At 69.0% G+C, this 51,982-nt stretch carries 63 protein-coding genes, 1 tRNA gene and 1 pseudogene (1 of these 65 cut by a window edge); 20 read left to right on the top strand and 45 right to left on the bottom strand.

What is annotated here, in order from left to right:
• Window positions 1-103, top strand: the 3' portion of a protein-coding gene (locus H6G16_RS08305; protein WP_190389993.1) for a chlorophyll a/b-binding protein. The gene continues 83 nt to the left of window position 1, outside the view; 103 of the gene's 186 nt are visible here — the last part of the coding sequence; its start codon lies off the left edge, out of view; the stop codon is at window positions 101-103.
• A gap of 101 nt (window positions 104-204) precedes the next feature.
• On the opposite strand, the gene H6G16_RS08300 is transcribed toward H6G16_RS08305, so the two are convergent.
• Window positions 205-852 carry a methyltransferase domain-containing protein gene (locus H6G16_RS08300; protein WP_190389853.1) on the bottom strand — a complete coding sequence of 216 codons (648 nt, stop codon included), beginning with the start codon at window positions 850-852 and terminating at the stop codon, window positions 205-207.
• Between the two features lie 93 nt (window positions 853-945).
• Between H6G16_RS08300 and H6G16_RS08295 the strand changes: the two genes are divergently transcribed.
• From H6G16_RS08295 to H6G16_RS08285, 3 genes are all read left to right on the top strand, one after another.
• A complete protein-coding gene (locus tag H6G16_RS08295; RefSeq protein ID WP_190389852.1) occupies window positions 946-1,899 on the top strand; it encodes an orange carotenoid-binding protein in 954 nt (317 codons plus the stop codon).
• 32 nt (window positions 1,900-1,931) lie between these two features.
• On the top strand, window positions 1,932-2,678 hold the full coding sequence (locus H6G16_RS08290) for a fatty acid desaturase (protein ID WP_190389851.1): 747 nt from the start codon (window positions 1,932-1,934) through the stop codon (window positions 2,676-2,678).
• 67 nt (window positions 2,679-2,745) lie between these two features.
• On the top strand, window positions 2,746-3,072 hold the full coding sequence (locus H6G16_RS08285; protein WP_242036301.1) for a hypothetical protein: 327 nt from the start codon (window positions 2,746-2,748) through the stop codon (window positions 3,070-3,072).
• Between the two features lie 4 nt (window positions 3,073-3,076).
• Here H6G16_RS08285 and H6G16_RS08280 read toward each other — a convergent pair whose 3' ends face one another.
• The 6 genes from H6G16_RS08280 to ftsH all read right to left on the bottom strand — a co-directional run bounded on the left by H6G16_RS08280 (window position 3,077) and on the right by ftsH (window position 7,568).
• Window positions 3,077-3,217 (bottom strand): hypothetical protein, encoded by a 141-nt coding sequence (locus H6G16_RS08280; protein ID WP_190389850.1) that lies wholly within the window; start codon window positions 3,215-3,217, stop codon window positions 3,077-3,079.
• 262 nt (window positions 3,218-3,479) lie between these two features.
• Window positions 3,480-3,776, bottom strand: a complete 297-nt coding sequence (locus H6G16_RS08275; protein WP_190389849.1) for a hypothetical protein — start codon at window positions 3,774-3,776, stop codon at window positions 3,480-3,482.
• Between the two features lie 56 nt (window positions 3,777-3,832).
• Window positions 3,833-3,905 (bottom strand) — tRNA-Ala (locus H6G16_RS08270).
• An 88-nt stretch (window positions 3,906-3,993) separates the two neighbouring features.
• Complete coding sequence (lexA, locus tag H6G16_RS08265; protein ID WP_190389848.1) at window positions 3,994-4,611, bottom strand: transcriptional repressor LexA; 618 nt, start codon at window positions 4,609-4,611, stop codon at window positions 3,994-3,996.
• Between the two features lie 71 nt (window positions 4,612-4,682).
• Window positions 4,683-5,633, bottom strand: a complete 951-nt coding sequence (gene argF, locus H6G16_RS08260) for an ornithine carbamoyltransferase (protein ID WP_190389847.1) — start codon at window positions 5,631-5,633, stop codon at window positions 4,683-4,685.
• A 54-nt stretch (window positions 5,634-5,687) separates the two neighbouring features.
• Window positions 5,688-7,568: an ATP-dependent zinc metalloprotease FtsH gene (gene ftsH, locus H6G16_RS08255; protein WP_190389846.1), complete on the bottom strand. Its 1,881-nt coding sequence runs from the start codon at window positions 7,566-7,568 to the stop codon at window positions 5,688-5,690.
• Between the two features lie 113 nt (window positions 7,569-7,681).
• Between ftsH and H6G16_RS08250 the strand changes: the two genes are divergently transcribed.
• Genes H6G16_RS08250 through H6G16_RS08240 form a run of 3 tightly spaced genes read left to right on the top strand, consistent with a single transcriptional unit; the run spans window position 7,682 to window position 9,061 of the window.
• The gene (locus H6G16_RS08250) at window positions 7,682-8,320 is read left to right on the top strand and encodes an SOS response-associated peptidase (protein WP_190389845.1); all 639 of its coding nucleotides are present in this window, start codon (window positions 7,682-7,684) and stop codon (window positions 8,318-8,320) included.
• Window positions 8,317-8,562, top strand: a complete 246-nt coding sequence (locus H6G16_RS08245; RefSeq protein WP_190389844.1) for a Nif11-like leader peptide family RiPP precursor — start codon at window positions 8,317-8,319, stop codon at window positions 8,560-8,562. The genes H6G16_RS08250 and H6G16_RS08245 overlap by 4 nt, the downstream gene beginning before the upstream one ends.
• A gap of 7 nt (window positions 8,563-8,569) precedes the next feature.
• A complete protein-coding gene (locus H6G16_RS08240) occupies window positions 8,570-9,061 on the top strand; it encodes a DUF427 domain-containing protein (protein ID WP_190389843.1) in 492 nt (163 codons plus the stop codon).
• On the opposite strand, the gene ribD is transcribed toward H6G16_RS08240, so the two are convergent.
• The 6 genes from ribD to H6G16_RS08210 form a co-directional block, all read right to left on the bottom strand.
• Window positions 9,027-10,121: a bifunctional diaminohydroxyphosphoribosylaminopyrimidine deaminase/5-amino-6-(5-phosphoribosylamino)uracil reductase RibD gene (gene ribD, locus H6G16_RS08235; RefSeq protein WP_190389842.1), complete on the bottom strand. Its 1,095-nt coding sequence runs from the start codon at window positions 10,119-10,121 to the stop codon at window positions 9,027-9,029. The two genes, H6G16_RS08240 and ribD, sit on opposite strands and share 35 nt — an antisense overlap.
• A gap of 75 nt (window positions 10,122-10,196) precedes the next feature.
• Window positions 10,197-10,409: a hypothetical protein gene (locus H6G16_RS08230; RefSeq protein WP_190389841.1), complete on the bottom strand. Its 213-nt coding sequence runs from the start codon at window positions 10,407-10,409 to the stop codon at window positions 10,197-10,199.
• 15 nt (window positions 10,410-10,424) lie between these two features.
• Entirely contained in the window at window positions 10,425-10,724 is a 300-nt protein-coding gene (locus H6G16_RS08225; protein ID WP_190389840.1) for a hypothetical protein, read from the bottom strand.
• Between the two features lie 173 nt (window positions 10,725-10,897).
• Entirely contained in the window at window positions 10,898-11,386 is a 489-nt protein-coding gene (locus tag H6G16_RS08220; RefSeq protein WP_190389839.1) for a DUF3122 domain-containing protein, read from the bottom strand.
• Window positions 11,383-13,911 carry a GH116 family glycosyl hydrolase gene (locus tag H6G16_RS08215; protein ID WP_190389838.1) on the bottom strand — a complete coding sequence of 843 codons (2,529 nt, stop codon included), beginning with the start codon at window positions 13,909-13,911 and terminating at the stop codon, window positions 11,383-11,385. Before H6G16_RS08215 ends, H6G16_RS08220 begins: the two co-directional genes overlap by 4 nt.
• Before the next feature lie 27 nt (window positions 13,912-13,938).
• Window positions 13,939-14,211 (bottom strand): hypothetical protein, encoded by a 273-nt coding sequence (locus tag H6G16_RS08210; protein WP_242036300.1) that lies wholly within the window; start codon window positions 14,209-14,211, stop codon window positions 13,939-13,941.
• A gap of 41 nt (window positions 14,212-14,252) precedes the next feature.
• Here H6G16_RS08210 and cbiE point away from each other — a divergent pair, with 41 nt between their 5' ends.
• Window positions 14,253-15,548 carry a precorrin-6y C5,15-methyltransferase (decarboxylating) subunit CbiE gene (cbiE, locus tag H6G16_RS08205; protein ID WP_190389837.1) on the top strand — a complete coding sequence of 432 codons (1,296 nt, stop codon included), beginning with the start codon at window positions 14,253-14,255 and terminating at the stop codon, window positions 15,546-15,548.
• Here the strand turns inward: cbiE and H6G16_RS08200 are convergent.
• From H6G16_RS08200 to pheS, 4 genes are read right to left on the bottom strand one after another with little or no spacing between them, the layout of a single operon-like run.
• Window positions 15,529-15,966 (bottom strand): DUF192 domain-containing protein, encoded by a 438-nt coding sequence (locus H6G16_RS08200; RefSeq protein ID WP_242036313.1) that lies wholly within the window; start codon window positions 15,964-15,966, stop codon window positions 15,529-15,531. The genes cbiE and H6G16_RS08200 overlap by 20 nt on opposite strands.
• Window positions 15,967-16,007: 41 nt before the next feature.
• Window positions 16,008-16,673 (bottom strand): winged helix-turn-helix domain-containing protein, encoded by a 666-nt coding sequence (locus H6G16_RS08195; RefSeq protein WP_190389835.1) that lies wholly within the window; start codon window positions 16,671-16,673, stop codon window positions 16,008-16,010.
• A complete protein-coding gene (locus H6G16_RS08190; RefSeq protein WP_190389834.1) occupies window positions 16,670-17,587 on the bottom strand; it encodes an NAD(+) kinase in 918 nt (305 codons plus the stop codon). The genes H6G16_RS08195 and H6G16_RS08190 overlap by 4 nt, the downstream gene beginning before the upstream one ends.
• Window positions 17,588-17,641: 54 nt before the next feature.
• Entirely contained in the window at window positions 17,642-18,649 is a 1,008-nt protein-coding gene (gene pheS, locus H6G16_RS08185; protein WP_190389833.1) for a phenylalanine--tRNA ligase subunit alpha, read from the bottom strand.
• A 72-nt stretch (window positions 18,650-18,721) separates the two neighbouring features.
• Here pheS and surE point away from each other — a divergent pair, with 72 nt between their 5' ends.
• A complete protein-coding gene (gene surE / locus H6G16_RS08180; RefSeq protein WP_190389832.1) occupies window positions 18,722-19,528 on the top strand; it encodes a 5'/3'-nucleotidase SurE in 807 nt (268 codons plus the stop codon).
• 7 nt (window positions 19,529-19,535) lie between these two features.
• On the opposite strand, the gene H6G16_RS08175 is transcribed toward surE, so the two are convergent.
• Window positions 19,536-20,117 carry a DUF3611 family protein gene (locus tag H6G16_RS08175; RefSeq protein ID WP_190389831.1) on the bottom strand — a complete coding sequence of 194 codons (582 nt, stop codon included), beginning with the start codon at window positions 20,115-20,117 and terminating at the stop codon, window positions 19,536-19,538.
• Window positions 20,118-20,195: 78 nt separating this feature from the next.
• Here H6G16_RS08175 and H6G16_RS08170 point away from each other — a divergent pair, with 78 nt between their 5' ends.
• From H6G16_RS08170 to H6G16_RS08150, 5 genes are all read left to right on the top strand, one after another.
• Entirely contained in the window at window positions 20,196-21,179 is a 984-nt protein-coding gene (locus H6G16_RS08170) for a bifunctional riboflavin kinase/FAD synthetase (protein ID WP_190389990.1), read from the top strand.
• Between the two features lie 97 nt (window positions 21,180-21,276).
• On the top strand, window positions 21,277-22,350 hold the full coding sequence (locus H6G16_RS08165) for a thiamine phosphate synthase (RefSeq protein WP_242036299.1): 1,074 nt from the start codon (window positions 21,277-21,279) through the stop codon (window positions 22,348-22,350).
• Entirely contained in the window at window positions 22,347-22,553 is a 207-nt protein-coding gene (gene thiS, locus H6G16_RS08160; RefSeq protein ID WP_190389829.1) for a sulfur carrier protein ThiS, read from the top strand. The genes H6G16_RS08165 and thiS overlap by 4 nt, the downstream gene beginning before the upstream one ends.
• A gap of 67 nt (window positions 22,554-22,620) precedes the next feature.
• Window positions 22,621-23,553, top strand: coding sequence for a DUF1517 domain-containing protein (locus H6G16_RS08155; protein ID WP_242036311.1), 933 nt, complete (start codon window positions 22,621-22,623; stop codon window positions 23,551-23,553).
• Between the two features lie 116 nt (window positions 23,554-23,669).
• The gene (locus H6G16_RS08150) at window positions 23,670-23,828 is read left to right on the top strand and encodes a hypothetical protein (protein ID WP_190389827.1); all 159 of its coding nucleotides are present in this window, start codon (window positions 23,670-23,672) and stop codon (window positions 23,826-23,828) included.
• On the opposite strand, the gene larB is transcribed toward H6G16_RS08150, so the two are convergent.
• From larB to H6G16_RS08125, 5 genes are read right to left on the bottom strand one after another with little or no spacing between them, the layout of a single operon-like run.
• Window positions 23,800-24,501, bottom strand: a complete 702-nt coding sequence (gene larB, locus H6G16_RS08145; protein ID WP_190389826.1) for a nickel pincer cofactor biosynthesis protein LarB — start codon at window positions 24,499-24,501, stop codon at window positions 23,800-23,802. The two genes, H6G16_RS08150 and larB, sit on opposite strands and share 29 nt — an antisense overlap.
• 16 nt (window positions 24,502-24,517) lie before the next feature.
• The gene (locus H6G16_RS08140; protein WP_190389825.1) at window positions 24,518-25,339 is read right to left on the bottom strand and encodes a methyltransferase domain-containing protein; all 822 of its coding nucleotides are present in this window, start codon (window positions 25,337-25,339) and stop codon (window positions 24,518-24,520) included.
• Window positions 25,336-25,797: a TIGR03792 family protein gene (locus H6G16_RS08135; RefSeq protein WP_190389824.1), complete on the bottom strand. Its 462-nt coding sequence runs from the start codon at window positions 25,795-25,797 to the stop codon at window positions 25,336-25,338. Before H6G16_RS08135 ends, H6G16_RS08140 begins: the two co-directional genes overlap by 4 nt.
• On the bottom strand, window positions 25,794-26,279 hold the full coding sequence (ispF, locus tag H6G16_RS08130; protein WP_190389823.1) for a 2-C-methyl-D-erythritol 2,4-cyclodiphosphate synthase: 486 nt from the start codon (window positions 26,277-26,279) through the stop codon (window positions 25,794-25,796). The genes H6G16_RS08135 and ispF overlap by 4 nt, the downstream gene beginning before the upstream one ends.
• Window positions 26,280-26,298: 19 nt before the next feature.
• Window positions 26,299-26,724 carry an NfeD family protein gene (locus H6G16_RS08125; RefSeq protein WP_190389822.1) on the bottom strand — a complete coding sequence of 142 codons (426 nt, stop codon included), beginning with the start codon at window positions 26,722-26,724 and terminating at the stop codon, window positions 26,299-26,301.
• A gap of 67 nt (window positions 26,725-26,791) precedes the next feature.
• Here H6G16_RS08125 and H6G16_RS08120 point away from each other — a divergent pair, with 67 nt between their 5' ends.
• Window positions 26,792-27,673 (top strand): SPFH domain-containing protein, encoded by an 882-nt coding sequence (locus H6G16_RS08120; RefSeq protein ID WP_190389821.1) that lies wholly within the window; start codon window positions 26,792-26,794, stop codon window positions 27,671-27,673.
• Here the strand turns inward: H6G16_RS08120 and H6G16_RS08115 are convergent.
• The 7 genes from H6G16_RS08115 to budA are packed head-to-tail and all read right to left on the bottom strand — an operon-like array spanning window position 27,664 to window position 31,901.
• A complete protein-coding gene (locus tag H6G16_RS08115) occupies window positions 27,664-28,053 on the bottom strand; it encodes a heavy metal-binding domain-containing protein (RefSeq protein ID WP_190389820.1) in 390 nt (129 codons plus the stop codon). The genes H6G16_RS08120 and H6G16_RS08115 overlap by 10 nt on opposite strands.
• Before the next feature lie 58 nt (window positions 28,054-28,111).
• Window positions 28,112-28,813: a tRNA (guanosine(37)-N1)-methyltransferase TrmD gene (trmD, locus tag H6G16_RS08110; protein ID WP_190389819.1), complete on the bottom strand. Its 702-nt coding sequence runs from the start codon at window positions 28,811-28,813 to the stop codon at window positions 28,112-28,114.
• Between the two features lie 4 nt (window positions 28,814-28,817).
• Entirely contained in the window at window positions 28,818-29,330 is a 513-nt protein-coding gene (locus tag H6G16_RS08105; protein WP_190389818.1) for a phycobiliprotein lyase, read from the bottom strand.
• Between the two features lie 13 nt (window positions 29,331-29,343).
• Window positions 29,344-29,754 (bottom strand): type II toxin-antitoxin system VapC family toxin, encoded by a 411-nt coding sequence (locus H6G16_RS08100; RefSeq protein ID WP_242036298.1) that lies wholly within the window; start codon window positions 29,752-29,754, stop codon window positions 29,344-29,346.
• 29 nt (window positions 29,755-29,783) lie between these two features.
• Window positions 29,784-30,011, bottom strand: coding sequence for a type II toxin-antitoxin system prevent-host-death family antitoxin (locus tag H6G16_RS08095; protein WP_190389816.1), 228 nt, complete (start codon window positions 30,009-30,011; stop codon window positions 29,784-29,786).
• A 40-nt stretch (window positions 30,012-30,051) separates the two neighbouring features.
• Window positions 30,052-30,981, bottom strand: coding sequence for a GTPase Era (gene era / locus H6G16_RS08090; RefSeq protein WP_190389815.1), 930 nt, complete (start codon window positions 30,979-30,981; stop codon window positions 30,052-30,054).
• Between the two features lie 26 nt (window positions 30,982-31,007).
• A complete protein-coding gene (gene budA, locus H6G16_RS08085; protein ID WP_242036297.1) occupies window positions 31,008-31,901 on the bottom strand; it encodes an acetolactate decarboxylase in 894 nt (297 codons plus the stop codon).
• A 19-nt stretch (window positions 31,902-31,920) separates the two neighbouring features.
• Here budA and H6G16_RS08080 point away from each other — a divergent pair, with 19 nt between their 5' ends.
• Window positions 31,921-32,445, top strand: coding sequence for a hypothetical protein (locus H6G16_RS08080; RefSeq protein ID WP_190389814.1), 525 nt, complete (start codon window positions 31,921-31,923; stop codon window positions 32,443-32,445).
• A gap of 35 nt (window positions 32,446-32,480) precedes the next feature.
• Complete coding sequence (locus tag H6G16_RS08075; protein ID WP_190389813.1) at window positions 32,481-34,040, top strand: alpha/beta fold hydrolase; 1,560 nt, start codon at window positions 32,481-32,483, stop codon at window positions 34,038-34,040.
• Window positions 34,041-34,088: 48 nt separating this feature from the next.
• Here the strand turns inward: H6G16_RS08075 and H6G16_RS08070 are convergent, their stop codons facing one another.
• The 6 genes from H6G16_RS08070 to H6G16_RS08045 all read right to left on the bottom strand — a co-directional run bounded on the left by H6G16_RS08070 (window position 34,089) and on the right by H6G16_RS08045 (window position 40,467).
• The gene (locus H6G16_RS08070) at window positions 34,089-34,823 is read right to left on the bottom strand and encodes a Bax inhibitor-1 family protein (RefSeq protein ID WP_190389988.1); all 735 of its coding nucleotides are present in this window, start codon (window positions 34,821-34,823) and stop codon (window positions 34,089-34,091) included.
• 142 nt (window positions 34,824-34,965) lie between these two features.
• Entirely contained in the window at window positions 34,966-35,472 is a 507-nt protein-coding gene (locus H6G16_RS08065; RefSeq protein WP_190389812.1) for an FUSC family protein, read from the bottom strand.
• The gene (locus H6G16_RS08060) at window positions 35,469-36,440 is read right to left on the bottom strand and encodes a PhoH family protein (protein ID WP_190389987.1); all 972 of its coding nucleotides are present in this window, start codon (window positions 36,438-36,440) and stop codon (window positions 35,469-35,471) included. The genes H6G16_RS08065 and H6G16_RS08060 overlap by 4 nt, the downstream gene beginning before the upstream one ends.
• Before the next feature lie 89 nt (window positions 36,441-36,529).
• On the bottom strand, window positions 36,530-36,955 hold the full coding sequence (rpsP, locus tag H6G16_RS08055) for a 30S ribosomal protein S16 (protein ID WP_190389811.1): 426 nt from the start codon (window positions 36,953-36,955) through the stop codon (window positions 36,530-36,532).
• 50 nt (window positions 36,956-37,005) lie between these two features.
• Window positions 37,006-38,472, bottom strand: coding sequence for a signal recognition particle protein (gene ffh / locus H6G16_RS08050; protein WP_190389810.1), 1,467 nt, complete (start codon window positions 38,470-38,472; stop codon window positions 37,006-37,008).
• A gap of 84 nt (window positions 38,473-38,556) precedes the next feature.
• Window positions 38,557-40,467 carry an ARC6/PARC6 family protein gene (locus H6G16_RS08045; RefSeq protein WP_190389809.1) on the bottom strand — a complete coding sequence of 637 codons (1,911 nt, stop codon included), beginning with the start codon at window positions 40,465-40,467 and terminating at the stop codon, window positions 38,557-38,559.
• 111 nt (window positions 40,468-40,578) lie between these two features.
• Here H6G16_RS08045 and pdhA point away from each other — a divergent pair, with 111 nt between their 5' ends.
• On the top strand, window positions 40,579-41,709 hold the full coding sequence (pdhA, locus tag H6G16_RS08040; protein WP_190389986.1) for a pyruvate dehydrogenase (acetyl-transferring) E1 component subunit alpha: 1,131 nt from the start codon (window positions 40,579-40,581) through the stop codon (window positions 41,707-41,709).
• Window positions 41,710-41,730: 21 nt separating this feature from the next.
• Here pdhA and H6G16_RS08035 read toward each other — a convergent pair whose 3' ends face one another.
• From H6G16_RS08035 to H6G16_RS08025, 3 genes are all read right to left on the bottom strand, one after another.
• Window positions 41,731-42,645, bottom strand: a complete 915-nt coding sequence (locus tag H6G16_RS08035; RefSeq protein WP_190389985.1) for a histone deacetylase — start codon at window positions 42,643-42,645, stop codon at window positions 41,731-41,733.
• Between the two features lie 37 nt (window positions 42,646-42,682).
• The gene (locus H6G16_RS08030; protein ID WP_190389808.1) at window positions 42,683-43,609 is read right to left on the bottom strand and encodes a sigma-70 family RNA polymerase sigma factor; all 927 of its coding nucleotides are present in this window, start codon (window positions 43,607-43,609) and stop codon (window positions 42,683-42,685) included.
• A 131-nt stretch (window positions 43,610-43,740) separates the two neighbouring features.
• On the bottom strand, window positions 43,741-45,363 hold the full coding sequence (locus H6G16_RS08025; protein WP_347238841.1) for an NAD(P)H-hydrate epimerase: 1,623 nt from the start codon (window positions 45,361-45,363) through the stop codon (window positions 43,741-43,743).
• A gap of 59 nt (window positions 45,364-45,422) precedes the next feature.
• Between H6G16_RS08025 and mnmA the strand changes: the two genes are divergently transcribed.
• The gene (gene mnmA / locus H6G16_RS08020; RefSeq protein ID WP_190389807.1) at window positions 45,423-46,625 is read left to right on the top strand and encodes a tRNA 2-thiouridine(34) synthase MnmA; all 1,203 of its coding nucleotides are present in this window, start codon (window positions 45,423-45,425) and stop codon (window positions 46,623-46,625) included.
• On the opposite strand, the gene H6G16_RS08015 is transcribed toward mnmA, so the two are convergent.
• Genes H6G16_RS08015 through H6G16_RS08005 form a run of 3 tightly spaced genes read right to left on the bottom strand, consistent with a single transcriptional unit; the run spans window position 46,616 to window position 48,788 of the window.
• The gene (locus tag H6G16_RS08015; protein ID WP_190389806.1) at window positions 46,616-46,861 is read right to left on the bottom strand and encodes a 2Fe-2S iron-sulfur cluster binding domain-containing protein; all 246 of its coding nucleotides are present in this window, start codon (window positions 46,859-46,861) and stop codon (window positions 46,616-46,618) included. The genes mnmA and H6G16_RS08015 overlap by 10 nt on opposite strands.
• A gap of 11 nt (window positions 46,862-46,872) precedes the next feature.
• Window positions 46,873-48,366: a cobyric acid synthase gene (locus H6G16_RS08010; RefSeq protein ID WP_190389983.1), complete on the bottom strand. Its 1,494-nt coding sequence runs from the start codon at window positions 48,364-48,366 to the stop codon at window positions 46,873-46,875.
• Between the two features lie 26 nt (window positions 48,367-48,392).
• Entirely contained in the window at window positions 48,393-48,788 is a 396-nt protein-coding gene (locus H6G16_RS08005; protein ID WP_190389805.1) for an Npun_F0494 family protein, read from the bottom strand.
• A gap of 22 nt (window positions 48,789-48,810) precedes the next feature.
• Here H6G16_RS08005 and H6G16_RS08000 point away from each other — a divergent pair, with 22 nt between their 5' ends.
• Window positions 48,811-49,398, top strand: coding sequence for a nucleoside triphosphate pyrophosphatase (locus H6G16_RS08000; RefSeq protein WP_190389804.1), 588 nt, complete (start codon window positions 48,811-48,813; stop codon window positions 49,396-49,398).
• Here H6G16_RS08000 and H6G16_RS07995 read toward each other — a convergent pair.
• The 3 genes and pseudogenes from H6G16_RS07995 to H6G16_RS07985 form a co-directional block, all read right to left on the bottom strand.
• Complete coding sequence (locus tag H6G16_RS07995; RefSeq protein WP_190389803.1) at window positions 49,358-50,380, bottom strand: YcgJ family protein; 1,023 nt, start codon at window positions 50,378-50,380, stop codon at window positions 49,358-49,360. The genes H6G16_RS08000 and H6G16_RS07995 overlap by 41 nt on opposite strands.
• A 104-nt stretch (window positions 50,381-50,484) precedes the next feature.
• A complete protein-coding gene (gene psbC / locus H6G16_RS07990) occupies window positions 50,485-51,870 on the bottom strand; it encodes a photosystem II reaction center protein CP43 (protein ID WP_190389802.1) in 1,386 nt (461 codons plus the stop codon).
• Window positions 51,854-51,982: pseudogene (locus H6G16_RS07985) on the bottom strand (photosystem II D2 protein (photosystem q(a) protein)); the annotation flags it as partial. The pseudogene H6G16_RS07985 and the gene psbC, both read right to left, overlap by 17 nt.

The raw sequence follows: 51,982 nt of genomic DNA, 5'->3' as shown, positions 1-51,982 counted from the left end.
AGAAACCTGGAATGGTCGCCTGGCCATGCTGGGCTTCGTGATCGGCCTGGGCACTGAGCTGCTCACCGGCCAGGGCATCCTGGGCCAGCTGGGTCTGGGCTGATCTGCCCCCGGGCTAACGCCCTGAACCAAGCTCCTCAAAAGCACGAAAAGCCTGGACGGATGCCCCCGCCCGGGCTTTTTTGTGGGGATGGACCGGAGGCGTCAGGCTTTGGTGGCGATCACCGCAAAAAAGGGATCGCCCTTGCCGCCGATCCAGCCGAGCACGCCTGGGGCTGGGGTTTCTTCGGCCACCAGCTGGGGCGAGGGCCAGCCCTGGGCCGTCAGCACCTTCGCCACGTAGGCCAGATGGTCCCGGTCGCTGCCGTCGGCCCAGATCTGAGGCGCCTTCTGGAAAAACATGCGGTTGCTGAAGGCCACGATCACCTCCCCGCGGGGACGCACCACCCGCCACAGCTCGGCCGCCACCGCCTCCGGTTGTTGCAGGTACTGCCAGCCGGCCACGATCAGCACCGCATCGACGCTGTGATCGGCCAGGGGGAGCTGCTGGGTGGTGTTGAGGTTCTGCAGCCAGTGGCGATCGAGCCGCGGGTTGGCGGCCAGCTCCTCGGCGTTGAGGCCATGGCCGATCACCTCCTGGTAGGTGATGTCTTCGGGCAGGTGGCTGACCCAACTGCTCATCAGGTCCAGCACCACGGCGCAGGCTGGGATGCGTTCGCGGTAGAGCTGGGTCAGTCGGGCCCGGAAGCTGGCGTCCAGGTGGTGCACGAAGCGCGGTTCGGCGTAGAAGAGGCTGTCGTCGGAGCGATCGAGCTTGTCGCGTTCGGCCGGGCTCAGGACGGTCACGGCCATGGCGGAGCAGGGGTAATTGCGGTTCGCATTATCAGATGGAGCGGCTAGGGGCTAGAGTTTGCAAATCTCCTTAACAATTGGGGCCATTCGCGCATGTTCACGCTTGAGAAAGCCACCCAGATCTTTCCCGACACCCTCTCGGCCGATGTGGTGCCGGCGATCACGGCTCGCTTCCAGCTGCTCAATGCCGAGGATCAGCTGGCCCTGATCTGGTACGCCTACCTCGAGATGGGCAACACCATCACGGTGGCCGCCCCTGGCGCGGCGCGCATGCAGTTTGCCGAGCCCGTGCTCAACCAAATCAAGGCGATGAACTTCGCCGAGCAGAGCCAGGTGATGTGCGACCTCGCCAACCGCACCGACACCCAGATCGGTCGCACCTACTCCTGCTGGTCGGTGAACATCAAGCTGGGCTTCTGGTATCAGCTCGGTGAATGGATGGCCGCCGGTCTGGTGGCGCCGATCCCCGAGGGCTACCAGCTGTCGGCCAACGCCTCGGCCGTGCTCAGTTCGGTGAAGGGCGTGGACCAGGGCCAGCAGATCACCCTGCTGCGCAACTTCGTGGTGGACATGGGCTACGACCCCGCCAAGGGCGAAGGCCAGCGGGTGATGGAGCCGATCGCCGCTCCCACGCCGGAGGACCAACGCAAGCGCGTGTTCATCGAGGGGGTGATCAACCCCACGGTGAACAGCTACATGGACCTGCTCAACGCCAACGACTTCGACAACCTGATCGAGCTGTTCCTGCCGGACGGTGCCCTCCAGCCCCCCTTCCAAAAGCCGATCGTGGGCCGGGAGGCTGTTCTGCGCTTCTTCCGCGAAGACTGCCAGAACCTGAAGCTGCTGCCTGAGCGCGGTTTTGCCGAACCCACCGAGGGCGATTTCACCCAGATCAAGGTCACCGGCAAGGTGCAAACCCCCTGGTTCGGCGCCGGCATCGGCATGAACGTGGCCTGGCGTTTCCTGCTCAACCCTGAGGGCAAGATCTACTTCGTGGCCATCGACCTGCTGGCCTCCCCCGCCGAGCTGCTCAAGTTCGGCCGTTGAGCAGAAGTCCCAATCGGACTGGACTCTCCGGTTTGCGCAGCACCACCCGCCGGGGACTGCTGCTCACCGCCCTGATCCTGCTGGGTTGGCTGATCTCCCTGATCGGCCTGCTCCAGCTGGATCTCGGCCAGCTTCCAGGGCCCGTCTTGGGCCCTCTGGTGATCGGGGCCGTTTTGATCCGCACCCTGCTGCAGACCGGCCTGTTCATCGTCGGCCACGACGCCATGCATCGGGTGTTGCTGCCCGAATCCCGGGGCTGGAATGACCGCCTGGGAACCCTTTCCCTGGCTTTGTATGCCGCCCTGCCCTACGGGCGGTGTCGGGCCAACCACCAGCGCCATCACCGCTTCACGGCCAGTGGCAAGGACCCCGATTTCCATGGCGATGTGGGTGCGGGGGTGTGGGGCTGGTACCGCCGGTTCATGGCCGGTTATCTGACCGTTGGCCAGATGGCCCTCCTGCTGGCCGCCTGGGGGCTGCTGGCCCTGATCGCCCGCGGGTTCACTCCCCTGGGCGCTTGGAACGTGCTGCTGTTCTGCACCCTGCCATTGCTGCTCAGTTCGCTCCAGCTGTTCCTGGTGGGCACCTATTTGCCCCACCGAAGCCAGCGTTCTCCCCAGTCCCAGGCCAGGCCCCAAAGCCTTGATCTGCCCCCCTGGCTGTCGCTGCTGGCTTGCTACCACTTCGGCTATCACCGGGAGCACCACGACCGTCCCGATTTGGCCTGGTTCCAGCTGCCCCGCCAGCGCCGCTGCTCCGTTCCCCTCGCGCCGGCCTGACACCCCGACTAGCGTCACTGCCAAGGAGATCGCCATGGAAGGTTCAACCGAGATGGCCACAGGGATGATGGACACCATGCTCGAAGGCTGGACCGAACCAGAACAGGCCGTGGCTCGGGAGGCGTTTGACCGGGCCTACAGCCGCGCCGTAGACCAGCTGGTGGCCACGGTTCGGTCTCGGGCTGAGGAGCTGAGCTCCGCCGACTCGGTGTGGCAACTGCATGACTTCCTCAGCATCGAGCGCCACACCATCGAAGGACGTTTCGATTTCCGCCTCGACGGCATCCTGTTTGTGTTCGCCAGCCTGGTGAAGGAGAGCCTGCTCCAGATCGATGAACTGGCCGGCCTCGATGCCGAGAAGCTGGCCAAGATTGTCGCGATGTCGCGCTTCTAGGGCCTCAGCTCACCGAAGGATCCCCCGTTCCATCCCGTTGCTCAGGCTGGGGAGAGGGAGAACTGGGGCTGGGAAGCGGAGCCGGACCCTGCAGCACCGGCAACAGGCTGTTGAGGCCCAGCATCACGAAAGACAGGGCTCCCACCAGGGCGAGCAGCCGCAGCAGCCAGGGGCGCCCCCGATCGATGGGCCAGTCGTCCTCGTCGTGGCGGTTGATTTCGGGGCGTGGTGACTTGTTCAGATGAAGACCATGGGGTTGGGGCGCAGAGAACGCTGGCCTTGGCCTGTTCTACCTTCTGGTCGAGGCCTGTCAGCACCATGAGGGCACTGTTGTTGCGGTCTCCTGGGTGCTCGCTGCCGCCGGCTGATTTCTCTGGTTCTGGTCCTGGCGCTGATCGCCTAGCCGCTCAGCTGCTCGGCCGAACGCGCTTGACCGCCAGGCCCGCTTCGGTGGCGGTTACGCCGGCCAGGAGCAGCAGGCCGACCAACCCCACCAGTTGGTTTTGGGTTTCTGCGGCAGCGTCTGCGTTCTGCCCCAAGAGGGCACCGGCAACGAACCAGCTGGTTGCCAGGGCTGAGGTGATCCAGTAGGCCTTCCAGCGCCGCTGGTAGAGGTAGCCGGCTCCCAGGCCCGGCACCACATTCAGAACAACGGCCACCCAACCGGCCGAGGCTGCAAGGATCTGCTCTCGGCTTGGGGGCATGGAACGAGCCAGTACGGAAGAGATCAACTCCCTGCGGAGCAGGGAATGGATGAATATGGAGCCAAGCGGACTCGAACCGCTGACCCCCTGCATGCCATGCAGGTGCTCTACCAGCTGAGCTATGGCCCCGATAGGACGCGTTGGCAACGAACCGCTGGTCGATTCGCTTGGCCCTGGGGCCTTGCCTAGCGCTGTTTGAGCTTACAACGCCGAGGGGTCAGACCTGGCGCCAGACGGCGACCAGCTTGCCCTGCACCGTCACCTGGTCGGCGGGAAGCACGATCGGCGCGTAGGCGGGGTTCGCGGCTTCGAGGGTCACCGTGGCTCCCTTGCGGTGAAAGTGTTTGAGGGTGGTGCCGCTGCCGGGCACCAGCGCACTCACGATCGTGCCGGGCTTGAGGCGGCTGGGGTCGGGCACGGGCTCCAGCAGCACCACGTCGCCATCGGCAATGTGGGCATCCACCATTGAGTCCCCATTCACGGTGAGGGCGAACAGGCCGCGGGTGTCGAGCACGGGGGCCAGGTCGAGGTGCTCCTGCACGTCGTCGAAGGTTTCCACCAGCCCGCCAGCGGCCACGGCGCCCAGCACGGGGATGCCCCCGGCCATGCCCCCCAGCAGTTGCAGGGTGCGGGCCTGACCTTCCTGCCAGGTGATCCAGCCCTTCTGCTGGAGGTGGCGCAACCGGCTCTGGATCGGCGCCGGGGAGCGCAGGCCCATGGCCTCCATCATTTGGCGGATCGAGGGGCTGTGGCGGTGGGCGCCGATGTAGTCGGCCAGCCAGTCGTACAGCTCCTGTTGGGCCGTGGTGAGCAGTTGCTGTTCGGGCACCGGCAATACAGATGAACCACTGGCCCAGTTTTGCCAGGTCGCCCGCGCTTTGTCCAGCCCGGGGCGGGCGGGCTTCCCTAGCGGCCCAGCAGCGCTGCCAGCAGGGCCTGCTGGGCATGGAGGCGGTTTTCGGCCTGGTCGAAGATGCGGCTGGCGCTGCCTTCCATGGCACCAGCGCTGATTTCCAGCCCCCGGTAGGCCGGCAGGCAGTGCAGCACGATGGCCCGCGGATCGGCCTCTGCCAATAGCTCCTCATTCAGGCACCAGCCGGCAAAGGCCCGTTCCCGCTCGGCCTTTTCTTCTTCCTGGCCCATCGAGGCCCACACATCGGTGTAGAGGGCGTGGGCTCCGCGCACGGCTGCCACCGGCCCATGCAGCACCTCCACGCTGCCGCCGTGGGCGGCCGCCAGGGTGCGCGACTGCTCGAGCACGGCCCCGTCGGGCTCGAAGCCCACCGGACAGCCGATCCGCACGTGCACCCCCAGCAGGGCGCCGCAGAGCATCAGCGAGTGGGCCACGTTGTTGCCGTCACCCACGTAGGCCAGGGTGAGGCCGCCGATCTCGCCGAAGGCCTCCTGCAGGGTGAGAAAGTCTGCCAGGGTCTGGCAGGGGTGCTCCAGGTCGGTGAGGGCATTGATCACGGGGATCGACGCCCAGTGGGCGTAGTCCGCCAGCTCCTCCTGGGCAAAGGTGCGGATGGCCAGGGCATCCACGTAGCGGCTGAGCACCCGGGCGGTGTCGGCCACGGGTTCGCCCCGTCCCACCTGGGTCACCTGGGGGTTGAGGTCGAGGGTCTGACCGCCCAGGCGCGCCATGGCCACGGTGAAGCTCACCCGGGTGCGGGTGGAGGCCTTGCTGAAGATCAGGCCCAGGGTTTTGCCGGCCAGATCCACCTGGATGCGGCCCGCCTTGAGGTCGGCCGCCAGCTGCAGCAGGGCCAGGGTCTGCTCGGCAGTCAGGTCGGCGGAGGAGAGGAGATCCCGGCCGTGGAGCTCTGCCAGGGCCGGGTATCCGTTGATGGCAGCCATCGCTGCAGCTCTAAAGAACCCTTATCCGTGATCGGGGGCCCCGGCGTCAAGGGTTCAGGCCGCCACCTGAACCTGCTCGGGCATCACACTGCTGGCCAGCAGCTCCTTGAGGTTGTCTCCTTCGATTACCTCCTTCTCGAGGATCTGCTGGGAGATGCTCTCCAGCAGCTCACGGTTGTGGCGCAGGATGGCCAGCGCCTTGTCGTGGGCGTTGTCGACCAGGGTGCGCACCTCCTTGTCGATGGCCTGGGCCGTGGCGTCGCTGACGGAGCGGCGGGGGTTGTTGCCGCCGCCGAGGAACCGGCTGCCGCCCTGCTTGTCGTAGGCCAGGGGGCCGAGGGTTTCACTCATGCCGAAGGTGCCCACCATCTGCTCGGCAATATCGGTGGCCCGTTGCAGGTCGTTGGCGGCACCGGTGGTGACTTCGCCGAACACGATCTCCTCGGCGCTGCGCCCACCCAGCAGGGTGGCGATCTGACCTTCGAGGTCTTCCTTGGAGTTGAGGAAGCGCTCTTCGGTGGGCAGCTGCAGGGTGTAGCCCAGGGCACTCATGCCGCGGGGCACGATCGAGATCTTGGCCACCTTGCTGCCGCCGGGCATCAGGTGCCCCACGATCGCGTGGCCCACCTCGTGATAGGCCACCACCCTCTTCTCGTCGGGCTGGAGCACCCGGCTCTTTTTCTCCAGGCCCGCCACCACGCGTTCAATGGCCTCGTTGAGGTCGGCCTGTTCCACCTCGGTGCGGTAGGCGCGGGCGGCCAGCAGGGCCGCTTCATTCACCAGGTTGGCCAGATCCGCCCCGGCGAAGCCACTGGTGGCCTGGGCGATCTTGTCGACGTCGACGCTGGGGGAGAGCTTCACCTTCTTGGCGTAGATCTCCAGGATCAGCTTGCGGCCCGAAAGGTCGGGGCGGTCCACCAGCACCTGGCGGTCGAAGCGACCGGGCCGCAGCAGCGCCGCATCCAGGGTTTCGGGCTGGTTGGTGGCGGCCAGCACGATCACCGGTTTGTCCTGACCGGTGAAGCCGTCCATCTCCGTGAGCAGTTGGTTGAGGGTCTGCTCCCGCTCGTCGTTGCCCCCCACCACGCCCATGGAGCCGGAGCGGCTCTTGCCGATGGCGTCGAGTTCGTCGATGAAGATGATGCAGGGAGCCTTTTTCTTGGCCTCTTCAAACAGATCGCGCACCCGGGCGGCGCCGGCGCCGACGAACAGCTCCACGAACTCCGAGCCGGAGATGATGAAGAAGGGCACCTCCGCCTCGCCCGCCACGGCCTTGGAGAGCAGGGTTTTGCCGGTGCCGGGAGGGCCCACCAGCAGCACGCCCTTGGGAATGCGGGCGCCGATGGCCGCATAGCGCTCAGGCTTTTTGAGGAAGTCGACGATTTCTGCCAGTTCGGCCTTGGCCTCATCCACACCGGCCACGTCGGCGAAGGTGACCCGGGATTCCTCATCGGGCACATACACCTTGGCCTTGCTCTTGGTGAAGCTCAGGGCGCCCTGGGCCCCACCGCCCATCTGGCGGCGGGCAAAGAACTGCAGCACCAGGATGAAAATCAGTGGCGGCACCACCCAGCTCAGGGCCGTGGTGATGAAGCTGGGCTTCTGCGGCGGCGCAGCGGCGAACTCCACCCCGTGCTGCTCCAGCCGCTGGGGCAGATCCATGTCGAAGATCGGCGTGGTGGAGAGCACGGTGGGGGCACCCTCCGCCTCGGGCTCCTTGAGCTCGTAGCGGATCTGGTCGGAGGTGATGTAGGCGCGCTTGACGTTGCTGCTGTTCACCTGGTCGATGAACAGCGAATAGGGCACCCGCGGCACCTGGGCGGCCGGGTTGGGCAGGAAGTTGCTGAACAGCAGCAGCACACCGAAGCCGATCAACACCAGGTTGATGATTCCGAAGCGGCGGTTGGGGCGGTTGTCGTCCTGGCGGATCGCCATGGTGCGGCAGCCAAAGGTGAAACCAAACTAGGCCTGTTGTTCCCGGCTTCGATCCAACGGGGGGTTGGGAGAACCGAACGCTGCTCTTTCCGAACCCAGCCCCCTGATGCGCCATGTGCGGTCGCTTTTCCCTCACCGCCCAGCTGGAGCGCCTGCTGCCGCGCCTGCAGGGGCCCTGGCCGCCGGGCCTGCGCAGCCACTACGCGCCGCGCGCGGAGGTGTGCCCGGGTGAGCCCCTGCTGATCCAGTGCCAGGAGAACGGCCAGCTGCAGGTGGCCCTGGCCCTGTGGGGCCTGCTGCCCGAGTGGGTCAAGGACCCAGCCACCGCCCACCGCCCCCTGCACGCCCGCTCCGAAACCGTGGCGCTCAAGCCGAGTTTCCGCGGCGCCTGGCGGCACCGTCGCTGCCTGATCCCAGCCGATGCCTTCTGGGAAAAGGGGCGCTGGCTGCGCCGCCGCGACGGCGACCTGTTCTGGCTGGCCGGTCTGTGGGACCGCTGGATCGGCCCCGATGGCAGCGAGCTGGACACCTGCTGCGTGCTCACCACGGCCCCCAATGCCCTGCTGGCCCCGATCCACCGGCGCATGCCGGTGGTGATTCCCACGGGCCTGGAGGACGCCTGGCTCGAGCCTGCCGACGGCCCGGGCCTGCGGGCCCTGGAACCCCTGCTGCTGCCCTGGGACCCGGGCGACTGGCAAGCCGATGGCGCACCGTTGTGGCTAGACCAGCCCCAGTTGGAGCTGGATCTTTGAGCCTCGAGCAACTGGATGCCTTCCTAGTGCATGCCCGGCAGACCCCGGCGCTGGCCTCCCAGCTGGCGGAGCCCCTGGAGTTGCCGACCTTCCTCGACCTGGCCCGCGGCGCTGGCTACAGCCTGGATGAGGCGGATGTGATCGCCGCGCAGCAGCGGCAGGAGGCCAGCCTCAGCGATGCGGAGCTGCAGGAGCGAGCCGGAGTGGAAGGTCGGCGGTTGCGCAATTTCATCCTTGCCTGAGTTCCCCATGGCGGCCGCCGCCGAGCGGGTCTGCGACTATCCACGCCCGCCGGCGCTGGTGGAGAGCACTGCCCACGTGCGGGTGGAGGCCCTTGGTGAGCTGCTCGCTGACACCCACCGCAGCCTGCGAGTTCTGGAAACCTTCCATCCGCCCACCGTCTACCTGCCGCCCGAGGCGGTGCGGCAGGAGTTGCTGCAGCCCAGTGCCGGTGCCAGCTTCTGCGAGTGGAAGGGGGTGGCCCGCTACTTCGATGTGGTGGTGGATCCGGGTGGCCCGGCCGAGCGCCGCCTGCGGCGGGCGGTGTGGACCTACTCCGAGCCCACGGCAGCCTTTGCGGCGTTGGCCGGCTGGTTGGCGGTGTATCCAGCCCTGATGGATGGCTGCTGGCTCGATGGCGAGCGGGTGACGCCCCAGCCGGGGGGCTTCTACGGCGGTTGGATCGCCTCCCAGGTGGAGGGGCCGTTCAAGGGCGATCCGCTGCATCCGGAGCTGGTCTGAGCCGCCACAGCCAGTCGTCGCCGAGGGCCTCGGGCGCCAGGGTCTGCCAGCTGGGCACCTGGGCCATGGCGGTGAAGCCCAGCTCGCCCAGGGGTGTGCGGGCGGCCAGGCCCCCCATCAGTTTGGGCGCGATCACCGCAGCCACCTCCTGCACGCAGCCCTCGCCCAGGGCCGCTGCGGCCAGTTCAGGGCCGCACTCCCACAGCACCTGGTTGCAGCCGCGCTCGGCCAGGGCCTCCAGCAGCAGCTTGGGGCGGCATTGGGGCAGCTCCAGGCTCTGCAGGCCGGGGTGGGCCGCGCCCAGGGCCGCGAGCTGCTGGCGGGCCTCGCGCGGTGCTTCCGGGCCATGGACCACCAGGGTGGCGGCGCTGGCCTGATCCCAGAGCTGGGCGCTGGCCGGCAGGTCCAGGCTGCGGCTGAGCACCACCCGCAGGGGCTCGGGCTGGCGCTGGCCGCGGCTGGTGAGCAGGGGATCGTCGCCGCGCACGGTGCCGCCGCCCACGATCACCGCATCGCAGCCGGCCCGCAGCCGGTGCACCCAGGTGCGGGCCTCAGCCCCGCTGATCCACTGGCTGGCGCCATTGCTGAGGGCGGTGCGGCCGTCGATGCCCATGGCCCACTTGAGGAGTCCCAGGGGCCGGCCCGTGGCGATGCGGTGGAGAAAGGGGCGGTTGAGGGCGCGGGCTTCGGCCTCAGCCACGCCGCAGATCACGTCGATGCCGGCAGCCCGCAGCTGGGCCAGCCCGCCTCCGGCCACCTGGGGGTTGGGGTCGGCCATGGCCACCACCACCCGGGCGATGCCGGCGGCGATCACCGCCTGGCTGCAGGGGGGTGTGCGGCCGTGGTGGCAGCAGGGCTCCAGGGTCACCACCAGGGTTCCGCCCCGGGCCCGTTCGCCGGCCTGGGCCAGGGCGCCCACCTCGGCGTGGGGTTCGCCGGCCCGGGCGTGGTAGCCCTCCCCCACCAGGGCCCCGCTGGCATCGATCACCACGGCGCCCACCAGGGGGTTGGGGCTGGTGCGGCCGGCACCGAGGGCGGCGAGCTGCAGGGCCCGCTGCATCCAGGGGCGCCAGGGGCTTGGGGCGGGGGGTGGCACTGAACAGGCGTGGAAGAGCTACAAATCGAGCGGGAAAAGCTAAGAGAGAGTCCAGTCGTCGCCGTGGGATGTGGGAGCCATCCGTTGCTTCCCTGAATTCATCATTTCCGTGTAGGAGAGGGCCCTAGGGCGTTCCTGATCCAAGGAGATTGGCTTGAAATCCTCGCGGTGGGGCCGAGGCCTCCCCGACAGGACTTTTACAACCATCCAGATGATGGTCATCGACAAACCAAGGCCGATCAGCACGTTCATGGCTGCATGATGGCGTCAAGGCGCGGATGCTGCAGGTTTGGTCTCGTCTGCAGCTGGGATGGGCGGCAGGGGGGGAGGCTCCTGCAGGGGCGCAGCAGGTGGGGCGCTCAGTGATGGAGTTGTAGGAGATTGGGATTGGGGATTTTGGCTGCCATTTCCACGGTCTTTGAGCTCTTTTTGTAGCTTCTCAATCAAGGTCTTTTGTTCTTTTATTTGCCCATCCATGCCGTCAAAGTATCTCACGGCGGCAACGGCAGCAACCGCAATGGTTGTCAGGCTCGCAACGACTGCGATGCTTTTGGAAAAGCTAACCATAGGGCCATCCTGGTGCACAACGTTGTCGTGACTCTACCTTGATTAATCCAATCGTGTCTGGAGGGGCGGTGCGTCGCCTTGATGGATAAGCGTTGGCTTTCAGAGGAGCTGTTGTTAACAATCCTGGCCCGATGGGACTGTTGAAAGCTCCCTTGGGGTGAGTGGCTTTTGGGCTAGGCCATGGGCAGGCTGCGCCACTCGGCCACCACAAAGGGCGGCACCGGTAGCTCCACGAACACCCCGGGGAGCACCAAGCGCAGCGGCCGATCCTGGTGCAGGTCGGCCAGCAGGGGAGCCAGGTCGAATTCGGCGGCGGCGGCGCGGCCATCGGCGGCCAGCTGGGGGTTGGCGAGGGTGACATCGGCCAGCTCCCAGTGGAAGCGTCCGCTCTGCACCTGCAGGGCGGTGGGGTGGTCGAGCCGCACCTTGCCCGGGTAGCCCACAATCCGCAGCTTCAGCGGCCCGCCCGGAGGACCTTCGCGGTAGGCCACCACCTGCCAGCTCTGGTAGTCGAGGTCGCGCAGGCTCTCGAGACTGCGCACCACCGGGGTGCCGTTCTCGTCGTTGTGGGCGTGCACCAGGGCCTGGGCGGCGCTGGGTAGGCCCAGCCACAGGGCCAGGGCCAGCACTGGGACGAGCAGCAGGGAGAGCAGCGGCTTCATGGCTGGCGCTCCGCCCCCGGAATCGCCTGCCAGTCGGTATGGGTAGCCCACACCGCCCAGATCGCCATCGCCCGCAGGTAGTGGCAGGCGCGGAAGGTGTTCACCGCCGTGATCGCCTCCGGGGTGCGGAACTGCAGGCCGCCGGTGTACACCTGCTTCACCACGGCACCGGTGATGGCGAAAGCCGTGCCCGTATCGCCCATCAGGCGGTAGTAGGCCGCCAGGCCGAAGTTGATGCCGGTCCACACCTCCAGGGGGTGGGTGCCGTTGGGATCGAGGGGGGTGCCGTCGCGGCGCAGGCCGTTGGCCACCCCGAGCTGGCCACCGCGGAAGCCCTCGAAGCAGGCCTCCTTCACAGCCTTCAGGGAGCTGCGGGCCCGCTCATCAGCCACCACGGCGGGCAGCCCCAGCAGGCGGGCGTAGAAATCGCCGCAGAGCTGGTCGGCCATCACCACGGGGGTGCCGCTTTCGGCGTCGATGTTGTAGTACTCGCCGTTCCAGAGCAGGGCGTCGAAATGGGCGCGGCTCTGCTCCAGCCAGCTGCCAAACTCCCGCTGCTCGCCGCTCGTGTCGAGCCCCAGATCCAGCTGGAGCCGCTGGGCCATGGCCAGGGCCGCCTCCAAGGCTGCGATCCAGAGGGCGCCGCAGTAGGCGCTCACCCCCTTGAGGGGCCAATCGTCAAAGGTCTGGTCGGGGGCACCGCCGTTGTCGGGCAGGCCGTCGTCGTTGGCGTCGAAGGTTTTCAGGTAGCGCAGGGCCTGCACCGCCGCCGGCCAGCAGTCCGCCAGGAAACGCAGGTCTTCGCCGCTGGGGGCGAGCCGGAAGGTGCGCCACACTTGCAGCACGAAGTCGCTGGCCAGGTCTTTCCAGAGGTTGCAGTCCTGGTAGGCGGTGTAGTTGGTGGCATCCCAGGGCCGCTCATTCGGCGCGCCCAAATCGTGGGGGGTGGCGCCGGCCAACTTGCGGGCGGCCTCCACCCGGCCCTTGCCCTGGGTGAAATACCAGCCGATCGGCCGGGGGGTGGCATCGGCGGCCGGGATGGCGCGGGCAAAGCTGCGCAGCACCGCCTTGTCGAGCTCGGGCCAGAGCTGCAGCAGGGCAAAGGAGCCGTAGAGCCGCACGTCGAGGCTCTCGTACCAGGCGTAGTCGAGGCACTCGAGCACCCCGAAACGGCCCACGGGATCCTCGGGGCTGGCGGCGCTCCAGAGGCTGCCGCCGCTGGCCAGGTCGTAGAGCTCGTTGAACAGGGCCATGCGCAGCGGCTCCGGCAGGTCGGCGCGGTCCAGCACCGGCCGCTGCCAGGCCTCGATCTGGGCGCGCCAGTCGCGCCAGTCGCGCAGGGCCTCGGCGGCGATGGCGGCGGCATTGTCGCCGCTGCTGCCAAAGACATCGGTGTAGCGGCGCAGGGCCCGGGTGCCGGTGGCAAAGGCCGTGACCGGCAGATCCCAGCTGATCACCAGCGGGATTTCAAGGCTCTGTCCGGGCTCCAGCTGGCAGCGCACCGCCAGGGCCGCGCTGGCCGGACCCTGGTCCGCGCTGCGGCGGTCGTTGTTGCTGTCGGGAATGGAGCCATCGCGTGCGAAGGGCTCCCACAGCTCGGCGCCACTGCCGCTGGGATCCCAGCGGCTGCAGCGCTGGATGCTCAGGCCCGGGTGGCGCTCGATCAGGCCGGCATCAGTGGCGAGGCACCACTGGCCCTGGCCCTCAGCGACCGGCGTGGCGCGCTCCCCTTCCAGCAGCACCCCCTGGAGGCCCGGCTGGTCTACCCAGCGGTTGCGCTGGCCCTGGCTGCGGCCGATGGCCGGCACATAGTTGTGCTCCGGGCTGCCGTCGTCGCGGAACTCCACCGCTGCCGTGGGGTCGGTGTTGGTGAACCAGCCCGTGGTGTTGCGCCAGCTCAGCAGCAGCGAGAGGTCGAGCGGGCGGTTGGTGGGGTTGGTGAGGGTCCAGACGAACACTGCCACCGGGTAGCTGGTGCGTTGGTAGTCACCGGGCAGGATGGGGCTGAAGGCCTCGCAGTGCACCTCGGCGTTGAACACGCCCGTGTACTGGGTGCTGCTGAGGGGGTAGCGGGCGGCATAGGTGCCGGTGGCCTGGTCGGGGGTGCTGGCGGGGTACCAGCTCCAGGCGCTGAGGGGCTCGCCTGCCCCGGGCCGGGAGGCATCGGCCTCGGGCTTCACCGCCAGGGCGTGGGCCCGGCTCTGCTCGCCGTCGCTTTCAAACAGGGCGAACTGGCAGTCGGGCAGGGTGCCGAACCAGTGCTCGCCGCCGTCGAGGTGCCAGAGGTTGAAGCTGCCGTCGGGGGCGCGGCCGATGCAGCCGGCGCCGAAGCCCCCCAGGGGCATGCCGTGGTTGGGGCCGTCGTCGAGGTTGCTGGCGTAGCGCACCGTGTAGGGCTGCTCCCAGCCCAGGCCGAAGGGCCGGCTCCAGCTGGCGGCGGGGGCCGGGTCGCCAGGGGCGCCTGCTCGCGGGGAGCCTTTGCCCTTCAGCAGCGTGGTCAGGGCAGAGAGGCCGAAGCGCGCCATGGGGCCAGAAAAGGTTTGCCCAGCTTGTCAGAGGTCACTGGCCTGGGAGGGGAAGCCCCCGTTCACCTCCTGGTCCACCAGGGCGTCGAGGGTGACGGCGGAGCGCACCAGGGCCTGGTAGCGCTGCACCACCCGGCGGTTGCGTTCGATCCAATTGCCGGGATCGCCGCTGGGCAGGCCCGTGCCGTCCCCGGCCAGCAGCTCCAGGTCGTTCTGTTGGGCCAGCAGGGCCAGCACCAGGTCGTGAATCCGCTGGCGGCGGTTGCTCATGGCCAGGCCGGGGGGCACGTGGCTGAGCATCATGGCTCCAGTGACCGTGGGGCGCCCTGGCGGAGCTGGCCGTGTTGGAGGTGATCGGCACCGATGCGGGGGGCTTGGCGGGCCTGGCTCCCCGCAGCCTGGGGCTGGTGCGGCAGGCCCAGCTGCTGATGGCGCCGGCGCGGCTGCTGGGGGAGCTGGAGCCCTGGTGGCAGGCCGAGCAGGCGGCTGGCCGAATCCCCGTGGAGAGCCCCTGCCCCCAGCTCCTGGCCAGCGACCGGCCGGAGCAGATCGTTGGGCCCGTGGAGGACGCGCTCGCCGCGGGCCGGCCGGCGGTGCTGCTGGCCAGCGGAGATCCGCTCTGGTTTGGCATTGGCCGGCTGCTGCTGCAGCACTTCGGCCCCGCGCGGCTGCGCTTCCATCCGGCCCCCAGCTCGTTGCAGCTGGCCTTCGCCCGCCTCGGCCGTCCCTGGCAGGACGCCAGTTGGATCAGCCTGCACGGCCGCGACCCGGAACCTCTGGCGGCGGCCCTGCAGAAACGGCCTGCCGCCCTGGCCGTGCTCACCGACCCGGGCCGCGGCGGTGCGGACGAGGTGCGGCGGATCCTGGCGGCCTCAGGCCTGGAGGCGGCCTACGCCTTCTGGCTGGGCGAGCGGCTGGGCCACCCCGAGGAGCGGGTGCAGCGGTTGGCCCCCGGCGAGCCCGTGCCCGTCGACTGCGATCCCCTGCACCTGGTGCTGTTGATCGCCGAGCCCCCGCCGCCGCCTGCGGACCCGGCCGCCCTGCCCCTGTTCGGTCTGGACGATGGCCTGTTCCTGCAGCACGAGGATCGCCCGGGTCTGATGACCAAGCGGGAGGTGCGCATCCAGCTGCTGGCCGATCTGGAGCTGCCTGCGGCTGGCGTGCTCTGGGACGTGGGTGCCGGCGTGGGGTCGGTGGGCCTGGAGGCCCTGCGGCTGCGGCCGGGCTTGGAGGGTTGGTTTGTGGAGCAACGGGGTGGCTCGGCGGCGTTGATCGCGGCCAATGCCGAGCGGCTCGGGGTGCAGCCGGCGGGGATCCACCAGGGCCGGGCGCCTGAGGCGTTGGCCCAACTTCCCGATCCCGACCGGGTGTTGATCGGTGGCGGCGGCCGTGAGCGGGCGGCCGTGTTGGCGGCGGTGCTGCAGCGGCTGCGGCCGGGCGGGATGGTGGTGATCCCGCTGGCCACGCTGGAGGCCCTGGCGGAGTTGCGGCCCCTGCTGGAGCAGGCTGGCTGCCGGGTGGCGGTGGCCCAGCACCAGGCCTGGCGCGGTGCCCCCCTGGCCGACGGCACCCGCCTGGCGCCGCTCAATCCGGTGCTGGTGTTGAAGGGGGGCCTGCCTAGGGCTGCCCGGTGGTGATGGTGACCGGTTCAATCCGCACTGGGCTGCCCACCGCGATCCCGAGGGCTTCGGCCTGGCCGGCGGCCAGTTCCAGCACCCCATCCACCTCCTGGTCGGGGCCATAGCTGCGGCAGGGCAGCCGCAGGCAGGGGGCGGTGCGGGCCTCGATCGCCACCACCCGGCCGCCCCGTACGAACAGCATGTCGAGGGGCTCGGGGGTGCGGTGCATCCAGAAGCGGGCCAGTGAGGGCGGGCTGTAGGGGAACCACATGCCCCGCAGCGGCGGTAGGGCGGGCCGCAGTTGCAGGCCCTTGCTCTGTTTCTCGGGGGTGTCGGCCACCTCCAGCGCAATGCAGCGATCGGGGGCCAGGCACCACTGGGCCGAGACCGGCAGCCATTGGGGCGGTGGCGTGAAGCCGCTCAGCAGGGCCGCCATCCCGGGAAGTCCCAGGCCCGCCATCCAGGCACGGGGGGCCATCAGCCGCGCTCCTCCAGGTGGGGCAGCCGCTCGCTGAGGCAGTAGCCCTGGCCGCGAATGGTGTGGATCAGCCGCCGTTCGCCGCCCTCTTCCAGCTTCTGGCGCAGGTAGCGCACGTACACCTCGATCACATTGCTGGTGGTGGCCTGATCGTCCTTCCACACCTGGCGCAGGATCAGATCCCGGCTCACCACCGTGCCCTTGCGCTCGAGCAGCAGCAGGAGCAGCTGGTATTCCCGTGAAGTGAGTCCCACGGGCCGGGGGCCCCGCTTCACCTGGCGGGTGCTCGGGTTCACCACCAGGTCACCCACCTGAAGCAACTGGGCCGGCACGTTGGCGCGGCGGGTGAGATCGAGGTGCAGCCGCAGCCGCATCAGCAGGTCGCTGGGCCCCAGGTTGGAGAGCCAGAAGTCGTCGGCGCCGGAGCTGAGGCAGTGCACCCGGGCCTCCACGGTGTCATCGCCCACGTCCAGGAGCAGGGGCACGTTGCCCCACCGGGCCCGCAAGGCGGCGATGCGGCCTGCCTCCCCCGCCGACAGCAGCACCGCATCCGGACTGCCCTCCGGGCCCTGGCCCCCGCGGCTGCAGGCGTAGCCCGAGGCCTCCAGCCGTGCGGCCAGGGCTTCGGCCTCCGGGCCCAGCAGCAGGATCTGGGGATCGCTCACGGCGCCGTGCCGTTGCCGGGCTTGGCCACGTGGGGCAGGCCCCAGCCCAACTTGTTGCGCAGCACCTGGAAGAACTCGTGGTCGGCCAGGCGCACGAACCGCACCGGCTGCTCACTGCGGCGCACCAGCACCCGATCCTCCGGCCAGATGTAACAGCCGGCGCTGCCGTCCACCACCATCATCAGCCGCTCCGGCGTTGCCGGAAACACGGTCACCGGCTCCCGGTCGCTGAACACCAGGGCCCGCGAGGCCAGGGAGTGGGGCGCGATCGGCGTGAGCTGGAGCACCGGACAGTCGGGGGTGATCACCGGGCCGCCGGCGCTGAGGGCATAGGCGGTGGAGCCCGTGGGTGTGGCCAGGATCACCCCGTCGGCGGCGATGTCCACCGGGGCATGGCGGCCGATGGCGATCTCGAAGTGGCACATCGAGGTGAGTGGCTCGCGGTGCAGGGCCATCTCGTTGAGGCACAGCACCTCCCAGCGCCGCTGGTCGCCGCGCATCACGCTGACGATCAGCATCGTGCGTTCCTCCACCGTCCACTCGCCGGTGAGCACCTGGTCGAGGGCGGCCTCCAGCTGGTGCAGGTAGGCCTCGGCCAGAAAGCCCAGATGGCCGGTGTTGACCGTGAGGATCGGCACGCCGATCGGGGCCGTCTGGCGGGCGGCGGAGAGCACGGTGCCGTCGCCGCCGAGCACCACCGCCAGGCTGAGGTCGCGATCGAAATCCGCCGGCACGCAAGCGGCGTAGCCGCGGGTGCGCAGGTGCTGGTCGGGGTTGGCGAAACCCACCATGCCGCCCGAGCTGCTCACCCGCACCACGCCATAGCCGGCCGAACGGAAGCGGGCCTCGATGGCATCGGCGGTGGCCAGGGCCAGGTCCTTGCCGTCATTCACGATCAGTCCGACGCGGGGCACCGATCGGGAGCGGAGGACTGCCTGAGTTTATGGGGCCCCTTTTAAACCGCCCTCCTAAAACTGCTCGAGGAAGCGCAGATCGCTGGTGTAGAGGCGGCGGATGTCGTCGATGCCGTGGCGCACCATGCAGAAGCGCTCGACGCCCAGGCCGGCGGCAAAGCCACTCCAGCGCTCAGGATCGAGCCCCATGCCGGTGAGCACGGCGGGGTCGACCATGCCGCAGCCCATCACCTCCAGCCAGCGGCCGCGCCACTGCACATCCACCTCGGCGCTGGGCTCGGTGAAGGGGAAGTAGCTGGCCCGGAAGCGCACGGGTAGGTCGCCGAAGAACTGCTGCAGGAAGGCGGTGACGGTGCCGCGCAGGTGGCTGAAATCCAGCCCCTCATCAAGGGCCAGCACCTCCACCTGGTGGAACACCGGCGAGTGGGTGGCATCCACCGCATCCCGGCGATAAACGCGGCCCGGGGCAATCACCCGCACCGGCGGTGGGTTGTTCTCTAGGTAGCGGATCTGCACCGGTGAGGTGTGGGTGCGCAGCAGGCGACCGTCCTCCAGGTAGAAGGTGTCCTGCATGTCCCGGGCCGGATGGTGCTCCGGGATGTTGAGGGCGGTGAAGTTGTAGTAGTCGGTTTCGATCTCGGGGCCCTCCGACACCCGGTAGCCCAGGCCGGAAAAGATGTCGACGATCTCCTCGATCGTGCTGATCAAGGGGTGGCGGTGCCCCGGTGGCGTGTAGCTGCAGGGGGCGGTGACATCGAGGCTCTCCCGGGCGATCCGTTCGGCCATGGCTGCCCGGTTGACGGCTGTGAGCCGTTCGCCGAGCAGCGCCTGCACCTGCTCCTTGAGCACGTTGGCCCGCTGGCCGATCAACGGCCGTTCGTCGCCGGGCAGCTTGCCCATGGCCCCGAGCACGCCCGAGAGGCGCCCTTTCTTGCCCAGGAGCCCCACCCGCAGCTGTTCGAGCTCGGCGGCGGTGGTGGCGGCGGAGATCTCAGCCGCGGCCTGGGTTTCCAGCTCCTGAAGCTGGTCGGTGAGCTGCTGCAGGGACACGGTGGCGCTCACGGCAGGGGCTGAGGGAATGGCGACTGTAAGGAGCCGCCCCAGTTACCTTGCGGCGAGATGGCGCTGGGCCCGATGGCACCGCTCAGGATCCTGATCAGCAACGACGATGGGGTGTTCGCTGAAGGCATCCGCACCCTGGCCAACGCGGCCCTGGCCCGCGGCCACCAGGTGAGCGTGGTCTGTCCGGATCAGGAGCGCTCGGCCACCGGCCATGGCCTCACCCTCCACACCCCCATCCGGGCGGAGCGGGCCGATGAGCTGTTCGACGACGGGGTGCAGGCCTGGGCCTGCAGTGGCACCCCCTCGGACTGCGTCAAGCTCGCCCTCTTTTCCCTGCTGGAAGAGTGGCCGGATCTGGTGCTTTCCGGCATCAACCACGGGCCCAACCTGGGCACGGACGTGATCTACTCCGGCACGGTGAGCGCCGCGATGGAAGGCACGATCGAGGGCCTGCCCGCGCTGGCCGTCAGCAGTGCCGACTTCCAGTGGCGCCAGTTCACCCCGGCGGCCCGGTTGGCCCTCGACGTGGCCGAGCAGATGCTCGCCCAGGGCTGGCCCGAGAACATGTTGCTCAACCTCAACGTGCCGCCCAGGCCCGCCGAAGCGATCGGCCCCCTGCGCTGGTGCCGCTCGGCGGTGCGCCGCTACACCGACCAGTTCGAGCAGCGGGTCGATCCCCGCGGCCACACCTACTACTGGTTGGCCGGCGAGGTGGTCAACGACCTGGAGGCCCAGGTGTCGGGGCCGGCGGCCTGGCCCACCGATGTGGCCCAGATCAATGGCGGCGGGGCTGCCCTCACCCCGCTCCAGCCCGACATTTTCTGGCGTGGAGTCACCCGCGACCTGCCCGAGCTGGCAGCGATGGAGCCTGACCAGTAGCTGTGGATCAGGCCTGGCGGTAGATCCGCTGCAGCAACCAGAGGCTGATCCACAGGCCGATCAGGTGGGCGAACAGCACCTGGGTGTTGCCCAGCACCGAGAGCATTTCAATTGAGGTGATGGGCAGGCCCACGACCCGCCCGGCGGCTCCGGGGGTGGCCTGGATCTGGGCGCCGAAGAACCCTGGCACCTGCTGGGACGCCTGCACGAACAGACTGCCCGCCAGCGACTGGTAGCCCACCACGGCCAGGGTGATGCCCACCAGGTCGGCCAGCACGCCGCGCTTGATCAGCCGCGCCGTTTCCCCCTTGCTGGGGTGCACCGGGCTGGCCAGGGCGCGGCCGCAGCGCACCACGAGCCAGCTCTGCCAGATGCACCAGAGCAGCAGCAGGAAGGCGAGGGTGGTGAGTGAAATGCCGGGCCCCAGGCCCAGGGCCCGGGAGGAGTTGGCCGCCAGGCGGCCGCCGATGTTGTTGAACAGCTGCACCCCAACCACCACCACCCCCAGCACCACCTGGGCCCAGAAGCGCACCCAGCCCATGCGCCGCAGGGCCGCGGCGATCAGCTGCAGGTCGAGGCGGTCAGCCATCCAGCCATCTTGGTGAGTTGCCCCAAAGGTGCCATGGGAGGATCGATTTGGCTCCCGTTGCCTTTGGGTTCCGTAGCGTTGATACCCCTGCGATCACCCCAGGAGGCGCGGCGGCCCACCGCCATCGCCCTCGGCAGTTTCGACGGCCTGCACCGGGGCCACCGCCGCGTGATCGCGGCCGTCACCGGCGCGGCCGTGGAGGCTGGCGGCGCAACGCCCACGGTGGTGAGCTTCTGGCCCCACCCCCGGGAGGTCCTGCACGGGGAGGCGCGGCTGCGGCTGGATCTGCCCGCTGAGAAGCTGCATTTGCTGGAGCCGCTGGGCATTGAGCAGCTGGTGCTGGTGCCGTTCACCACCGAGCTGGCGGCCCTGAGCCCCGAGGCCTTCGTGGAGCAGGTGCTGGTGGGCCAGCTGCAAGCCCAGCGCATCGCCGTGGGCGACAACTTCCGCTTCGGGGTGGGCCGCAGCGGTGACAGCCAGGCCCTGGCGGCCATCGGCGCGCGCCACGGCATCGCGGTGCAGGTGCTGCCGATGCTCTGGGATGGCCCGGAGCGGGTCAGCAGCAGTCGGATTCGCCGGGCCCTGGCGGCAGGGGATGTGGCCGAGGCCCGTCGCCTGCTGGAGCGGCCCTATCGCTTCAGCGGGCGGGTGGTGCGGGGCCGCGGCCTCGGCCGGGAACTGGGCTGGCCCACCGCCAACCTGCAGGTGGATGGGCGCAAGTTTCTGCCCCTGGAGGGGGTGTACGCCGCCACGGCCTCGGTGGCGGGTGGGCCGATGCTGCCTGCGGTGATGAACCTGGGCTCCCAGCCCACGGTGGATCCGCTGGCTCCCTCGGCGGTGGAGGTGCACCTGCTGGATCGGCGGGTGGAGCTGGTGGGCGTGGAGCTGGTGGTGGAGCCGCTGCAGTTGCTGCGCCGCCAGCAGACCTTCGCCAGCTTTGAGGAGCTGGGCGCCCAGATTGCCCTCGATGCCGACCGGGCCAGGGCCCTAGCTGCCGGGGTAGGCGTGGGTCAGGCCCCAGCCAATGAAGGTGGCAATCCCGCCGAGCAGCAGAATCCCTGAAACCAGCACGAGCATCGGGCTGTCGGAGTTGCCCTGGTCGGCTCCGCCCGGTTCGCCTGCCATTGGCCCCTGCGCGATGGAACCCAACCTAATCAGCATGGCTCCCGAAGGTCTGGATGACCCAGCTCGCGATCGCCTGATCGACGCCAATCTCGACCGCGCCCGGGAGGGGCTGCGGGTGCTGGAGGACTGGGCCCGCTTCGGGTTGGATCGGCGCGACCTGGTGGTGCGCACCAAGGACATGCGCCAGCGGCTGGGCCGGCTCCATCGGGACGCCTACAAATTCGCCCGCCACACGGCCACCGACCCGGCCGCCGGCCTCGGCCATCCGGATCAGGCGGAGCGCCGCAGCCCCAGCGCCGTGGTGGGGGCGAATGCCGGCCGGGTGCAGGAGGCCCTGCGGGTGTTGGAGGAATTTGGGCGCAGCAGCGATCCACACCTGGCCGAGGAGGCCGCCGCCCTGCGCTACCTCCTCTACGACGTGGAGGTCGACCTGCTGCAGGCCTGTCGTCTGGCGGCGACGGGGGGGGAGGGGCGCCGGGAGCTCCTGGCCCGTTGCCGCCTGTATCTGGTCACTTCGCCGGTGCCCGATCTGGAGGGGGTGGTGGCCGCCGCCCTTGGGGCGGGCGTGCGCCTGGTGCAATACCGCGCCAAAGAAGCTGCGGGTCTCGACGACCTGCAGAAACTCAGCCAGGCGAGGGCCCTGCGCCAGCTCTGCGCGGCCCATGGCGCCCTGTTTCTGGTCAACGATCGCATCGACATCGCCCTGGCGGTGGAAGCCGATGGGGTGCACCTGGGCCAGGGGGATCTGCCGCCGGCGCTGGCGCGCCAGCTGCTGGGCCCGGATCGGCTGATTGGCCGCAGCACCCATGCCCTCGCCCAGCTGCAGCAGGCCGTCAGCGAGGGCTGTGATTACGTCGGCGTCGGGCCCGTGCATGCCACCCCCACCAAGCCCGGGCGGGAGCCGGTGGGGCTCGACTACGTGCGCCAGGCCGCGGCGGCCAGTCCGATCCCCTTCTTTGCCATCGGCGGGGTGGAGGCAAGCAACCTGGCGGCGGTGCGGGCCGCCGGTGCCGATCGGGTGGCGGTGGTGCGGGCGATCACCGAGGCGGTGGATCCGGGCGCAGCTGCCGCCGCGTTGCTCGCTGCCCTGGAGGCTCCCCCGCTGTGATCAGCCTGCAGGTGAATGGGGAGCGGCGCCGCTGCTCCGCAGGGCTCAACCTCGAGCAGGTGCTCGCGGAACTCGGCTATCAGCCCCGGCTGGTGGTGGTGGAGTTCAACGGCACGATCCTGCCCCGCCAGGCCTGGCCCGCCCAGATTGTGGGGGAATCCGATGTGCTGGAGGTCGTCACCATCGTGGGTGGCGGTTCCTAGATTCCAGCCACTTGCTTCCGGAGCCTTGGCGCTTCCGACCCGTCCCACCTGCGGACCCAGCCTGACCCTGCGGCGCTGCCTCAGCTGGCTGGCCGTGCCGGTGCTGGCCTTCACCTTGCTGGTGGTGCACCCGAGCCCCAGCTGGGCGGCCAGTGGCGGCCGCATCGGCGGTGGCAGCTTCCGATCAGCACCTTCGATGCCCCGCAGTTATGGCGGCGGCGGGTACGGCGGTGGCTATCGCGGCGGCTATGGGGGTGGGGGCGGCATTGGCTTTCCCTTCCTGATACCGATCTTCGGGTTTGGTGGGGGCGGCCTGTTCGGCTTCCTGGTGCTGATGGCCGTGGTGGGTCTGCTGCTCAACGCGGTGCGCGGTGGCGGTGGTCAGGGGCCTGCCCTGGGCACTGGCCGGGGCGGCGAGCTCATGGGCGGTGGCCGACCCGATGGCCCGGTGACGATCAGCCAGGTGCAGGTGGGACTGCTCGCCTCGGCCCGCGAGCTGCAGACGGATCTGCGTCGTCTGGCCGGCAGTTCCGACACCAGTCGCTCAGCGGGGCTCCAGGTGCTCTTGCAGGAAACCACCCTGGCCCTGCTGCGCCACCCCGATCTCTGGGTCTACGCCAACGGCGAGGTGGGCCAGGTGCCCTTTGCCAGCGCCGAAGCCACCTTCAACCGCCTGTCGATGGCCGAGCGCAGCAAGCTCCAGCGGGAGGTGACCAGCAACGTGGCCGGCCAGCGCTACAGCGATGCCAGCGTCGCCGCCGGCGACAGCGATGCCAGCAGCGACTTCATCGCCGTCACCCTGCTGGTGGCCAGCCGCAACCGCATCAACTTCAAGGGGGCCGGCAGTGCCGACCAACTGCGCGAGTCGCTCCAACAGCTGGGGGCGGTGGGTGCGGACAACCTGCTGGCGATCGAGGTGATCTGGCAGCCGGAAGGTGCCGGCGAAGTGCTCAGCACCGAAGAGCTGCTCACCGCCTATCCCCAGCTCCAGCACCTCTAGGCCTGCGGGAACGGCAGTCCTGGCACGAGTCGCAAACGGCCCAGGGAGATTGCTCCCGGGGCCCTTGCGGCGGGCCCGTGGGCTTCCCACACTACGCTTCACTGCCGGTTGCACCGATGGGTCGTCGCTCGCCGTCCTGGGTGAACACTCCCGTGCTGTTGCAGGCGATCGAGCGCTACGAACAGGGCCGTCTGCCCCGCTCGATGCAGCTCTGGATCCAGACCTTGCTCGACATCGACCAGCCCCCTACGACGCCGCTGCGGCCCGGCTGCTGAGGATGCGTAGGGCGGCCATGGCGGCCCCATAGCCGTTGTCGATGTTCACCACCGTGAGGCCGGGGGCGCAACTGGCCAGCATCCCGTGCAGCGCTGCCGTGCCGCCGGCGCTCACCCCGTAGCCCACGGCCACCGGCACGCCGATCACCGGCTGGGGCAGCAGCCCCGCCAGCACGGTGGGCAGGGCCCCCTCCATGCCGGCACAGGCGATCAGCACCGTGGCGCTGCGCAGCGCGTCGAGCCGATCCAGCAGGCGGTGCAGGCCCGCCACGCCCACATCCAGCACCAGTTCGCTGGCGATGCCGTGGCAGGCTAGGGCCAGTTGGGCCTCGGCCGCCACGGGCAGATCGCTGGTGCCGCCGCCCAGCACCGCCACCCGGCCCCGGTTGGGATCCGCTGAGGGCAGGCTGCCGGCGGTGAGGCAGCGGGCCTGGGGGTGGTGCTGCAGTTGGAACTCCCTGGCCGGTTCCAGCAGCGCCGCCACTGCCGCGGCTTTTTCGGGGGTGATGCGGGTGGCCAGGGCCAGTTCGCCGGCGGCGTGCAGCGTCTCCAAGATCCGGACAATCTGTTCGGCACTCTTGTGCTCGCCCCAGATCGCCTCCACCATCCCCAGCCGCTGGCGGCGGTCCAGATCGAGCCGGTGCTCGGTGTCGTTCCCGGTGTTGCTGCTCATGGCGCTTCCCGTGGGGTCATTGCCGCTCCCACACCAGTTCCACCAGGGCTGGGGTCACCCACAGGCTGGTCCGCTCCTGGGCCAGGCGGAGCTCGGCCTCCAGGGCGGCCTGCTCTTCGGCGGTCCAGCGGCCAGCGGCCGCCAGCTGGGCCGGGTAGCTGGCGAGGAAATCCTGCAGCCAGCGGGCCTTGGGGTGATCGCTGGGGGAGCAGGCCATCAGGCTGCGGCTGTGCAACAGCCGGAAGCCGCGGGCCTCCAGCAGGGCCGGCAGCCGTTGGGCCACATCCGGGTCGCCGCCGTGGTCGCGCCAGTGCTGGATGCAGCGCTCCACGAACACGGCCAGCTGGCGGCCACCGGGATAGAGGCCGAAGGTGTTCCACTGCACGTACTCGTGCAGCACCAGCCGGCCGCCGGGCCGCCGGGCCTCTGTCACCAGATCCAGCCACGGCTCGAGCCGGGGCAGAAACATCGCCACCCAGCGGCACCAGGCCCCGTCCCAGCTGCCCGAATGCAGCTCCGCGGCCGCCAGGGCGAGGTCGTGCTGCAGGGTGCGCAACTGGGGCACCTGGCCCAGGCCCCGCTGCTGCTCCAAGTGCTCCAGGTAGGCCGACGCATTGTCGATCGCCAGCACCTCGCCGTCGGGGCCCACCCGCTCGGCCAGCTCGAGACTGGCGAAACCGGGGCCGCAGCCGAGGTCGAGCAGGCGCTGGCCTGGGCCAAACCCGGCCCGATCCCAGGCGGCGAGCATGGCCTCGCGCCAGATGGCGTGCTGGCGTTGCAGGCGAGTGCGTTCCTCGGCGTGGCTGCCGAGCACGTAGCTGGCCGCGGCGGCGCTCATGGCGTCAGCAGCTCACCTTCGAACACGAGCGGGAAGGGATTGTCGTCGCTGTCGCTGCTGCCTGTGGCGGCGCGGGCCAGCCGCTCAAACCGCTCCTGCACCGCCTGCACCTCGGCATCGGGAATCGCCTTCCAGTGCTCCCGATCGGCCCAGCGGATCAGCAGGGTGCCCTCTTCGGTGGCCGGATCCCAGAGCAGCTGGCGATCGAGGAAACCCTCTTGCTGGGCCAGCCAGGGCTCCCAGCTGCCCTGCTCGGCCTGGATCCAGGCCTGGCGGGCCTCGGCCGGCACCTTCAGCCGCAGGTGCTCCACCACCACCACGTCGTAGGCGCCATCGGGCTCGGCAAAGGCCGCCCGCACCGGCGCGGCATGGCCGGACAGCAACAGCACCAGCGTCACCCCCTGAATCAACAACAGTCCGATCAGGCTAGAAACCCGGCGCCAGCGAAGGGGGGTCATGGCTTCTGCAGCAAGGCCACGGCGTGGCAGGAGATGCCCTCCTCCCGGCCTTCGGCGCCCAGTTGTTCGTTGGTGGTGGCCTTGACGCCCACCTGGCCTGGATCGAGGCCCATGTGGCTGGCAATGGCCGCGCGCATGGCGGCGATGTGGGGTTTGAGCTTGGGGCGCTCGGCCACCACCACCGTGTCCAGGTTCACCACGCTCCAGCCCCGTTCCATCACCAGGGCCACCACCTGTTCCAGCAGCTCCAGGCTGTCGGCTCCCTGCCAGCGGGCGTCATCGGGGGGGAAGTAGAGGCCGATGTCCCCCAGGGACAGGGCGCCCAGCAGGGCATCCATCACGGCATGCACCAGCACGTCCGCATCGCTGTGGCCATCGAGTCCCAGGCCGGCGGGGTGCTCCAGCCGTTGGCCGCCGAGGATCAGCGGCCGCCCCGGCACGAGGCGGTGGATGTCGTAGCCGTTGCCGATGCGGAGTTGCATCTGCCCCTGATCTCTGGTCTCAGTCTCCCCCAGGCTCCATCACCTGCAGCTGGTTGCCGTCGCGGCCCATCACGGTCACCCAGCTGCCCGGTGCCAGCGGCTGGCTTCCCCTGAGGTTGATGGCGCTCCAGCTCTGGCCCTGCCAGCGCACCCGGCCCGTCTCGCCCTCGCCAAAGCCGCTGATCACCTCGGCCGTCTCCGCTGGCGCCAGGTTGTGGTGGCGTTGCCGCCCTGACCAGCGCCGCAGGCCCAGCACCCCCAGACCGGTGAGACCCACCAGCAATCCCAGCTGCAGCAGGGGCGGCAGCGGCCACCACACCGTGGCCAGCGACAGCCCCAGGGCCACGACCGCAGCGGGCAGCAGGCCGTCCACGTCGGCGCCCACCAGGCCCAGCCCCAGCAGGCCGCAGGCCAGCAGCAGCCAGAGGATCGGAACGGGGGCCATGGCAGGGGCTGCTGGTTCAGCCCACCCATGCTGACTAGCGTGAGGCCCTGATGCTTGGGGCGTTGCCGTGGAAGCGCTGTTGTCTTTGCCCGCCCTGGTGCTGATGGCCCTGCTGGGGGTGAGCAGCGTCAAGGTCACCAGCGGCGGCCAGTCGCGGCTGGTGGAGCGGCTCGGCAAGTACGACCGCCAGCTGCAGCCCGGCCTGTCGCTGGTGCTGCCGGTGCTGGAGAAGGTGGTGAGCCATGAATCGCTCAAGGAGCGGGTGCTCGACATCCCGCCCCAGCAGTGCATCACCCGCGACAACGTCGGCATCGAGGTGGATGCGGTGGTGTACTGGCAGCTGCTGGAGCACGCCCGGGCCTACTACGCCGTCGACAACCTGCAGGCGGCCATGGTGAACCTGGTGCTCACCCAGATCCGGGCCGAGATGGGCAAGCTCGACCTCGACCAGACCTTCACCACCCGCAGCGAGGTGAATGAGACGCTGCTCCAGGAGCTCGATCAGGCCACCGATCCCTGGGGCGTGAAGGTGACCCGGGTGGAGCTGCGCGACATCCAGCCTTCCCGTGGGGTGCAGCAGGCGATGGAGCAGCAGATGACGGCCGAGCGGGAGAAGCGGGCGGCGATCCTGCGCTCCGAGGGCGAGCGCGACTCCCAGGTGAATGCGGCCCGGGGCCGGGCCGAAGCCCTGCTGCTGGATGCCGAAGCCCAGGCCAAGCAACAAACCCTGCTGGCCCAGGCCAGGGCCGATGCCGCCACCCGCCTGGCCGAAGCGATTGGCGGCAACCCGGCGGCGGCCGAAGCGCTGCGCCTGCTGCTGGCCAGCGACTGGATGGCCATGGGTGAGCAGATGGCCCAGGCCCCCGGCGGCAGCGTGCTGATGGTGGATCCCCAGAGCCCGGCGGCCCTGCTGACGGCCCTGCGCAATTTGCAGCAGGGTCAGGGCTGAGGCGGCCGGGGCGGCGGTGGCGGCAGGAGGCCCCCATCTCCAGGCGCCCAATTCCCAGCAGGCTCGAGCCTTACGGCCGTGCCGCTGGCGCAGGCCATCAGCATGCCGCCCGCCTGGCCCAGCACTTCGTAATCCATCCGCACGCCCACCACGGCATCGGCGCCCAGCAGCCGGGCCCGCCGGCTGAGCTCCTGCAGCGCCATCTCCCGCGCCCGCTCCAGGGTGGTTTCGTAGGCCCGGGCCCGGCCGCCCACCAGGTCGCGGATCGAGGCGAGGATGTCGCGAAACAGGTTGGCACCGAGGATCGTCTCGCCGTGCACCAAGCCGAGGTAATGGCAGATCGGCCGCCCCTCCAGGCTGGGGGTGGTGGTGAGCAGCATCGTTGGCGGAGGAGCGTTGGTACCTCCCAGCCTGGCTTCGCTTGAGGCCAGATGCTTCCTACTGCTGAATCTGCTGTTGCTGCCGCCAGCGGGCATAGAGATCTGGGCGGCGCTCAGCTGTGCGCTGTTGCTGCTGCTCAGCGCGCCAGCGGGCGATGGCGCCGTGGTCGCCACTGCGGAGCACCGTGGGCACCTCCAGCTCCCGGAAGCTGGCGGGGCGGGTGTAGTGGGGGTGTTCCAGCAGCAGGGCGCTGTGGCTCTCCTCCTCCAGGCAGGCCTCGCTGCCCACGGTGCCGGGCAGCAGTCGCACCACCCCGTTGATGATCACGGCCGCCGGCAGCTCGCCGCCGGTGAGCACGAAATCGCCGATCGACACCTCCTCATCGGCCAGGGCGCGGATGCGCTCGTCGAAGCCCTCGTAGTGGCCGCAGATCAGCACCAGCTGCTCGTAGCCACCGGCCCAGCGGCGCAGGTCGGCCTGCTGCAGCGGGCTGCCCTGGGGGCTCATCAGCAGCACCCGCCGCCGTGGCAGCACCGGAATCGCCTCCACCGCCGCAAACACCGGCTCGGGCTTGAGCACCATGCCTGCTCCACCGCCGTAGGGCTCGTCGTCCACCTTGCGGTACTTGTCGGTGGCGTAGTCGCGGGGGTTGTGGGTGTGCAGCGCCGCGATGCCAGCGGCAAAGGCCCGGCCGATGACCCCCAGCTCCAGCAGGGGCGCGAAGGCCTCCGGGGCCAGGCTCACCACATCGAGGCGCATGGGCTCAGGTGGCGGGTTCGGCGGGCCGGCTCACCCGGCGGATCTCGGAGCTGAAGCTGGCCCGATCCGGGAGGCCATCGGCCCGGGTCACCACGGTGCTGCGCAGGCGCAGGTTGGGCTTGGTGAACCAGATGCGCTCGCGCACCTCCCGGCCCTCGGTGGTGATCACCAGCTCCAGGCTGCCGTCGGGCCAGAGCTGCCAGCGGCCCTGTTGGGGGCCGTTGCGGAACACCCCATCCCCACTGAATTGCAGGTCCTGGGTTCCGCCATCCTTCGGGCCGACCCTCAGACCCCCGGGGCCACCGGGGGCTTCGGGCTCCAGAAAGGTCACCACCAGTTCGCCCCGCTCGCTGCTGTGCCAGACGTCACTGTCTTCCGCGTCGGGGTCTGCGCCGGTGCTCACCGTGCCCAGGCTGAACTGGCTGCGCAGGCTCATCCATTCGCCGGCGCAGTGGCGCAGGAAGGCACCGATCTCCTCAGGGGGGAAGGGGGCGGTGTCGGTGCTGGGCTCGGTCATGGGGACGATTCTCTCAGTCGCCAGGACTCGCGTTGCCCACCCAAACCACCTGGGCCCCGTAGCCGCTGAGGATGCGATCGGCCGTGAGCAGGGTGAGCTCCGCCTGGATGGCCTGGGCCACCAGCAGCCGGTCGAAGGGGTCGCGATGGATCCAGGGCAGGTGCTGCACGGCCAGGCAGTGTTCAGGCGCGATTCCCAGTTCCTGAAGACCCTGCTGTTTCAGCCCGTCACGCAACTGCGTGGCGTCGACGAGGAATCCGGGTTTGCCGAGGGAGGTTTTGATCGCCACTTCCCAGAGGCTCACAACGCTATACAGCAACGGCAAGCGGCGATCACGGAGGTTTCCACACAACGCTGCCGGTAGGCGTTCCGGGGAGATGGCCAGCCAGAGCAGCAGCTGGGTGTCGAGCAGTTGCGGGCTCAAATTCGGTTGGCTTGAGCTGGCTGTTTCCATCAGCCGAACATCGATTCGATGTCCTCCTGGAAGTCGGCTTTGAGGTCGCAGTCCAGAACAGCAGACCCCCGTAGAAAGCCGAGTTCGCGCTGGCGAGGGGTCTCATCCACCGGCACCAGACGCACCAGGGCCTTGCCGGCCCGGGCGATCACCACCTCCTCGCCATCGAGTGCCTGCTCCACGTAGCGGGAGAGATGGGTCTTGGCGTCGTGGAGGTTGACCTGCATTCGCTCAGCTTAGCCGGCAAAGCGGCTAAGCAGCAGCGGCCTAGTCGCCCCGGTAGCCCAGTTCGCTCAGGCGGGCGGCGCTGCGGCGCCAGTTGGGCACCACCTTCACGAACAGCTCCAGATACACCGGCCCGTCGATCAGCTTCTGCATCTGCTGGCGGGCGCCGCTGCCGATCTCCTTGAGCATGCGGCCACCTTTGCCGATCAGGATCCCCTTCTGACTGCTGCGCTCCACAAGCACGGTGGCCAGCACGGCGGTGCGGGGGCCGTCGTCAACGATGCGCTCGATCTGCACCGCCACCGAGTGGGGCACCTCCTCGCGGGTGTGGTGCAGCACCTGCTCGCGAATCAGTTCCGCCAGAAGCAGTTGCTCGGGCTGATCGCTCACCGCATCCGGGGGATAGAGGTGGGGCCCCTCCGGCAGGTCGGCGGCCAGGGCGGCCACCAAGGCTTCGGTGCCCTCGCCGCTGAGGGCGCTCACCGGGTGGAGGGGCCAGTCGCCCGCCAGCTCGCGGTAGCTCTGCGCCAGCCCTTCGGCCCGCTCCGGATCCACCAGGTCGTTCTTGTTGAGGGCCACGTGCACCGGGGCGCGGCAGTGCTGCAGCAGCTCCACGATGAAGCCATCACCCCGGCCGGCGGGTTCGCTGCCGTCCACCAGCAGCAGCACCACATCCACCTCGCCGATGGCGCCCCGGGCGCTCTGCACCAGCCGCTCTCCGAGCAGGTGGTGGGGCTTGTGGATGCCCGGGGTGTCGAGCAGCACCAGCTGGGCTGCCGGGGTGGTGAGGATGGCTCGCAGCCGGTTGCGGGTGGTCTGGGCCACCGGCGAGGTGATCGCCACCTTTTCGCCCACCAACTGGTTGAGCAGGGTGGATTTGCCCACGTTGGGCCGGCCGATCAGGGCCACGAAGCCGGAGCGAAAGCCCTCAGGGCTCGTGGGCAGGGCCGGGATGGTCGCGGGAAACTCCATCGGTCCAGCCTGGCAGCCGGCAGGCCTCAGCAGGGTTTGGCTTCGGCCCGGGCCAGGGCTTCGCTGGGATCGCGGCTGAGGTCAGCCTGGAGGAAGTCGCGCGTCTGGGGCAGGGCCACCCGCAGGTCGGATTCCAGGTGCAACTCCACGGTCAACCGGGCGGCTTCCAGGGCGCCGTTCTCCAGGACGTGGCCGCCGCACTGGCGATCGTCGCTGAGGAAATGGAAGTGATAACCAGGGATGTTCAGGCTGCTGACGTAACGCGGCGACCAGAAGCCCACCAGGGTGCCGCCCAGGTTGCGGTGGTCAAACACGGTCTGGACCGCGGCGGCGGCCTCCAGGTCCGTGCCCGTCTCCACGGCGCTGACGGTGCGCACCTCAAGGCGATCCAGCAGGCCGCGCACCCGGATGGCCATGAAGAGGTTGTCGCTGGGCCGCAACGCGTCGAGGCGGCTGCAGAGGTCGGCCCAGCTGGTCACCTGCTCGAACTGGTGCTGCTGGTCGCTGTGGAAATGGGTCACCACAAAGAACGGCGTCAGTTCGTCGTCGGGGGCTCGGCTCAGGGATCCATCGGCCCGGGCCTGCCAGCACTCGCCCTCCAGCAGCACCCCTTCGCCATCGAGGTGGTCGAAGGTGCCCAGGCCAAAATCGCCGTGGCTGGCCAGTTCGCCCACCCGCAGGCAGCCCTGGGACACGCCCTCCACCACGGCCGTGGAGGTGGACACCTGCCAGAGGGTGTGGTGCTCCAGGTCGAGATAGTCGCCCAGGGCCGCCCGCAGCACGTGGTCGGCGCTCTCGCCCGTGCGACGGCAATGGTCCTCCAGGGCCCGGCGGTGGCCCTCCGGCAGGTGCAGCTGCAACCCATGGCGGTGGCGGGACATCGAAGCGATGCGGGCAACGCCCATAGGCTGCTGTTGCATGCCACTTCTGTCCACCGCGATGACCCCAGCTCCTCGCCAACCCACCTTCCAGCAGGCCATGGAGATCACCGCCCAGTGGCTGGCCCTCTGGGAGAACGGGGAACTCAGCGACGAGGTGCTGGCTGATCGGGTGGCCGAGCTGGTGGCCAGCAGGGATGGCGCCCGCGGTTTTTTCGTGGTGAGTCTGGCCGGTGATGCCCCCCTGATGGATCGGCTGCCCGAACCGCTGCTGCTGCAGCTGCGGCTGGCCGGGGAGGGGGTGGTGGACCTGTCGGCCCGCAACCTGGCGATGAGCACGGCGATGGTGCTGCACCACCGGCGGACCGGGGATGGGGCCCAGCAGGCTGCCTCCGAGCGGGTCCAGGCCCGCTGCACCGAATTGCTGCGGGGCCTGGAGCCCCAGGCGGTGAAGCAGCGCCTGGAAACCCTGCTGGCTGCAACAGCAGGCGAGGGTGACGACGTGGCCTTCCTGGAGCGTTGGGGCTACGACGCCGACCAGCGCCAGGCCATCGCGGCGGCGATCGAGGCGGTGGCGGAGGGCTGAGCCAGGCCAGGATGGCCCCAATGCCGGCCCTCCCCATGGTTGTTCGCCCCTTTGCCCCCCGGGCCCTGCGCGCCCTGGCCCTGGGACTGGGCTCGGCCGCGCTGTTGGCCCCAACGGCGGCCCGGGCGATCGAAACCATCAAGCTGCGTCTGCCGCTGCTCGACACCGACTTCACGATCCGGGTGGCCGAGTTGCGCAGTCCCCAGGCCCTGATGGCCGGCGACAGCGATCTGGCCGAGCTCGATCGGGCCACCGATGGGGTGATCGGCCGGAAGCTCCAGGCGGTGCTGCAATCCAACTTGCCCCTGGAGCTTCGGGCCGTGGTGCGCAACGCCCAGGGGTCGCCCCTGCTGGACCAGGTGCTGCTGGTGGTGGGAGCCCTCGGCGACATTGATGGCCTCCCCGATCCCCTGCAGCCGGCGCAGTTCCAGCAGGCGATGGAACGGGCCGCCGCCAAGGGGGGCATCAGCCTGCTGGATGTGCTGGAGCAGCTGCCGGGCGAGAGCGTCACGGTGCAGCTGGGCCGGTTGGGCTCCGCCGTGCAGCGATTTCGCCGCCAGCGCCTGCCCGCGGACCAGCTGATTGCCGCCGTGCCGCCGGTAAGCAGCGAGGGGCGCCTCCTGGTGGCGGGCCTTTCCACGCCGGCCCGCCGCGATGTCTCCATCAGCGCGCCCCATCGCCCCGAGCCCCTCGCCGTGGTGGTGGTTGAGCCCAACCGGGGATCCACGGCCACTCCCAACCGGTTGGTGGTGATTTCCCATGGTCTGTGGGATGACCCCAGCAACTTTGAGGGGTGGGCGATCCACCTCGCCAGCCACGGCTACACGGTGGTGCTGCCCCGCCATCCCGGCAGCGACCAGAGCCAGCAGCGGGCCATGCTGCTGGGTCAGCAGCCGCCACCCAAGCCTGAGGAGCTGGCGCTACGGCCCAAGGATGTGTCGGCAGTGATCGATGCGGCGGCTCAGGGCCGGCTGGGCCTGAGCCGGCCGGTGAATACCCAGGCGGTGCTGGTGGCCGGCCATTCCTGGGGTGCCACCACGGCCCTGCAGCTGGCCGGGGCCCGGCCCACCGACAGCAGGCTCAAGCAGCTGTGTGATCAGCTGGCCGATCCCTCCCGCAACCTCAGCTGGGTGCTGCAGTGCAACTTCGTGGGGACGGCTGCAGCGGCGGCCCTCGCCGATCCCCGGGTGGTGACCGCTGTGGCGGTGAGTCCGCTGATGCGGCTGCTGTTTGATACGGAGTCAGCCCGAGCGATGTCCGCCAAGGTGTTGGTGGTCACGGGCGGCAGCGATTGGGTGGTGCCCCCGGGGCCAGAGGCGATCGAGCCCATGGCCAGGGCCACCCGCTCCGGCGACAGCGGCCACCGCTTGGTGCTGGCGGAACGGGCCGACCACTTCAATCTGCGCTCGTCCCAGCAGGATGGTGGCGGCCCCCTGCGGGGCCTGCTGCTGGCCTGGTTCAACGCGGCCGCGCAGGCTGCGCCGGGGACCGCTCCCCAGCTGCCGGGCGGCGGATGGGGAAGCCCAAGCCATCCCCTGCGGGACGTGACCACCGCCCTGCCCCGGGTGGTGGCCCCAGCGGCGGGCCAGCCATAAAAAAGCGCCCCCTGGTGGGGGCGCTTGAGAGACCGCTGGCCTGGGAGATCAGTCGCGGCGACCGCCACCGTTGAGGGCAATGATCAGGCGCAGGATGAAGATGAACAGGTTGATGTAGGTGAGATACATCCCCAGCGCACCGGCCAGGTATTGGTCGTCGCTATAGGTGCGGGGCATCGTGTAGAAGTCGACAAAGGCGGCCCCCACGAACAGCACGGTGCCGAAGCCGGCGATCAGCAGCTCCATGCCACCGCCGCCGAAGCCAGGCACGAAGATGCCGCCCACAATCTGCACGACCATGGCGATCAGCAGGCCGAGGATGCCCAGGCCCACCACCCCGCTGAGGGCCTGGCCGACGTTGTCACTCATGCGGCGACCCATGAACGAGGCCGCCACAAAGGTGATGCCGGTGGCCAGGGCGGCCGTGCCGATCGCGCCGATGCCGGCGGTGCCGATCGCCATCGCCACGATGCCGCTGAGGGTGAAGCCGGTGATTAGGCTGTAGGCCGTCAGCAGCGGCAGGGCCGTGCTGTTGTTGCCCTTCATCGCCACGTTCTGGGCCACGAAGAACAGGATGAAGTTGCCGATCAGGGCCACCCAGAACAGGGGCATGAACAGGGTGGGATTGCTGGCCATCAGGGCCAGGCCGCCGATCACGCCACCGGCGGTGAGCACCATGCCGCCGCCCACATAGGGCAGCGCCTTGTTGACCACATTGGGCCCCACCAGGGCGCTCGACTGCGCCTCACGGATCGCTTGCTGAAAATTGCTGCTGGCCGGCATGGCGCACCAGTGGAAGGAAACTTCATCCATCCTGCCAGCGGTTTTCAGCCATTGGGAGGCTCCTGGGCCGCTGGGGGGTGCGGATCTCCCCATGCAGGCCAAACACGGGTGTGGGGTTGTTGCCGGCTTCAAACCTTCGGTTTCAGGAGTTGCCGTCGCCCTCGCGCCCGGATCCCGGCCACAACCTCACCGCGAGCACCGCAACACCGGTGCCAATGCAGGATTCAACAAAGCGCAGCAGGGCGTTCAGACCCGGACTCAGCTTGGGATCCAGGCTGCCGGTCACCATCACCACGAGCACCGTGATCGCAGCCAGGCGCCCGTGGCTCGGGATGTGGATGCTGGTGCAGAGCAGCACCGTGGCGAAGATCGCCAGGGCCATGCCCAGGGGGTGAAAGGGCAGCAGGGTTAGGTAGAGGGCGCTGGCGCCAGCACCGATGGCCGATCCCAGAATGCGCAGGGAGGCGGAGGAGGTCGTTTCCCTGCGGCTGGACTGGGTCACCACAATCGCCGAGATGGCCGACCAGAGCCCGCCGATCTTGGGCAGATAGCCCGGAAACAGGCCCGTGAACCAGAAGCCGAGCAGGTAGGCCACCAGGGCGGCCACGGCGATTTCGGCGGGGATGCGCAGGCGCTCCGGGCTGTTCAAGGATCCAGGCGACGGTTTTGGCCATCGAACCGCTTTGGTCCCGTGGCTGCCAGCCTTTGGGCATCCCGGTTGGCGTAGGCGGTTACCAGCCGCTGCACCAGCGGGTGGCGCACCACATCGGCCGCCGTGAGTTCGCAGATCGCCACGCCCTCCACCCCCTGAAGCACCTGGGCCGCCTCAATCAGGCCGCTGAGTTGGCCGGCGGGGAGGTCGATCTGGGTGGGGTCCCCGGTGACCACCATGCGGGAGTGTTCGCCCAGGCGGGTGAGCACCATCCGCATCTGGGCGGCGGTGGTGTTCTGGGCTTCATCGAGGATCACAAAGGCATCGGCCAGGGTGCGGCCTCGCATATAGGCCAGAGGAGCCACCTCGATCACGCCCTTCTCCAGCAGGGCGGAGGTGCGTTCCGCCCCCAGCAGGGAATGGAGGGCGTCGTAGAGGGGGCGCAGGTAGGGGTCGACTTTCTGCTGCAGGTCGCCGGGCAGAAATCCCAGCCGCTCCCCCGCCTCCACCGCAGGCCGGGTGAGCACCAGTCGCTCCACCTTGCGTTCCGTGAGCATCCGCACCGCCTGCACGGTGGCCAGAAACGTCTTGCCGGTGCCGGCGGGCCCCAGGGCAAGGGTGAGGTCGTGGCGCTCCATGGCCTCCACGTAGGTCTTCTGCCGCAGGGTGCGTGGGCGCAGCAGGTTGCCGCTCTGGCTGCGGGCCAGCACCTGGCGTCCCAGCTGCTGGTGCTCCTCGCCCCGGCCGGTGTCGAGGGCCTGCAGGGCGGTTTGCACGTCCACCGCGCCGATGGCCTGCCCCTCTTCCCAGAGGGGGCGCAGCAGTTCCACCAACGCAGAAGCCCGCTCCAGTTGGCTGGGGCGGGCCTGAATCACCAGGTCGAGGCCCCGCAGCACCAGGGAAGCGCCGGTGAGGGCTTCCAGGCGATGCAGAGTCGACGACTCGGCGTCGCCCGCCAGGGCCAGGGCCGCGGCGGGGTTGGGCAGGGGGATGGAAAAGCTGGTCCGCCCCTGTGGCTCAGCCCTGGGATCTGGCTCAGCCGTGGGGCGAGGGATCAAGCTTCGGCGGCAGCAGCTTCTGCAGCGGGCTCAGCGGCAGCGGCTTCTGCAGCGGCCTTGGCTTCGGCGGCGGCAGCGGCCTCGGCAGCCTTGGCTGCAGCCGCATCCTTGGCGGCTTGCTTGGCCGCAGCGTCGCGGGCTTCAGCCTGCTTCTGCTTGCCGATCACTTCGGCGGGACGGACGGTCTTTTCCACCAATCCGCCTTTCTCGAGCAGGGAGCGCACCGTGTCCGTGGGCTGGGCGCCCTGGCTCAGGCGGGCCCGGATCGCTTCGGTGTCGAGGCGGGTTTCCTTGGTGCGGGGGTTGTAGAAGCCGAGCTCCTCAAGCGGGCGCCCATCGCGGCGGGACGTGCTGTTGGTGGCCACGAGGCGGAAACTCGCTTCCCGCTTCTTTCCAAACCGCTTCAGGCGGAGCTTGATCATCGTGGCCTTGCCGCTAGGTGTCCAAACAACCAATGTACCTGCTCGGGTGCTCAGAGCTCCCCGAACCCCTTGCGCTTCTTGGCGGGCCGCGACGGCCGGCGTCCGCCACCACCGCCCATGCCGCCCATGGCAGGCATGCCGGGCATTCCGGGCATCCCGCCCATCCCGGGCATGCCGCCCATGCCTGGCATTCCAGGCATTCCCGGCATGCCGCCGCCCTTGGTCATCTGCTGCATGAAGCCGCGCATCTTCTGGAAATCGGCCAGCACCTTGTCCACGTCGGCCGGGGTGTGACCACTGCCCGCGGCAATCCGGCGACGGCGGGAGGGCTGGGACGCCAGCAGTTCTGGCTGCTGCCGTTCGCCCTCGGTCATCGAGCCGATCATCGCCTCGATCTTTTTGAGCTGCTGCTCGCCCTGTTTGAGCATGCCGTCGTCGATCTTGTTCATGCCGGGGATCAGCTTCATCAGGCCGCCCAGGGAGCCCATGCGCTTGATCAGGCGCATCTGCTGCAGGAAGTCGGAGAAGTCGAAACTGGCTTCCTGCAGCTTCTGCTGCATCTTCGCCACATCGGCCAGCTCCACCTCCTTGGTGGCCTTCTCCACCAGGGTGAGCACATCGCCCATGCCCAAGATGCGGCTGGCCATCCGCTCGGGGTGGAAGGGCTGCAGCGCCTCCACCTTCTCGCCCGTGCCGATGAACTTGATCGGGGCGCCACTCACCTTGCGGATCGAGAGGGCGGCACCGCCGCGGGAGTCGCCGTCGAGCTTGGTGAGCACGGCGCCGGTGATGCCCACCTGGTCGTGAAACGCCCGGGTGAGTTCGGCCGCTTCCTGGCCGATCATTGAATCCACCACCAGCAGCACCTCATCGGGCTGCACGGCTTCGCGGATCCGCACCATCTCCTCCATCATCGAGGTGTCGATCTGGAGGCGGCCAGCGGTGTCCACCAGCACCGTGTCGAAGCCCTCGGCCTTCGCCTTGGCGATGCCGGCCGCGGCGATGGCTTCCGGCTTGGCGTCAATGCCGAGGCTGAACACCTCCACCCCGATCTGGCCGCCGAGGGTTTTCAGCTGCTCAATGGCCGCGGGCCGGTAGACGTCCGCCCCCACCAACAGGGCCTTGCGGCCCTGCTCCTTGAGGTGCAGGCCGAGCTTGGCGGTGGCGGTGGTTTTGCCAGCCCCCTGCAGGCCGGCCATCAGCACCACGGAGGGCTCCCCGGCTTTCCCACCGGCGGCCAGGGGGGCGTTCTCGCCGCCCATGGTCTCGACCAGCTGCTCGTGCACCAGTTGGATGAATTTCTGATCCGGGCTCACCCCCCGCACCACCTCGGCCCCGACGGCCTTGCGCCGCACCTCCTCGACGAAGTCCTGCACCACCGGCAGGCTCACATCCGCCTCCAGCAGGGCTCGGCGCACCTGCTTGAGCGCCCCCTCCACGTTGGTTTCGGTGATGGCGGCCTGCCCCCTCAGGCTCTTGACCGCGTCCTCAAATCGCTGCGAAAGCTCGTCAAACATCGCGTTGCCGCTCGGGGGCCAGGTGCGGGGGCCAGCCCCCGGGATTGCGGTGATCGTAAAAAGTGGGGTCGCCGATCCGGACCCTCAGGGGGCCTTCTGGAAGCTCGCCAGCCTCCACAGGCCCCCATCTCGGGCAAACACGTAGCGGTTGCGCAGGTCCAGCTTGGTGGGATCGCCTTCCGGGTCTCCTTTGGTGTTGAGCCGCTGGTCCGCGTAGCGGAGGTTCACCGTGGCGGCAATTCGGTTCGGGTCCCGTTCTTCGATGGTCAGCGCCGTGATGTCCGTGCTGATGGTCTGGGTTTCGCCGCGGGCCTGGTCGGCGGCTCGCTCGCTTTCCAGCCGATCCACCTGGCTGGGTCGGGCTAGCACCTCGAGGGGGATGCGGCTGTCCTTGCCGGCCAGGATGGCGGCCTTGGCGTCCAGCCAGGCCTCGAGCAGCTCCTGCACCTGGGCTTCGCTGGGGGTCTCCGCCCGCAGGGGGATGGCGGGCGCTGCTGGCGCCGGCGGCTTGGCCAACGGTTTGGGAGCGGGCTGCACCGCGATCGGGGTTCGGCCCGGGCCTGGGGGCAGGGGGCGCAGGCGCACGGCCGCAGCGATGGCCAGCAGCGCCACTCCAGCTCCCGCGGCGGCCACCGTGGCGGTGCGGCGCGAGGGCAGCGGCAGTTGGGGCCATTGGATCTGGGGCCAGCGCCAGTCGGCCAGCCAGCTGTCCAGCCAGGGGGCTTCGTCTTCGTCGTCCTCGTCCCTGTCCCCGGCGGCGGGGGTGGCCGGATCGGCTGCCATCTCCCAGGACAGGGCGCTGTCGGCCGCTGCCGGCAGGCGCTCGCTGGGTGGGTCGTGCTGCTCCACGTAGGCCTGCACGTCCCGATCGGCGAAGTAGGCCTCCAGGTCGGGATCGGCCTCCAGGTCGCGGTAGCCGGGGAGCACATCGCGGGTGAGCCAGTCGCGGCAGTAGGCGCAGAGCTGGGCCAGGGGGTCGGAGCTCTGTTGTTCGGCCCAGCGCCTCAGTTCGGGGCTGGCCCCCCGCTCGAAGGTGGCCAGGGCCAATTCCACCTGGCCGAGCAGCAGGTGTTGGCAGGCCACCAGTGGTTGCACCCCCTCCTGGCCGCTGGCTTCCAGCCGCTGGCGGGCCTCCGCGATCCGTTCCGGCTTGCGCTGGGCAAAACCAGAGGCGGTGAGGGCGGTGCTGGCCAGGAAATCGGCGGCGGCGGAGGTGGGCGCCCACCGGCTGAACAGGTCCACCTGCTCCTGCACGGTGAGAAAGGAGCGGATCTGCTTGAAGAAGGCCTGGAATTCGGCCGGCCCCATGCTGGGGTCGCCGAAGCCCTCCAGGCCGCCGCGACGGACCACCAGGTCCTCCAGGAGGTTCAGTCCCTCGGCCCGCTCGCTCTGGGCTGTGAGGTTGCGGCTGAGCAGGTCGAGCACCCGGTAGGGCCGCAGCCCGTCCAATTCTTCGTTGAGCTGCTGGCGAATGGCCGGAAGCTGCCCCATCCGTTGCAACAGCTGCAGGCCCTGCTGCAGGGTCTGGGCGGCAGCCTCGTACCGCCGTTGTTGGTGCTGGTCGGCAGCGCCGGCCAGGCAGGCGAGTCCGGCCAGCAGGGTGAGATCGGCTTCCCGGGTGCTGCCCAGGGCGGGGGCCTGGGGCGGTTGCAGCGCCCGGCAGGCCAGTTCGAAACAGTCGAGGGCCTGACCCGCCTCCAGCAGCAGCAGGAGGCCTCCCACCTCCTTGCTGGTGGGAACATCCAGGGCTGGCATCACCGACCGGTCATCGCCGGCCAGGGCTGTCAGATCGGATTCATAAGCATGGCGGCGGGGCTCGTCACTGAGCAGATCAGCGCTGGCCCTCAGCAAGTCCTCGCGAGCCTGCAGGGTCTCCTGGGTGAAGCCCTGATCGGGCGCCCGGTCGATGCGTTGCTGCAGGGTGCGCAGCAGCGACTGCAGGTCGGTGGTCGGGCTGACTCCGAGCAACCGGAAGTGATCGATCGGCAGTTCCAATCCAGGCCCGTCACTGGTGGCTGACTGTAGGCAGGGTCAGCGGTTTTGCCAGAACTTGTTTGGGGCTGCTGAGGTTGGACCTCGTAGAGTTGCTTGATGACGCAGGCAGACATGGGCCCCGACATCGCGGCTGTAACTGGAGGAGCTGCGCCTGGCGCAGCATCGTCCGGGGCCCCTTCCTGCTCTGCCGACTCCACCAGCCTGGTCGGAGCCCATGCCGAGCGCCTGGAGAATCTCTATCCCTCCATTCCGGCAACGGTGACCCGCGAGGAGGGCTTGATGCTCTATCGCGACATGACCCTGGGACGGCGCTTCGAGGACAAGTGCGCCGAGATGTATTACCGGGGCAAGATGTTTGGCTTCGTGCATCTCTACAACGGCCAGGAGGCCGTGAGCACGGGCGTGATCAAGGCGATGAAGATGCAGCACGACTGGTTCTGCAGCACCTACCGCGACCACGTCCATGCCCTCAGCTGCGGCGTCCCGGCCCGGGAGGTGATGAGCGAGCTGTTCGGCAAGGAAACCGGCTGCAGCAAGGGTCGTGGCGGCTCGATGCACCTGTTTTCCAAGGAGCACCATCTGCTGGGGGGCTACGCCTTCATCGGCGAGGGCATCCCCGTGGCCCTCGGCGCCGCCTTCACCAGCCGCTACAAGCGTGATGCCCTGGGCGATGCCAGCAGCGACGCCGTCACGGCGGCCTTCTTCGGGGATGGCACCTGCAACATCGGTCAGTTTTACGAGTGCCTGAACATGGCGGCCCTCTGGAAGTTGCCGATTCTGTTTGTGGTGGAGAACAACAAGTGGGCCATCGGCATGGACCACAACCGCGCCACCAGTGATCCGGAGATCTGGCGCAAGGCCGCCGCCTTCGGCATGGCGGGCGAAGAGGTGGATGGGATGGATGTGCTGGCGGTGCGCGCTGCCGCCCAGCGGGCGATTGAGCGGGCCCGGGCTGGGGAAGGCCCCACCCTGCTGGAGTGCCTCACCTACCGCTTCCGTGGCCACTCCCTGGCCGACCCGGATGAGCTGCGGGCCGAGGCGGAGAAGGAGTTCTGGGCGAAGCGCGATCCGATCAAGGCCCTGGGGTCCCGTCTGATCGAACAGGGCTTGGCCACGGCCGAGGAGCTCAAGGCGATCGAGAAGGAGATCGATGCCGAGGTGGCCGACTGCGTGGAGTTTGCCCTCGCTGCCCCCGAGCCCAAGCCCGAAGAGCTCACCCGCTACATCTGGGCTGAGGACTGAACCTGGCTGGAGATTGAGCCCCTACAAGCGGTGGAGTCGGGCCTGTTCGCTGGCAGCCCGGAACACGAGGCTGTGGCGATGCACGAGGGGCCCGATCTCGTCATAGCCACCACCGATCACCGTGGCGATGGGAATGGCCCGCCGTAGGCAGGCATCAAGCACCAGCCGGTCGCGGTTCAGCAGACCTTGGCTACTCAGGCAGAGCCGTCCAAGGCGATCCTCGCGATGGGGGTCCACCCCTGCGTTGTAGAGCACCAATTGCGGTCGCTCCTGGTCCAGGAGATCCGGCAAGCAGTCGCCAATCGCCGCCAGGTAGGCGTCATCCTCCAGTCCATCGTCGAGGGGGAGGTCGACGTCACTGCATTGTTTGCGCAGGGGAAAGTTGCTGGCGCAATGGGCGGAGAAGGTGAACACCCGCGGATCGCTGGCAAAGATCGCCGCCGTGGCATCGCCTTGGTGCACGTCCAGATCCACCACCATCAGACGTTCCACCGCGCCCTCCGCCAGCAGCACCCGGGCGGCCACCGCGCAGTCGTTGAAGATGCAGAAGCCGCTGCCATGCAGGGGAAAGGCGTGGTGGGTGCCGCCGGCCAGGTGGCAGGCCACGCCTTGCTGGAGCGCCAATCTGGCCGTGAGCACGGTGCCTCCCACGGCCAGCCAGGTGCGACGCACCAGGGGCTGGGTGGCCGGTAGGCCGATGCGGCGCTGGTCGGCGGCACTGAGTTCGCCCCGGCCAAAGGCCTGGTGGTACGCCCTTGGATGCACCAGCTCCAGCCAGCGGCGAGGGGCCGGCAAAGGGGTGTGCAGCTGGCTCGGTGTGGCGATCCCCTGGCTCAGCAGCAGGTCATGCAGCTGGCGGAATTTCGCCATCGGAAAGCGATGGCTGCTGGGCAGGGGGGCCGAGTAGGCCGGGTGATAGATCAGCGGAGGCCCCAGAGCCGACTCCTCAGCGACAACCCATCAGGGATGGGATTCAGAGATTGGTGGGTGTGCGGCGGGTGAGGTTGCGCAACTTGCGCAGGGCCTTCAGCTCCACCTGGCGAACCCGTTCCCGGGAGACATCCAGCTGGCGGCCAATTTCAGCCAGGGTGTGCCGCTCTTCGCCTTCCAGTCCAAAACGCAGGTGCAGCACCTGGCGTTCCTGGTCGCTCAGATGGCTCAACCAGCGGCCCAGTTGTTCCTGATGAATGCCCCGCTCCACCCGATCGAGGGGCTCTTCCTCGGAGGAATCGGCGATCAGGTCGCCCAGGAAGCTGCGGCCTTCATCGCCATTCACCGGTGCATCGAGGCTCGAGGTGGTGAGGGCCTGGCGCAGGAGCCCATCGAGTTCGTCGATCGGCATGGCCATCGCTTCGGCGATTTCCTGCCGGCTGGGCATGGCACCGAGCTTGTGGGCCAGATCCAGGCTCACTTTGCGGATGGCGGTGAGCCGTTCACTCAGGTGAACGGGCAAGCGGATGGTGCGGGACTGGCAGGCAATGGCCCGGGTCATGCTCTGGCGAATCCACCAGAAGGCGTAGGTCGAAAACTTATAACCGCGGGTGGGATCAAATTTCTCAACGGCCCGTTCCAATCCCAGAGATCCCTCCTGGATCAGATCCAGGAGTTCCAAACCTTTGCCTTGATACTTTTTCGCAACGCTCACCACCAAGCGGAGATTGGCTTTCATCATGCGCTGCTTGGAGCGCTTGCCGATGCGCAGCAGCTTTTTCTCGAGATCGGAGTACTCCCGATCCCCTTCCTCAATCAGGCGCATCATCGTTTGCACCTGGTTGCCCAGTTCGATCTCCTCCGCGGGCGTGAGCAGGGGTTCCCGGCCGATGGTGGCCAGATACCAAGTGATGGGGTCGCTACTTCGCCGGCGACTGCTTTCACTGGCCCGCAGCGGAGAGGATGTCATCGGATCGCTTTTGGGAGAAGACGACTATCGATGCAAATTCAGCCGTGAGAGTGTGTTTTCAGCAACCCTTTAGCTTTCAATTGCAAAACAACACAAAGCTGCGCAACAGTGGGTGGTGTTCGGTGTGCTGATCAACACAATTTGGCGAGTTGTTGCGCCACTGCCATGGGGCTGGCTGCGCCATGTCCTCCTGTGCCGAGCTGAAGCCCGGCCTGGGCGTGGGCCAGGCCGGCAGCGGCCAGCCAACTGGCATCGGCATCCCCGGTGACGGCCATCGCCATCGCGCCCAGTCCGGCGGCATGGCCAGCCAGCACATCCCCCAGGCCAGCCCGGGCGCTGCTGGGGGCGGCCTCCAGCAGTTGCCAGCGGCGTCCATCGGGCGCGGCCACCACGCTGCGGGCTCCCTTGAGCAGCACGGAGGCGCCGCTCAAGCGGGCGGCGGCGGCGGCAGCGTCCGGGGCCGTGGCGGCGTCGTGGCCCCGGTGTGCCAGCTCGGGAAAGAGGCGGGCAAATTCCCCGGGGTGGGGGGTGATCCAGGTGGGGCCCAGCCGTTGCTGGAGCCAGGCCCCGGCGCTCAGGCCGAGGCTCTGGGCCACGGGTCCGGCCAGCCGGTTGAGGCCGTCGGCATCCAGCACCAGCAGTCCCGGCCAGGTCAGCAGGCTCTGCCAGCCATCCGCTTCCCCCGGTCCTGTCTGGGGAACGGGGGGTGCCAGGGGGCCGATGCCCGGACCGATCAGCAGGGCATCAAGGCGCCGGGGATCGAGGTCGAGGAGGGGGTCGAGGCGCAGGCTGCCGTGGTGGTGGCAGGCCAGGGTCTGGCTCACCACCACATGGGGGTGCTGCTGCCAGAGGCTGCTGGCCAGGCCAGCTGGCAAAGCAGCTCGCAGGCTGCCGCAGCCGCTGCTGGTGGCCCCCGCCAGCACCAGGCTGGCCGCCCCCCGGTAGGCCTCACTGCCCGCCACCACCAGCAGCCGACCACGCTGGTATTTGCTGGCGGCCGGATCCAGGGCAGGGCGGGGCCGATCGGCCAGATCCCGCTGGCCCAGCCCCAGCACGGTGGCCTTTGGCAGGGTCTCCAGCAGGCTTCTCGGCAGGCCCAGATCGATCCACTCCAGGGCGCCCACGGCAGCCAGGGCAGGGTCCTGCACCAGCCCGATCTTGACCAGGCCAATGGCGTAGGTCGTGCTGGCCTGGGCGCTCACCGTGCCGGTGGGTCGGCCGCTGTCGGCACAGAGGCCCGTGGGCACATCCACGGCCACGAGGGCTCCGGGCCGCCGTTGCTGGCGCGCCTCGAGCAGGGCTTCGAGTGCCGCATCGGGTGCCCGCCGTTGCCCGATGCCGAGCAGGGCATCAATCCAGAGTTCCGGGCCATGGGCTGCAGGTGGCTGGTGCAACCGGGGGATCCCCAGCCAGAGGGCGTGGCGCAGGTGGGTGGCGGTGAGTGGTTTGTGGTTGTCGAAGGGGCTCCAGATCGCAGTGGCCACCCCGGCCAGGTGCAGTTCCCGCGCGATCACCAGCCCATCGCCGCCGTTGTGGCCCGGGCCCACCAGCACCAGGGCCCCATGCTGCGCCAGCCATGCGCCGTGCTGCTCCAGCAGCCGGCGGGTAACCGCCAGGGCGGCTTTCTCCATCAGGGCCTCCACCGGCAGGCCACTGGCGAACAGCTGCTCCTCCAGGGCTGCCATCTGGGCGCTGCTCACCAGCAGATGGCGGCTATCCCGCTCGGGCCAGGCGGGCAATGCGGCTGGGTGCACCAACCCTGTTTCGGCAACTGGGTTTCATGATGGGAGAGATCTGACCGTTGTCTGCCCTGTTGTCCAGTTCCGTTGCCACCTCAGGCAGCCCCGGGTCGCCTTGCACTCCGGCCGGCCTGGCGGCCCTGGATCGGTTGCGCACCTGGCCCGGAGAGCACCGCGTGGCCGTGGGCCTCTCCGGTGGGGTCGACAGCTCCCTGACGGCGGCCCTGCTGGTGGAAGCGGGCTGGCAGGTGGAGGGGCTCACCCTCTGGCTGATGAGCGGCAAGGGCGCCTGCTGCGCCGAAGGATTGGTGGACGCCGCCGCCATCTGTGAGCAGTTGGGCGTGCCCCACCACGTGGTGGATTTTCGCGAGCACTTCCAGGCCCAGATTGTCGATTTTCTGGTGGAGGGTTACGCCGCTGGGGTGACGCCGTTGCCGTGTTCCCGCTGCAACCGGGAGGTGAAGTTTGGTCCGATGTTGCAGTGGGCAGAGACAGAGCGGGGTATCGGTCGTCTGGCCACAGGCCACTACGCCCGGGTGCGCCATGGGGCCGTGAGCAACAACGGCCGCCACCAGCTGTTGCGGGGCCTCGATAGCCAGAAAGATCAGAGCTATTTCCTCTACGACCTGCCGCAGGAGGCCCTGGGCCGGCTGGTGTTTCCCCTCGGGGAGCTGACCAAGGCCGACACCCGCCTCGAGGCGGAGCGCCATGGCCTGCGTACGGCCCAGAAGCCGGAAAGCCAGGACCTCTGCCTGGCGGATCACCACGGCTCAATGAAGGCCTTCCTGGATGCCTATTTGCCGCCTCGCCCCGGCGAGATTGTGCTGGTGGATGGCACGGTCGTGGGAGAGCACGACGGCATCGAGCACTTCACCATCGGCCAGCGCAAAGGGTTGGGGGTGTCCTGGTCCGAGCCGTTGCACGTGGTGCGGCTGGACGGCGCCATGAACCAGGTGGTGGTGGCGCCCAGAGCCGAGGCTGCCCGGGCCGGGGCCGTGGTGGGCGCCGTCAATTGGGTCTCGGTGCCGCCCCCCGAGGGCCCGATCGAGGTGGCGGTGCAGGTGCGCTACCGCAGCGCCCCCGAGCGAGCCCTGCTCACTCCCCTACCTGCCACCGATGCGGACCGGGCGGCCCAGCGGCCCCACCGGGTTCAGCTGACCTTTGCCGAGGAGCAGTTCTCGATCACACCGGCCCAGGCGGCGGTGTTCTACGACGGTGAGGTGCTGCTGGGCGGCGGACTGATCCAGGCCGCCCCAGCCACGGGATCTCACCAGTAGGGGTCGCTGGCCAGGTCCACGTTGAGCGCTCCGCTGCGGCTGGCCGGAACGGTGGCGATGCAGGCCCGCACCACCTGGCCGTTCACCTCGATTTCGCAGGCGCCGCAGCTGCCCCCCAGGCAGCCGGTGGGGATGGTGACCCCCGCCGTCCGGGCGGCCAGCAGCCAGTCGCACCCGGCCTGGCACTGGCTGGTGTGGCCGTTGGGCCAGTGGATGGTGACGGGGGTGGCGGCCATGGGCGGATCGGTCAGGCTGCCAGCAGGGGCTCGAGGTTCACATGGGCCTCAAAGGCATCGGCCAGCCGCTCCAGCAGGGCATCCCGCTGGCGACTGTGGTGGGGTTGATCTTCCGGCAGTGGCGGCAGGCCGCGGCGCTGGCGCAGCTGGTTGAGCCAGCGGCGACGCCAGGGACCGCTTTCAAACACCCCATGCAGATAGGTGCCGGCCACCACGCCGCCCTGCGTGCCGTAAGGCTGCCAATGGCCCAGGTCCGGGTCGCTCGCCAGGGGCTGCAGGCCGCTGGCCTCCACAGGGGTGCTGATGCCGCGGTGCAGCTCGAAGCCCTCCAGGCTGAGGCCCTGGCCAGGCCAGAGTGCCTGGCTGCTCCGCTGGCGCAGGGCTTTGGAGCCACCGAAGCAGGTGTGCAGCGGCAGCAGGTCGAGGCCCGGCACGGGCCCACCCGCGGGGGTGCTGGAGTCGCCGCCCTCCAGGCCGTCCGGATCCCGCAGCTGGCGACCCAGCAGTTGCAGGCCGCCGCAGATGCCGAACACCTGGCCGCCATCGCTGGCGTAGGCGCGCAGCGCCTCCCCCAGGCCGGAGCGCTGCAGGGATGCCAGGTCGCGCAGGGTCTGCTTGCTGCCCGGCACGATCACCGCATCGGGGGCCCCCAGCGGCTCCCCCGGCGCCAGCCAGCGCAGCTGGACGCTGGGTTCGGCCTCCAGGGGATCGAGGTCGGAGAAGTTGCTCAGCGACGGCAGCTTCAGCACGACGATCTCCAGTGCAGCGTCCCGTTTGCGGCCGCGGCGCTCCAGCAGATCGAGGGAGTCTTCCGGCGGAAACAGTTCATCGAGCCAGGGCATCACCCCCAGCACAGGGATGCCGGTGTGGGCTTCCAGCCAGCGCCGGCCTTCATCGAAGAGCTCGCGGCGGCCGCGGAAGCGGTTGATCAGCAGGCCGCGGATCAGGGGGCGCTCCACAGGCCGCAGCAGGGCCAGGGTGCCCACCAGCTGGGCGAACACGCCGCCGCGCTCGATGTCGGCCACCAGGATGCAGCGGGCCCGCAGATATTGGGCCAGCCGCAGGTTGGTGAGGTCGCGCGGCTGCAGGTTCACCTCCACCGGACTGCCCGCCCCCTCCAGCACCAGCCTTCCGCCGGGATGGGCTGCCTGCAGCTCGCTGAGCCCGGCGCGGATGGCGGCCCAGCCGGGGCGGAACCAGTCGCGGTAGTAGTGCTCGGCGCGGCATTGGCCCACCGACTGGCCCAGGTGGATCACCTCACTGGTGGAGTCGCCCTGGGGCTTGAGCAGCACGGGGTTCATGGTGTGGTGGGGCTCCAGGCCGGCGGCCCAGGCCTGGAGCGCCTGGGAGTAGGCCATTTCGCCGCCGGTCTGGTCCACCCAGGCGTTGTTGCTCATGTTCTGCCCCTTGAAGGGCAGGGGCGTCTCGCCGCGGCGGCGCAGCACCCGGCAGAGGGCGGTGGTCATCAGCGACTTACCGGCACCGCTGCTGGTGCCCAGCACCATCAGGGGGTGGGGGGGCGAGGCTGGGTTCACAGCCGGGGCCGCCACCGGCGCAACCCGTGCAGCAGGCGATCGAGCCCGCTGGGGTTGGGGATCTCCCCGGGCCATTGGGCCAGCAGCTCCCGGCCCATGGGCGTGAGCCGCACCCGCTCGGTGAGCCCCTGGCCATCCACCTCCCGCCGCAGCACCCCCAGTTGGATCAGCCAGATCCAGTGGGCTTCAATCCGATCGGGCGTGGGGGCTCCCCGGCAGAGGCTGGAGGCGTCGTTCCGGCTGCAGAGCCCGGTGCTGCTCAGGGCCCGGTCGGTCACCGCGTCGTAGAAGGCCCGCCGGAAGGGAAGGCAGCGCAGGGCCTGGCCGGCCCGGTTCAGGGCGCGTCGGTCGTTGAGGGGAGGGCCGCTGGCGGTTTCTGCCCGGTGTTGCATAGGAGGATTCTCCCTGATGCCCATGCTTGTTCTCGCTTCGGCCTCCCCAGCCCGTCGTCGTCTGCTGGAGCAGGCGGGCATTGCCCATCGGGTGCAGGTGAGTGGTGTGGATGAGGAGTCCATCCGCCACCCCGATCCCCACACCCTGGTGCAGCAGTTGGCCCAGGCCAAAGCCACCGCCGTGGTTGCAGCGGAAAGCGCGGTGTTGGGCTGTGATTCCCTGCTGATGTTCGAGGGGGAGGTGTTCGGCAAACCCGCCGATGCGGCCGAGGCCCAGGCCCGCTGGCGGCGCATGGCTGGGGGCTGGGGGGAGCTGATCACGGGCCATTGCCTCCTTCCAGCTCGCCATCCAGCGGCCGAATGGCTCCCCCGACTCGCCGTAGTGGCGACCCGGGTGCAGTTTGCACCGATCAGTGACGCCGAGATCGACGCCTATGTGGCCAGTGGGGAACCCCTCCAGTGCGCCGGTGGCTTTGCCCTGGAGGGGCGCGGTGGGCTGCTGGTGGAGCGGATCGAGGGCTGCTTTAGCAATGTGATCGGCCTGAGCCTGCCGCTGTTGCGGCGCTGGCTCACTGACCCAGCAGACTGTCGATCAGCTGACCCAGGCTGAGGCCGCTGCTCGGAGCCACCTGGGGGGTGACGGTGAGCACCCGATCGGACCAACTGAAGCTGGTTGTGCCGCCCTGGTCCCGCACCTGTAGGGGCCAAGAAGTGCCATTGCGATCACTGATCTGATAGCTCCCACTGCGCGGTCGACTGATGGTGTAGACGTTCCCGTTCTGAAGACTCACCTCGAGGAGACGTCCTCGGTTGCTGCGAACTTCGCGCAATTCGCAGCTGCCGTTGAACAGGGTCTTGAACCAGCGGCTGAGTTTGCACTGGCCCAGTCGGGCCTGGGTGCTGCCACCTCCTCCCCCACTTCCGCCGTAGAGCTGGTTGGAGAGGGCGACATTCACCCGCTGCCGGCTCCAGCCATCACTCCAGCAAGTGCGGGCCATCCCATCGCAGGCGCTGCCATTGCTCAGGCGGAATTGCCGAGGCGGAGCCTGGCCACCGAGGTTGCGCAGGGCCGTCTGCTCGGCGTAGGCGCCGAAATACTCCCGGGTCAGACCCAGGGAGAGGCCCGCCTGGTCGTAGCAGACCTGGCCGCCGGGATCACACACCACCCCGGCCCGGGGGGCCTGAAGCCCCTGGAGGCCGTTGCCGGATCCGCCGGACGCTGGCGGCAGCGAGCCGAACAGCTGTTGGGTGAGCTTGGGCGCAAGCTGGCCCTTCTGCCAGCCATCGCTCCAGCAGGTTGCCACGCGCAGGTCACACACGGCGCCGTTGCTGAGCCGGAAGTCGTTGGGGAGCGGCCGGTTGCGCAGCTCGGCGGTGAGCCGGTTGGCGGCGATGCTGCCGAAGTAGGTCTGGGTGAGGGCCACCGATGGGCCCTGGCGGTCATAGCAGGTGGGACCGGCCTGGTCGCAGATCACGCCGGGGGCAGGGCCGGTGATGGCCCCTTGGGCGTGGCCGCTGATGGATCCGGCAAGGCTGGTGCTGAGCAGGCCCGCCGAAAGCAGGCCGATCAGGGGGCGTGGCAGAGATGGCATCCAGGAGGACAGGCTCTGGCGAAAACTTACCCACGCTGGAGCTCCTCCGCACAAAAAAGCCCCCACCTGTGGTGGGGGCTGAATCGTGCGAACGGTTCGCGGGATCAGTCGAGATCCGGCATGGCCAGGGTGGGCTCGGCCTGACGGTCGATGCCCTTCTCGAAACCGGCAGCGGCGGCGCGGGCGCGGCCGGCATGCCAGAGGTGACCCACCAGGAAGAAGAAGGCGAGCACAAACTGCGTGGACGCCAGCCACTGGCGGATGTTCACGAAGTTCACCGAGTTGGGCTCGGTGATAATGCCGCCCACGGAGTTCAGGGACGCGTTGGGAGCGTGGGTCATGTATTCAGCCGCGCGGCGCACCTGCCAGGGCTGAATGTCGTTCTGGAGCTTGTCGAGGCTCAGGCCGTTGGGGCCGCGCAGGGGCTCCAGCCAGGGGCCGCGGAAGTCCCAGAAGCGCATGGTTTCACCACCGAAGATGATCTCGCCGGTGGGCGAGCGCATCAGGTACTTGCCCAGACCGGTGGGGCCCATGGCCGAACCGATGTTGGCGCCGAGGCGCTGGTCACGCACCAAGAAGGTGAAGCTCTGGGCCTGGGAGGCTTCGGCGTTGGTGGGGCCGTAGAACTCCGAGGGGTAGGCGGTGTTGTTGAACCAGATGTAGGCCGAGGCGATGAAGCTCATGAAGCTCAGGGCGCCGAGGCTGTAGCTCAGGTAGGCCTCACCGTTCCAGATGAAGGCACGGCGCACCCAGCCGAAGGGCTTGGTGATGGCGTGCCAGATGCCACCGAAGATGCAGATCAGACCGATCCAGATGTGGCCACCGATGATGTCTTCCATCGAGTTCACCCCGATGATCCAGCCCTCGCCGCCAAAGGGGGCGCGGGTGAGGTAGCCGAAGATCACGCCGGGGCTGAGGGTGGGGTTGGTGATGATGCGCACATCGCCACCGCCCGGTGCCCAGGTGTCATAGACACCGCCGAAGAACATGGCCTTGAAGACCAGCAGCAGGGCGCCCACACCCAGAAGAATCAGGTGATAACCAATGATGTTGGTCATCTGGTTCTTGTCGCGCCAGTCCTGGGAGAAGAAGGAGGAGTAGTTCTCCAGTACTTCAGGACCGCGCAGGGCGTGGTACAGACCGCCCAGGCCGAGCACGGCCGAGCTGATCAGGTGCAGCACACCCACCACGAAGAACGGATAGAGGTCGACGACCTCACCACCAGGACCCACGCCGTAGCCGAGGGTGGCCACGTGGGGGAACAGGATCAGACCCTGCTCGTACATGGGCTTGTCGAAGGTGAAGTGGCTCACCTCGAACAGCATCATGGCGCCGGCCCAGAAGACCATCAGGCCAGCGTGGGCGACGTGGGCGCCGAGCAGGCGACCGGAGAGGTTGATCAGGCGGGCATTGCCTGCCCACCAGGCATAACCGGTGGAGTCGAGGTCTTTGCCCCCGACCACCAGGTTGGAATTAAAGGGCGTTTCCACGGGGCAGAACCTCTTCAGGGAAGACGAAGTTTTCGTGCGGCTGGTCAGCCGGTGCCATCCAGGCACGCAGACCTTCATTCAGAAGAATGTTCTTCGTGTAGAAGGTTTCAAA

It is taken from the genome of Cyanobium sp. FACHB-13342 (genome assembly GCF_014697415.1).
Lineage (GTDB): Bacteria > Cyanobacteriota > Cyanobacteriia > PCC-6307 > Cyanobiaceae > Cyanobium_A.
Note: the sequence above shows the minus strand (reverse complement) of the source record. Positions and strands in the feature narration are given on the sequence as shown.

Bases quoted from the DNA above. Each gene is read 5' to 3' on its own strand.
- H6G16_RS08300 (WP_190389853.1), bottom strand. From the start codon at position 852: ATGGCCGTGACCGTCCTGAGCCCGGCCGAACGCGACAAGCTCGATCGC.
- H6G16_RS08295 (WP_190389852.1), top strand. From the start codon at position 946: ATGTTCACGCTTGAGAAAGCCACCCAGATCTTTCCCGACACCCTCTCG.
- H6G16_RS08285 (WP_242036301.1), top strand. From the start codon at position 2,746: ATGGACACCATGCTCGAAGGCTGGACCGAACCAGAACAGGCCGTGGCT.
- H6G16_RS08275 (WP_190389849.1), bottom strand. From the start codon at position 3,776: ATGCCCCCAAGCCGAGAGCAGATCCTTGCAGCCTCGGCCGGTTGGGTG.
- argF (WP_190389847.1), bottom strand. From the start codon at position 5,633: ATGGCTGCCATCAACGGATACCCGGCCCTGGCAGAGCTCCACGGCCGG.
- ftsH (WP_190389846.1), bottom strand. From the start codon at position 7,568: ATGGCGATCCGCCAGGACGACAACCGCCCCAACCGCCGCTTCGGAATC.
- H6G16_RS08250 (WP_190389845.1), top strand. From the start codon at position 7,682: ATGTGCGGTCGCTTTTCCCTCACCGCCCAGCTGGAGCGCCTGCTGCCG.
- H6G16_RS08240 (WP_190389843.1), top strand. From the start codon at position 8,570: ATGGCGGCCGCCGCCGAGCGGGTCTGCGACTATCCACGCCCGCCGGCG.
- ribD (WP_190389842.1), bottom strand. From the start codon at position 10,121: ATGCAGCGGGCCCTGCAGCTCGCCGCCCTCGGTGCCGGCCGCACCAGC.
- H6G16_RS08230 (WP_190389841.1), bottom strand. From the start codon at position 10,409: ATGAACGTGCTGATCGGCCTTGGTTTGTCGATGACCATCATCTGGATG.
- H6G16_RS08225 (WP_190389840.1), bottom strand. From the start codon at position 10,724: ATGGTTAGCTTTTCCAAAAGCATCGCAGTCGTTGCGAGCCTGACAACC.
- H6G16_RS08220 (WP_190389839.1), bottom strand. From the start codon at position 11,386: ATGAAGCCGCTGCTCTCCCTGCTGCTCGTCCCAGTGCTGGCCCTGGCC.
- H6G16_RS08215 (WP_190389838.1), bottom strand. From the start codon at position 13,911: ATGGCGCGCTTCGGCCTCTCTGCCCTGACCACGCTGCTGAAGGGCAAA.
- H6G16_RS08210 (WP_242036300.1), bottom strand. From the start codon at position 14,211: ATGCTCAGCCACGTGCCCCCCGGCCTGGCCATGAGCAACCGCCGCCAG.
- H6G16_RS08200 (WP_242036313.1), bottom strand. From the start codon at position 15,966: ATGGCGGCCCTGCTGAGCGGCTTCACGCCACCGCCCCAATGGCTGCCG.
- surE (WP_190389832.1), top strand. From the start codon at position 18,722: ATGGCACCGCTCAGGATCCTGATCAGCAACGACGATGGGGTGTTCGCT.
- H6G16_RS08175 (WP_190389831.1), bottom strand. From the start codon at position 20,117: ATGGCTGACCGCCTCGACCTGCAGCTGATCGCCGCGGCCCTGCGGCGC.
- H6G16_RS08165 (WP_242036299.1), top strand. From the start codon at position 21,277: ATGGCTCCCGAAGGTCTGGATGACCCAGCTCGCGATCGCCTGATCGAC.
- H6G16_RS08150 (WP_190389827.1), top strand. From the start codon at position 23,670: ATGGGTCGTCGCTCGCCGTCCTGGGTGAACACTCCCGTGCTGTTGCAG.
- larB (WP_190389826.1), bottom strand. From the start codon at position 24,501: ATGAGCAGCAACACCGGGAACGACACCGAGCACCGGCTCGATCTGGAC.
- H6G16_RS08140 (WP_190389825.1), bottom strand. From the start codon at position 25,339: ATGAGCGCCGCCGCGGCCAGCTACGTGCTCGGCAGCCACGCCGAGGAA.
- H6G16_RS08135 (WP_190389824.1), bottom strand. From the start codon at position 25,797: ATGACCCCCCTTCGCTGGCGCCGGGTTTCTAGCCTGATCGGACTGTTG.
- ispF (WP_190389823.1), bottom strand. From the start codon at position 26,279: ATGCAACTCCGCATCGGCAACGGCTACGACATCCACCGCCTCGTGCCG.
- H6G16_RS08125 (WP_190389822.1), bottom strand. From the start codon at position 26,724: ATGGCCCCCGTTCCGATCCTCTGGCTGCTGCTGGCCTGCGGCCTGCTG.
- H6G16_RS08115 (WP_190389820.1), bottom strand. From the start codon at position 28,053: ATGCTGCTCACCACCACCCCCAGCCTGGAGGGGCGGCCGATCTGCCAT.
- trmD (WP_190389819.1), bottom strand. From the start codon at position 28,813: ATGCGCCTCGATGTGGTGAGCCTGGCCCCGGAGGCCTTCGCGCCCCTG.
- H6G16_RS08105 (WP_190389818.1), bottom strand. From the start codon at position 29,330: ATGACCGAGCCCAGCACCGACACCGCCCCCTTCCCCCCTGAGGAGATC.
- H6G16_RS08095 (WP_190389816.1), bottom strand. From the start codon at position 30,011: ATGCAGGTCAACCTCCACGACGCCAAGACCCATCTCTCCCGCTACGTG.
- era (WP_190389815.1), bottom strand. From the start codon at position 30,981: ATGGAGTTTCCCGCGACCATCCCGGCCCTGCCCACGAGCCCTGAGGGC.
- budA (WP_242036297.1), bottom strand. From the start codon at position 31,901: ATGCAACAGCAGCCTATGGGCGTTGCCCGCATCGCTTCGATGTCCCGC.
- H6G16_RS08080 (WP_190389814.1), top strand. From the start codon at position 31,921: ATGACCCCAGCTCCTCGCCAACCCACCTTCCAGCAGGCCATGGAGATC.
- H6G16_RS08075 (WP_190389813.1), top strand. From the start codon at position 32,481: ATGGTTGTTCGCCCCTTTGCCCCCCGGGCCCTGCGCGCCCTGGCCCTG.
- H6G16_RS08070 (WP_190389988.1), bottom strand. From the start codon at position 34,823: ATGCCGGCCAGCAGCAATTTTCAGCAAGCGATCCGTGAGGCGCAGTCG.
- rpsP (WP_190389811.1), bottom strand. From the start codon at position 36,955: ATGATCAAGCTCCGCCTGAAGCGGTTTGGAAAGAAGCGGGAAGCGAGT.
- ffh (WP_190389810.1), bottom strand. From the start codon at position 38,472: ATGTTTGACGAGCTTTCGCAGCGATTTGAGGACGCGGTCAAGAGCCTG.
- pdhA (WP_190389986.1), top strand. From the start codon at position 40,579: ATGGGCCCCGACATCGCGGCTGTAACTGGAGGAGCTGCGCCTGGCGCA.
- H6G16_RS08030 (WP_190389808.1), bottom strand. From the start codon at position 43,609: ATGACATCCTCTCCGCTGCGGGCCAGTGAAAGCAGTCGCCGGCGAAGT.
- H6G16_RS08015 (WP_190389806.1), bottom strand. From the start codon at position 46,861: ATGGCCGCCACCCCCGTCACCATCCACTGGCCCAACGGCCACACCAGC.
- H6G16_RS08010 (WP_190389983.1), bottom strand. From the start codon at position 48,366: ATGGTGCTGGGCACCAGCAGCGGTGCCGGTAAGTCGCTGATGACCACC.
- H6G16_RS08005 (WP_190389805.1), bottom strand. From the start codon at position 48,788: ATGCAACACCGGGCAGAAACCGCCAGCGGCCCTCCCCTCAACGACCGA.
- H6G16_RS08000 (WP_190389804.1), top strand. From the start codon at position 48,811: ATGCTTGTTCTCGCTTCGGCCTCCCCAGCCCGTCGTCGTCTGCTGGAG.
- H6G16_RS07995 (WP_190389803.1), bottom strand. From the start codon at position 50,380: ATGCCATCTCTGCCACGCCCCCTGATCGGCCTGCTTTCGGCGGGCCTG.